The organism is Streptococcus vicugnae (genome assembly GCF_016461705.1).
Taxonomy (GTDB): Bacteria; Bacillota; Bacilli; order Lactobacillales; family Streptococcaceae; genus Streptococcus; species Streptococcus vicugnae.
Map to the genome: position 1 here is coordinate 1 of NZ_JAEMHW010000005.1, position 57671 is coordinate 57671.

Consider the following 57671-nt stretch of genomic DNA (forward strand, 5'->3'; position numbering starts at 1 on the left):
CATCCATGCGTTTTTTAGTAACAAGCAAGATACCAGCAGCAAGAACAAGAATAGTACCTACAACATAAAGGATAGTTGTTCCCATACCACCAGTTGAAGGAAGAACAGAACCTTTTTTGTTGACAACATCAGTTGTTAAAGAACCAGCAGTAGTGTTTGAAGTAAATTCAAGACTACCAGTTCCTGTAACTGAGTTCAATGCTGGGCTATCAGATTCTACATCGTGGTCTGCTGTTACTTTAAATTCAACATCAGAGGCTTTGTTGTAACCATCTGGTACTGTTGTTTCTGAAAGTTTGTAATCACCATCATCAAGACCTGAGAATGTGAAAGTAGTCACGCCAGTGATTTCATCACCAACAGCATTCCAGTTACCGTCTGAATCTTTTTTGTAAAGAGTGAATCCAGCACCTGGCAAAGCAGCACCATTTTGGTCAACTTTATTTACAACAACTTTGTAAGTAAAGACGATAACAGTATCTTCTGGAGTTTCACCAGTTGGAGAAGTTTCACCGCTACCAGTGTAGTTAGGATTGTTTGAGTAGATAAGTTTGACAGTATTTGGGTTACCTTCTGAACCAATAACAGCATTTTCGTTAAGAGTAGCTGTGTATTCAACAACTACTTTTGTTGATGAAGTAACACCGTCAAGTGATTTCAAGTTGTTAATTTTGAAGCTTGAACCATCATCAGCGATTGTGAATGATGACGTAACATCAGTTTTTTCATCGTCATTTACAAGGTAAACTTTAGCATCTTTGTTGTAAGTCAAACCAGATGAAAGTGTATCTGAAAGTTCAAGATAGTATTCATCATAAGAATCAAGATTAGTTGGCAATGTAGCAGTCAATTGGAAAGGGACTGAATCGTTAATATCGTAGTCAGCAGAATCTTGCCAATCAGTAGTTGTACCATCTGTATCGTTAGTATCTTTTACTTTTTTCTCAACAGAAGGAACACTTGTTTTAGGTTCTACAGTAACGTTATTAACAACTTGTAAAATGTAGTTTGTATAAGCTTCGTTGTCACCAACACTAGCATTTTGGACAAGGTAGTAACCAGCTGCGAGACCTGTTAAACCACCAGCATTTCGGAGGTATTGACCTGCCGCTTTAGCAAACTCTTCTGCTTGGCTAGCAGTAAAATCTTCTGCTCCCAATACTTCTGCAAGTTCAGCTGCAGAGCTTACGCCATATTTTGTTTGAAGAGCTGTTTGACCAGCTTCAGTGATACCATTACCCCATTTAATGTTTGAAAGGGTTGTACCATCTTCTGATAAAGTACCAGTAAAGATTTGGTAAGATTCATAAGTACCATTACCACCGTCAACAGTGATATCGTATGCTAGTGCTTTCCCACCAGTAAAGGCAAGAAAAGCTGCCAACAATGTAGCAAAAATTAATTTAAGCTTTTTCATAATAATTCCTTTTCTTTCTTTTTAATTTAGTGTGAGTAGAGTAAAAATATAATCTAAGGCTTGGCATCTATCGACTAGGCAACACCGCCTTTACCAATATATAAACTAATCATCATAGGTGACCTCCTATCTGATAACGTTTATAGACTTTAAAGATTAATAAACCGATAGCAAGCAATGATAATGCCGCACCAGCTAAGTAATGCCATTGCGTACCATTACCACCAGTCTCAGGCAAATCATATTGCTTCTGAGCTGTATTCCTAATGGTAATCGTTGCAGAATCCGAAGCAATCGCCATATCAGCTGCTTCCTCAGTAGGAACATCATTATTACTATTAGTGTAGCTAGTATCATAACCAGAAACAGCATTCTCTTTTACATAATAAGTATAAGTGACCGCATTTCCAGACGAATCCGTACCCGAAACAGGTAGTTTTGTATAAGTTTTCGTCCAGTCATCATCATGACTCAACGTTTCCCCAGACAGATGAGTTGATTCGGTAGACGTTCCGTCCTCTGCCGTTGCAACCTGAATCACATCATAAGTGATAGAACCATCAGAACGACTTGTCTCATCACCAGTAGCCGTGAACCATTTCTTATTGACGGTTAAGTCAATCGTCTTAATCTTTTCGTTTTCAACGTAAGCCGAGCCATTATTTTCCGAGAGGTTCGTAATATGTTGAATTTCTATCGGTAATGTAGAAAGGCTGCCGTCCTCATCCCAATAAAAATAGTGCTTCTCTGGATTATCTGGCAAATTATATCCCGCTGGAGCTTTTGTTTCTTTAGCGTAGTAAATGATATCCTCTTGGTAAATACCTTTAGAGTATACAATAGAAATCTGCCCCTTAGCATTAGTCTGATAAGGAGTACCGATAACCTCATCGTTACTATCATCCAGGTCTCCGTCATACTTGTAAACAGTAAATGTTGCTCCTTCTAAAGCTAAACCAAAATTATCCGCATCAACTTTGCTAATAATATAAGCTTTCTCAGTATCAAATCCAGAACTTGTTCCCGTTCTTTGCCAATGCACCGTTGTAGTGGTACTATCCGAACCGTTTGCTACACCTTCCAGTGTCGCCGTATTGTGAGGATAATAATAAGCGGCATTGTCTTCATTTGCTTTGGTTAATTGATATGAATATTCTAAAATATAAGGCGTTGAGTCTTTTAGAGTTACTACCAATGTATGATAGTGGTTTCCCCAACCATCGTCAGTAGAGGTGACTTTCCAAGACCACTCACTTGCTGGTACCTCTGTACCATCAGCATAATAAAGTTTGACAGAATCTTGAATTAAGTATTCTGAGACTTCATTTGACCAATTATGCATAGTATCAGTCAGGGTAATCTCATCAGAACCTTCAACTAAATCAGCACCTTCTGGATTGATATCTAAACTATAACTTAATTGGCGTTTTGCATTATCCCATTCCCCTGATTTAGAAATAGGTTTGGTATCTGTCCCCGGATTAGAACCACTATTCCCATCAAATGTTACGTTTTGCGTTTGATCATCCGAACCATATTCTTCACCATCAACGGTTACAGAAACATTATTAGTCAGGCTTTTTGTAATTTTAGCACCATCTACAGTAAAGTCATCATAATGAGTCGTGAACGTGAGCCAAAAACTAGTATTACCTCCAATATTGTCTTTCAAAGTCTTACCATCAGTTGTGGTGAAATTCAGCGTTACTACACCATCACTCGAAATAGAACCATCTAACTTAATATTGTAGGTTCCCCATTCATTAGCTCCCTCAGTGAGTATATTATTATCAAGATTGGCAGCAATTTGCCCCCAACGTTGACCGTAAGTGAGACCTGTTAGACTAACTCCCTCTGGCAAAGTATCTGTAACTGTCATACTAGTTGCATTATCATCCAAATCAACTCTTACCATCCAAGTAACAGTCCCATCTGAGCTTGTAGTATTAGTTGTACCAGAGTTTCCATTACCATCCATTTTTACAACATTAGTATTTTCACTATAATCATATTCTTTAGTAAAATTATGTGTTCCCGAGGTAATGGTGTTAGCATATTTCTGTGTTGAACTTTTATCTAGGTCAATAGTTGATCTATAGTGAATACCTATGTTATTTGATGAGGTATAATCAGCTGTCAGCGTCACCTTGAACTCAGTATAATGAACGGTATCACTTAAATCACTATAGCTAGTATAGTCACCGTAATTTGGTTGACGCGCTTCAAGAGTAAAGCGACCAGTACCGAAAATCTCTACCAGTCGATGATATAAATCCTCTAGTTGATCCTTAGTATACCAATGAACTTCCGAATTCTGATTATAAGGATCTTTCAAGGTATCTGTAAACACTGTTCCACTTTTAAGAACTCCTGAATTTGGCATCTCAAGTTCCACTTCCCAAGCAAGTTCACTCAAACCAAATGATGCGACTCCTTCTGCTGAAACTCCCTTAGTTAAACTTCCAGTTCCAGGTACCGTAACTTCGGTTTCTTTTGTAACTTGATCGTCTGATGTTGTGGTGTTACCGTCATCATCTAAAGTAACCTTATTCTTGATACTGCTTGAATCCCAGCCTAAACTTGACTGATCAACTGAAGTTGTATAAGTGATAGTATACTCATTGATATTTTTATTATCAGAAGTGGCACTAAATTTTATACCAGTGATTTTTCCATTAGAATATTGAAGAGTTGCCCCAGTATTCGGCGAAATGTTTACACTACTTGCTTGAGAAAACATCTCATCCGTTAGCAATGCTCCAGCTATATCATTATGGTTGCTATTAACCTTAATTGTCCAAGTAATAGTTCCATCACTTGCATTATAGCTACCCTGCTTATCAACCTGATTAAGTGATAAAGTCACATTTGAACTACTTGAGTGAGTTTCCTTATCATCCTCATCGGTCTGAGATGTAGCTGTAACTGTATTATTAGCTGTTACCGATGAACCAGCTGTCAGACCAGAAACTTTATAACGATATGTAACTGTGTAATAATGTCCAATAGGATTTCCACTAGAATCTACACCACCAGAAACCAGTTGAGGTAAAGTCATATTCAAAGTCTTATTTGATGCATTAAAGCTATAGGAATAAGTACCTGATGAAACATCTTCTGTTGATGTTACATTACCAGTGTTTCCTGCGTATGTCGATTTTGTAACACTTACAGAGTCAAGTGCAGATATTGAAACTCCAGATGCTGTAAGAACATCTTTAATATCAATTGAACTTGGTGTACCATATTTTGAGTCAACCCGTACCGTATATGTTATATACGGAGTATCACCATCATATGTAACTGACCCAGACTTCGAAGTAGTTAAGTCATAATTTTTTGAAATAACATCCTCAGGGATAGTTACCACTAGACTATCTGAATACTGAACACTATAACTACCATCATTTTGTAAATGTGTAGATCCATAAGTCGCATCGTATTTTAACCACCCCGTTGATTGTGTTCCATCAATAATTTCATTAACGTAACTTTCAATAAAGGCAATTAAAATATAATATTTACCTGTTTGACTATCATAAGTAAATTTGTAAGTGTATGCATCAACTTGATTACTATCCTTACCAATATATTCTGTGTTAAGGTTGATGTCTTGACCAATAGCCGTATCATCAGGAAGCTCTAGGTAATAATATCTATCCGCATCTAGATGTGCTTTAGAAATCGTATAATCTAGTTCTAAATTAACTGTCAAAGTCTGTGTTGACAAATCTTCAACAGCACTGCTCTCATCATAGATGTATCCCGTCAAGTAATCTGAAAAATCGGCATACGTAACACCTGCAATAGTATAATTTGAGAAACTATCTGATTTAAAATTAACACTTATAACACTATTCGAACTGTCCTGATTAATCGTTGTATCAGTTTGTTCTGTGAGGTCTTCCACCTTATTGACATCATTGTCCACAAAGTGATAGAGTTTCCAACCACTTTGTAGTTCAGAGTTTAAAACGGCATTTTTAAAGGCAATTGAAACATTGACATCCTTACTTGGTTCGACTTCCTTGCCACTTGCTGTGACAAACGAAATATCATATGTGTAAGCTTGTGCCAAAGTTTGCTTTGTTTCACTCAAAACAGACGTCAACTTGTCATTAATAGCGCTTGTATCTGATACTGGGCTGACTTTTAACGTAACAGGTTCTGAAAACGTGTTATCTTCGTATGTTGCCGTCACCGTAACATCTGATGTTTCAGCACTGAGACTTCCCGCGGCGACAGCATCTGGATCTGACGACTCTGTCTCTGCTTCTGATGTTGTTGTGCTACTATCTGTTACCTTTGAACTTTCTGCTTGACTGCTTTCTTCTTGCAAAGCTTCAGTAGTTGTTTCTTCCGAACTACTTACTGACTGAATAACAGAAGAACTGCTATCTGTACTAATTGTTAGGGCGGGTAAAACCAAAGCGTAAGTCGTGCTAAAGACAACAACAACAGATATTCCTAAAGCAATTTTTGCAACTAAGCTTTCTTGCAACCTTTTCTTTACTAAAGCCGCTAGTTTTATCCACAGCTTTTTCATAAGTACTCCTTTCTTTTTCCTATTCTATTGTTCCAAATCGTGTTAGTGGCCAAATTCTAAATGTTAGTTTACCTACTAGTTGCTCATCACTTACTGTGCCAACAGCATTGTTACGCGAATCAATTGAAACGCTTCGGTGATCTCCCATAACGAAGAATTTTCCGTCTGGAACTTGATAAGGCAAATCAATATTCGTTTCACCGTAAGCCTTTTCATTTTCAGCAAGGTATGGCTCATCAATCTTTTCACCATCAACGTAGACATTCCCGTCCTCATCAATGTTGACCCATTGACCAGACGCCGCAATCACACGTTTCACCAAAACCTTATTATTGTAATAAAATGCAACGACATCACCCTGTTTCAAATTTTTACTACTAACAGAAACCACCATGTCTCCAGCCTTTAAGTTAGGCGTCATTGAATTTCCATAGATTTGTAAAACTGGCAACCAGATTGTCGCTACGAGTACGGCAATAGCCGCTACTGTAATCAATGTGAAAATCGTTCCTCTGAGCGTCCGAAAATAACGCTCTCGATACTTTACTTTGCTTAGTTCTTTTAATAGTTCCTTTGAATCAGGTAAATCACTTATGCTTATTTCTTGCGTCCTGACAGTACAAAACTTTTTCATTTTGACTACAAATCCTTTTTCGTTTCTAATGACTCCTAACAAACTCCTAGGCTTAATATGACAGCCTTTTTTAACCCGATCTCCTTTTTTACGATTTAATTTTATCCTCATATCTAGTAAAAAGCTATCACTTTTTATTTACAACCTGTAAATAAAAAGTGATAAAATTAAAAAAATATTGACAGAATGTTAATCTAATAGGGTTTGCATGGCGTAGATTCCTCAAAAAAAGAAATTGTCTTTCTTTTCTAATAATGAGAAAAAATCGTGTTTTTTATGGTAGAATACAAATTATTATTGGAGGAAAATACAATGGCAAGATACACACGTGAAAAAATCATAGGTGCTTTTTTCGAATTAGTCACAGAAAATCCTCAAAAAACAAACTTTACCATCTCTGAAATTGCTTTAAAAGCTGGCGTCTCTAGACAAGCGATTTATCAGAAACACTTTAAGAATTTTAGTGAAATCATTACCTATGTCGATGACTACATCATCTGGGAAATTCGCCAATGGAGTCACCACTATGACAAAAAAAGAGATGGTAACCCTGTGGACTATGTTGCTGATAAGTTGCTACCCGTTCTTTACGATAAAAAAGAGCATTTAAAACTTCTACATACTGCCGCGATTACACAAACATTCGAAGATACCATTGTTAATGGTTTTGTAGAATGGGCATCAGAAATTATTCACCCCAAATGCGACATTTTTAATCTCCCCAAAGATGTCTTAATCAAAATTATCGTCGAACAAATTGCAGCTATTATCAAAATTTGGCTTCTTCAAGAAGAACCTGTACCACCCCAAGAATTTAAAAAAGACTTTTTAAAATTAACAAAAGCCCCTTTATATTCTTACTACACAATGGAAAATCAAAAAGCTAGAGATTAAATCTCTAGCTTTTTTGATTTTTTATACTCCAATTCTTATAATATATAAAATTTTTATATATTATACTTGACTTTTAAATTAACCTGATTTATAGTTTATATATAAAATAATTATATATAAAAATTTTATATATTGTCAGAAAGGAATTTGCTATGTACTTTCCAACTTCTGCGACTGTTATTGAATTTCTTATTCTAGCTATCGTTGATAAAGAAGATTCTTATGGCTATGCCATCAGTCATACAATTAAAGAGGTGGCCAACATTAAGGAATCTACACTTTATCCCATCTTAAAAAAACTAGAAAAGGCGGGCTATTTGGACACCTACCAACAAGAATACCAAGGTCGTAAACGCAAATACTACACAACTACAGAAAGTGGTAAACAACAACTTGCCTTTCTAAAAGACGAATGGCAATTATACACCACTAAAATTGAGGAGATTGTCGAAGGGAGATTAGAGGATGACGAGAAGTGACTACTTGGCAAAACTAGATAAATACCTAAAAAAATTGCCAAAAGATGACTATCAAGAAGCCATGGACTACTTCAGAGAATATTTCGATGAAGCTGGTCCCGAAAATGAAGAAGCAGTTATTGCTGAACTAGGATCACCTAAAGATGCAGCGCACGACATTATTAGCCGATTACTCGATGAGAAGATTGTTGAAGATGAAAAATCACCTAAAAACAAGGCTATCATTATCTGGATTGCTATCCTTGCTATTCTAGCTAGCCCAGTTGCCCTACCACTTATTTTGGCGCTACTTATGGTTATTATTACCATTTTGGCGTTCGGAATTGCCATTATAGCCATGGTACTAGCTCTAGGAGTTGCCCTTTTAACATCTGGTGTTTACATGCTGATTGACAGTTGGTCTTATCTTAGTATCGCGCCATCAACAACAGCCTTGGGATTAGGATTGGGACTTTTATCACTCGGCTTAGCACTACTAGCTCTTTTAGCTGCTGGTGCTGTTGGGAAATTCGCAGTAAAAAGTATCGGCAAATTAATTCAAAAAGCGGCAAGTAAAAGGAGAAAATCATGAAAAAGTGGACAAAAATTGTTTTAGGTATCGGGATTGGAGCTAGTTTAGCAGGAGCTGGGCTAGCTGGAATTGGTCTGGCTACTGGAGGTTTAACAAAACTCAACCAAAAATACGAAGTTAAATCACACATCAAGCAAAGCAAAGTAACTCTTGACCAATTTAATAAAATTGATATTAATGCCTCAACCTTTGATGTTGTGGTTTCAAAAGTCGATATTGATAAACCTTTTATCTCATATTCAGACACAAAAAAACTCCCAGTCTCTTATCAGGTTACAAGCGATGGGACGCTTACCGTTAAACAAACTGGTGGCTGGAATGGTAACCACAGATCTTCCATTAACCTTTTCAGTTTAGCTGACCTTGTTAACCTAACTAAAACTGGGACAGTAACCAATAAACATACCATTATTATTTCTATCCCTAAAAATATGGATATTCACTCCATAAAAACCAATTTAAAAACCGGTGATTTGCAATTCAGTGATGTGACTGCCGATTACGCCAACATCGAACTCAGTGCAGGGGTTTTAGATATTACCAACTGTAACTTTAATTCTGGTAAATTGACTATCGCTGTCGGAGAGGGAAATTTCCAAAACTGCAATCTAAACAAGTTCAGCCTAACAACAAGCACAGGTGATATTGATTTTGAAAATGGCAAAATCATTGACTCAAACATTGACATTTCACTCGGTGATTTTTCTGCAAATGGTATTAATTTGGAAGGTCTCAATACATTATCTAGCTCAACTGGAGACGTCGACATTACCCTTGCCAATAAAGAACTTACAGTTCAAGCTAGCAACAATATCGGAGATAGCGATATCTCTAGCTCCCTAATTCCTTCAACCAAAAACATCCTAAAAGTTGACGGTAATACCGGTGACATTACTATTAATTAAACTAAAAAGGTGCCGACACGGCACCTTTTTATATCTTAAAATAAAAATGTTAACAAAGCTAAAATAGCTAAACCACCTTGTTTAATAATAATTTTTCGATCAGCAGTCACACTACCATAAAGAGCTGCCAGAACAACATTCAAAAGGAAAATGACCACAACAGTTGCATTTCCTGTAAAGATACCGTAAAGCAAAAAGACAGCAATCAAACCATTATAAATTCCTTGGTTTTTAAATAGATTGGTTACAGATTCACGTTGCAGCTCTTCTTCTGACATGTTAAAGACACGCGCTGTTGCTTTAGACTGTGTCGCAAATGTCTCTAAATACATAATGTAAAAATGTTCCAAAGCTACTAAAGCAGCTAAAATCAGTGTAATAATTGACATATTTTCTCCTCTTTCTCATAATCTACAGATTTTACACACCTGTAAACTCATCGTAAACGTTTCTAAATTAATCGACTTTTGTTAAGTATACTAAAGCTTAAGACATTCTTCAAATGATTTGCCTACAAAAAAACAGAGGATAGGAAATCTATCACTCTGCATCTTGTTTTCTATAAATGATGACACCCAATACCATGAAAGCGATAAGGAATCCAGTTAAAACACCAACTTCTTTACCGATTGAGCATGTCATAGAAATGGTTTGACGTAAACCACTAACGATATATGACATTGGCATGTATGGATGTACGACTTGGAAGAATTTCGGACTAAGTTCGATTGGATATGAACCACCCGCAGAACCAACTTGTAATAACAACATGATCAATGATGCGAATGAACCATAACGATTATCCCATCCAACCAAAGCTGTTACAAGAGCCATCAATGTCCAACCACTCAAGATAATAAAGAGAAGGGTTTGCCAACCATAGTTAGCTTCAAATCCGAGGAATTGAATAGCACCGTATAGAATCAATGAACCTGCTGTTGAAATCAAACCATTAATGAATAGTTTTTGTTTTGCCCATTCAAAACGGTTCTTAACAGGACGTCCAGATAATGAATCTGCAAAGATAACATTTGTTGAAAGAGCGACAACCATAAGTGATACAGCAATCATATAAGGCGCCATACCGATACCATTTGTTTTCACGCTATCTTTATCTTTGGCAGTTGTAGATACTGGCTCAGAAACCAATTTGGCATTTTTACTGTCTACAGAGACAAGTGACAATTGATGACTTGCATCAGATAATGAGCTTGTCAAGGTTGTCAAGCCATCTGTCAATGTTGTCAATCCATTTGTCAATGTACCACTACCTGCAGCCAATTGACTTGAACCAGAAGCCAATTCTTGTGCCCCTGATTGCAATTTCTTAGCACCACTATTTAGCTTATCATTGTTTGAAGCTAACTTGTTAGCAACATCAGCTGCTTTCTTAGTACCGCTTCTTAACTCATCACTTTTAGAATCGAGTTGGTTAGCGCCATCTGTTGCTTTTTTAACACCGCCAGCTACTGCCTTACCACCGCTCACTAATTCTTCATTTTTCGTAGCCAAAGCTGTTGTTGCAAATTCTGCTTGAGCAAGACCATTACTTAATTGAGGACTATTGGCAACTAGTTGTCCTAATCCAGATTGTAAAGCACTGGCACCACCATTTAATTGAGAAAATGCAGATAGTAACGGTTCATTATTACCAACTATTCGGTTAGCTCCTGTAGTTAATTGTCCAACAGCTGATGTATAGCTAGAAATACCTGAAGCCAAAGCTGGAATACCTTGATCTGATGTCAAACCTGCTTTAAATTGCGTTAAACCATCTACTAATTGTTGACTTCCTGCACTGGCAGTTGAAGCATTAGCTTTTAAGGTAGCCACTTTATCAAGAAGAGCTGATAAATTCGTTAATTGTGCTGATAAATCTTGAAGTGAGGCAAGCTGTGTTTGAATACCAGAAATTTGATTTACCAAATTATTCGCAGTTGCTGCACCAGTACTATTTGTGATAGCTGCATTGATTTCAGCTTGTTGTTCTGAGCTAAGGCTTTGATAAGCAGAAGTTGCTTGAACAGCCGCTAAATCTGAGCTATTAATAGATGAAATTGCTGAACTCATCGTAGACAGGCTTTGACCTAATTGACTTAGGCTATTAAGACTGGCTTGCAATTGTGATGTATCTGGCAAGCTTGTATTATCTAGTTCAGTTTGAAGGGCTTGTAAACCATTATTAAGATTTGTCGCACCTGCAATTAATTGATCTAGATTGTTACTACTTGCTGTTTGTAATTGATTAATGCCGTCAGTTAAATCTTTAGATTTAGCATTTAATTGAGTTAAGCCTGCTGATAGCTGACTGACACCATTAGTATATGATGTTAAAGCTGTTGCAAAAGTGGTTTGTCCTGCTGACAAAGCATTCATACCAACTGATGCCATATTAACACCACCTGCATACGTATTAAAACCTTGTGTCAATTGAGGCATAACTTTAGCAACCTTACCTTCAACAGTGGTGTACTCTGTCACACCTGCTGATAATTTATTAGCACCAGCTAGTAACTCTGGTAAACCAGCTGATAATTGTCCTACACCATTTGTGTATGCTGACACACCTCCGGAGATTTTATCAAGACCAGGTGCTAATTGTCCAACACCGTTTGTATATTCACCGAGACCATTAACAAGTGTTGTTGACCCGTCAGCGAGTTGTTGACTTCCTGAAGCGGCTTTATTTAGGTTATCTGTAATGGTTTGGCTACCTGATTCAAGTTTTTGACTACCATCAACTAATTGATTACCACCATCGCTGGCCTTTTTCAAACCATCTTGAAGACTAGTCATACTTTTGAAGACTGCCTTCGTATAAGTCTTCGTGATATTTTCTGAGACAGTATCCTTGAGCTTAGTCATTGCTGATTCACTCATTTTTGAAGCGACAACACTACGACCTGCTGTTGTTTGGTATTTAATGTTTAATTTCTCAGGATTATCTGTTAGCAAGCTTGATGCTTTTTCTGATAAATCTTCTGGTAAAGTGATAACCATATAATAGTCACCATCTTTTAACCCTTTATCAGCTTTTTTCTGACTAACAAAATGATAATCAAGAGCTTTATTTTTAGACATGCTGTCTACCATGTCATCGCCGATTTTTAAAGTTTTATCATTTAGCGTTGCTGACTTATCCTCATTGACAACTGCCACTGGCAAATTCTCTACATTCCCATAAGGATCCCACATAGAGCCTAAGAATGACAAGTTATAAAGAGCTGGAACAAGCGCAACCCCAATCATTGTCACCCAAAGTTTGGGACTTTTAATAAGTGCTTTTAATTCTTCTAACATATTTTCTCCTAATTTAGACACACTGTTCAAAAATTATGATAAAATATATTATACAAGGATATGAAATAATTTCAAGTCGAAAGGAGGAGTTTTTGGACACTCTGTCTAAAGCTGTTCAAAAGATTATCATTATGGCACATGACAACCGTAAAGCAAACACTAAAAAAGCTATTCAAGAAGCTATGGTTAGCCTTTTGAAATCAGAGAGTTTCGATGATATCACAACCATAAAATTAGCCAAAGAAGCCGGTATTAGCCGCTCTAGCTTCTACACACACTATAAAGATAAATTCGAGCTAATCGATTCTTGCCAACAAACTCTCTTCAATCAAGTCGAGTATATCTTCGAAAAGCATGAAGGAAATAAAGCACAAGCCTTTTTAGAAATCTTCGAATTTCTAAAACGTGAACAACTATTATCAGCTTTAATTTCAGCTAACGGAACTCGTGAATTTCAGGCCTTCATTGTCAATAAGGTACGCATCTTCATTAATACTGATTTACAAGACAGATTTGGCCGCGATGAGCTAACTCCAACTGAGAGAGAATACAGTAGTATTTATTTCGCTTACGCCTTTTTCGGACTTTGCCAATCATGGATTGCAAAAGGAAAAAAAGAATCACCTCGACAAATGACTAACCTTATCTTAAAGCTATTACCTTTGTAAAAACTCCTCTCACTATGATCACCTATCGGTGATCTTTTTTGAAAAAGAAAAAAACCACGGTAAAAGCCGTGGTTTTAAATACTTCAATAAACTGAGAATTAAAGCATTTTGTTGTAGTATTCAACGATAAGTGCTTCGTTGATTTCTGGGTTGATTTCGTCGCGTTCTGGAAGACGAGTCAATGAACCTTCAAGTTTTTCAGCGTCGAATGATACGAATGCTGGACGTCCAAGAGTAGCTTCAACAGCTTCAAGGATAGCAGGTACTTTAGCTGATTTTTCACGAACTGAGATAACTTGACCTGGAGTTACGCGGTATGAAGGGATATCAACACGTTTACCGTCAACAAGGATGTGACCGTGGTTAACGAATTGACGAGCTTGACGACGAGTAGTTGCAAGACCTAAACGGTAAACAACGTTGTCAAGACGACGTTCCAAAAGAACCATAAAGTTGAAACCAAGAGTTCCACCTTTAATCTTAGTAGCTTGTACGAACAAGTTACGGAATTGTTTTTCACCTACACCGTAAGTGAAACGAAGTTTTTGTTTTTCAGCCAATTGCAAACCGTATTCAGAAAGTTTACTACGGTTGTTAGGACCGTGTTGACCAGGCACGTAGTTACGACGTGCCAATTCTTTACCTGTACCTGTAAGAGACAAGCCAAGGCGACGTGATTGTTTCCATGATGGACCTGTATAACGTGACATTTAAAATGTCCTCCTATAAAATAAAAATTTTGTAGGAAATAACAATTTAGAGAATCCTGATTCGTGCAGTTGACTTTCATCTAAACAGCCAAGATTACTTTTCCGACTTCTAGGAGCTTTTCTATAGAAAGAAAAACTGTAGAAGAGCCAACTGTTGACGAGCTTCATACTCTCCTGCTATTATTTCACACAAAGCATAGTTTAACATAAAAAAAAGGCTCTGTAAAGCCTTTTGTATGTTAATTCTTAGATAAAATTAATCAAAATAACGAATCAATGTTTTTTCAGTTAAAATATCTGAATAAGTGTATGATTCTACATAAGAATTATTAATGGCACCAGGTACATCAGAATTTTCGTTGTATTCAACGATAAACAATGATGGGTATACTTCTGTCAAACGGCCAATTTTGTTTTTTTCACGTTTACGACCATTTTCAAGCGTCAATTCAACTAATTGACCTTCGTGGGCTTTAATATCTTCTTTGATTTTCTTCATTTTAGCAACGTCTGCAAATGCATCACTCATCTTTTATCTTACTCCTTATCTTTATTAACGCTCTTCGAATTGCGCAATACTAGAAAATTTATTATATTCTTTTTGGAAAATTAATTTCACGGTTCCACGCGCACCAGAACGGTTTTTCTCCAAGATAACTTCAATCGTATTATCTTCAACGGCATCTTCGTTATCTTCACCTTCACGACGATAATAATCATCACGATACAAGAAAGCTACAATGTCAGCATCTTGCTCGATAGAACCAGATTCACGAATATCTGACAGTACTGGACGTTTATCTTGACGTTGTTCAACACCACGAGACAACTGACTCAGTGCGATAACTGGCACTTTTAATTCCTTAGCCAAAATTTTCAATTGACGTGAAATATCAGAGACCTCTTGTTGTCGGTTCTCAGGACGCGTTCCTGTAATCAATTGAAGGTAGTCAATAACAATCAAACCAAGACCGCCTTCAACTTCTTGCGATAGCTTACGTGCACGCGCGCGAATCTCAGTAATTTTAATCCCTGGTGTATCATCAATATAAATTGGTGCGTCCGCCAAGGCTCCTTGAGCAATGGTGATATTATTCCATTCCTGATCTGTTAACTGACCTGTTCTAAGATTATGGGAATCAACCATTCCCTCTGCAGCTAACATACGGTCAACCAAGCTTTCAGCTCCCATTTCCAGAGAAAAGATGGCTACTGGTCTATTTTGCTTAGTTCCAACATTCTGCGCAATATTTAAAGCAAAAGCTGTTTTCCCGACGGCTGGACGCGCCGCTAGAATGACTAACTGATCAGGGTGTAAACCTGTTGTAATCTTATCCAAATCACGAAAACCTGTCGGCAAACCAGTAACATCACTCGTTTGACGTGAACGAATTTCCAAGTTTTCATAGTTAACCTTCAAGACGTCTGAAATCTTGCGAAAACCACTACGATTGCTGTGTTCATTAATCTCAATAAGAGCTTTTTCTGCTCCAGCAATCACGTCTTCTGAATCTGTAGCTCCTTCATAAGCCAGGTTTACAGTTTCTGTCAACCTAGAGATAATATTACGCAGCATTGCCTTCTCAGCAACAATCTTAGCATAATACTCTGCATTGGCACTTGTTGGCACACTGTTGACCAATTCAACAATATATGACAAGCCACCAATATTTTGCAAATCACCTTGGTCATCAAGAATTGTTCTCACTGTTGTAGCATCGATAGCCTCATTACGATCACTCAAAGTAATCATTGCTTTAAAAATAACTCGGTGAGAGTATTTATAAAAATCATCTGGGCTAACAAATTCACGAACAGTGATGAGTTTATCTGGCGAGATAAAAATAGAACCTAAGACAGATTGCTCTGCTAATAAATCCTGTGGCTGAACTCTCAATTCTGGCTCTTCTGCCAATCTTTTCACCTCCCCTAGTAAGCTCAAATCTTAATTATGCTTCTTTAATGTTTAATTTAATTTCAGCAGTTACTTCTTTATGTAATTTCACAGGTACTTCAACAGAGCCAATTGCGCGAATCGGGTGATCTAAAGCAATTGAACGTTTGTTGATTTTTAAACCGAATTGTTTCGACAATTCTTCTACAATTTTTTTAGCTGTAATTGAACCAAATGTACGTCCATCAGGACCAACTTTTTCAGTGAATTTAACAACAGTTTCTTCTTTTTCAAGTTCAGCTTTAAGAGCTTTAGCTTCAGCTAACACTTCAGCTTGTGCTTTTTCTTCTGATTTTTGTTTACCTTTTAATTCACCAATGGCTTGGTTAGTAGCTTCTTTAGCAAGATTTTTCTTAATCAAGAAGTTTTGAGCATAACCTGTTGGAACTTCTTTGATTTCACCTTTTTTACCTTTTCCTTTGACATCTGCTAGAAAAATTACTTTCATCTCTCTGCCTCCATATTTTCTCTTAAATCATTTTCAATCACATCAAGTAAAACACCCTCGGCTTGGCTCACTGACATATTTTCTAACTGACAGGCAGCTAGAGTAAAGTGACCACCGCCACCAAGTTCTTCCATCATGCGCTGAACATTAATCTTACTACGGCTACGTGCTGAAACAGCAACTTTATTAGGAGCCACTTGCACCAAAACAAATGTCGCCTCGATACCTGCTAAAGATAACATGGTATCAGCTGCTTTACTAGCAACTACTTTACTATAATTAACACCATCACGACCACTGGCAACGATGATGTTATCATAAATTTTTCGGCCTCTAAGAATTAATTCATTAACCAATCGATATTCCTCAAAATCAGTTTGAGAAATGTTTTGAATTTCGATACTATCACTACCATGTGCTCGTAGATAGCTTGCAACATCAAACGTTCTGCTCGTTACACTTGCTGAGAAGTTCTTCGTATCAAGCATAATACCAGCCATTAAGACGCTCGCTTGAATTTTACTTAGATGCTTCCTAGCATTCTGGAATTGAATTAGCTCTGTAACCAACTCACTTGCGCTACTTGCTCCGCTTTCAATGAAAGTCAAGATAGCATTTTCTGGGAAATTATCATCACGACGATGATGATCCACGACAATCACATCTGTAAATTTATTGTAAAGCTTTTGCGATAAGGTTAAGTCAATCTTAGAATGATCAACCATAATCAACAATGAGCGTTCTGTCAGCATTGACAAGGCTTGCTTGATAGTAATTAATTTAGTTTTTGCATCGTCTTGCAGTCTTTGTACAGCACGCGTAATATCTGGACTCATTTCGTCTGGATTATAGACAACATAAGACTCTTCGTTAATATTACTTGCAAAGAATTGCATCCCTACAGCTGATCCAAGAGCATCCATATCAATATTGCGGTGACCAACAACAAATACACGGTCAACACCTTTAATGTGATCTGAAATAGCTGTCATCATGGCACGTGTACGTGTACGTGTACGCTTAACAGTAGATACTGAACCACCACCAAAATACAACGGCTTCTTATGCTCATCATTTTCACAAATAACAACCTGATCTCCACCACGTACAAGCGCAGTATTTAAATTCTGCAAGGCTACTTGTCCAATTTGTTGATGGTTATCATCTCCGTAAGAAACACCCATACTAAGTGTTAACGGTAAGTTGTGCTCTTCTTTAGCCTGTTTTCGAAAAGCTTCTAAAACATCAAATTTATCATCAATCAAACTACTCAAAACAGCATAATCTGTGAAGAAGTAAAATCGGTCCATATTGACACGACGATAAAAAATATTTTTTGACTTCGTGAAATTCGAAATAAAGTTTGCAATAAAGCTATTGATTTGTGAAATCTCAGCATCTGATAAATCATCTGTCACATCATCGTAATTATCGATGGAAATAATTCCAATAACTGGACGCAAAAGGGCTGCATCTCCCAACTGACGATTTCCCATAGATGTATCAAAGAAATAGAAAATCCCCGTTGAAGAATCGATGTAAGATGAGTACTTATTGCCATTTAACTCAAATGTCTGAGTGGCGTCCCCTTCTCGCTTAGCCCCAATAATTCTACGAATGACGTCATCCTCAAACTCTCCTTCTTCACTAGTGAAAATGAGCTCTGCATATGGATTAAACCACTCTACCTCGTTTGTTTCTTGATCAAACTGAACAACACCAACTGGCATTTGTTCTAGAAGATGTTTTAGACCAACTTCCGTTTGGTTGTTTAATAATTCAATTTGTTCAAGTTCCGATAACTCATAATTTTCTTTCTGATAGTAGAGCAAAGCTACAAGTAAAGAAAGCGCCAAAAAGATTGCAGCTAAGATAGCTGACTCCGTCTGAAAAAGTCTGACACAAATAGCCAAGATGCCAAATAAAATAAGGCCAATCATGACTAAGTGGATAGTTGCAAATCGAAATCTTTTCATTGGTTAACCTCTTAGCTTACAATTATACCATAAAACAGCCTTAATTTATAGTAGGAAAGCAGAAAAGCAACCCCAGTTAATAAGGGTTGCTTTCTTGTTTTAATGATACTTAATCTTCTTGGTTACGATGGTGTTTTTGTTTACCTTCCAAGTAAACCATCAAGATAGAAATATCAGCTGGGTTAACCCCTGAAATACGGCTTGCTTGTCCGATAGTTTCAGGATTAATTTTCTTGAATTTTTGACGAGCTTCTGTCGCAATAGAATCGATATCATCCCAGTCAATATTAGCAGGGATGCGTTTTTCTTCCATGCGTTTCATCTTGGCTACTTGATCTAGAGCTTTATTGATGTAACCTTCGTATTTAATTTCTGTTTCCAAAAGTTCAATTACTTTGCTATCAAGTTTTTCTTCAGCTGGACCAACAAAACTTGTCGCAATTTCATAATTGATTTCAGGACGACGCATGAATTCTTTTGCTGTCAATGCATCTGTCAACGGTTTGAAACCTAGTGCTTCAATACGTGCGTTAGTTTCCTTAACAGGTTTAATTTTAAGAGTTGACAATCTTGTCAACTCGTTGTCAAATTGACGTTTACGGTTCAAGAAACGTTCATAACGTTCTTCATCAACCAAACCAACACGGTGACCAATTTCAGTCAAACGCATATCTGCATTATCATGACGCAAAATCAATCGATATTCAGCACGACTTGTTAGCAAACGGTAAGGTTCCAAAGTTCCTTTTGTTACCAAATCATCAATCATAACACCGATATAAGCATCACTACGTTTAAGAATCATTTCTGGCTTACCTTGAACCTTCAAAGCGGCATTAATACCAGCAACAATCCCTTGACCTGCAGCTTCTTCATAACCTGATGTACCATTGGTTTGACCAGCCGTAAAGAGACCTGAAATTTTCTTAGTTTCAAGCGTTGCGCGCAATTGGTGTGGCAAAACGATATCATATTCAATCGCATATCCTGTACGCATCATTTCGGCATTTTCAAGTCCTTTGATAGAATGAACTAATTCTTTTTGAACATCTTCAGGAAGACTTGTTGATAAACCTTGAATGTAAACTTCTTCAGTTTCACGCCCTTCTGGTTCCAAGAAGAGTTGGTGACGTTCCTTGTCTGCAAAACGAACAATTTTATCTTCAATAGATGGACAATAACGAGGACCTACCCCTTTAACAATACCTGAGAACATTGGAGCACGGTAAAGGTTTTTGTTAATGATATCGTGACTAGTTTGGTTAGTATAAGTCAACCAGCATGGAATTTGGTCTTTGAGGTAATCTTCATCATTAGACATGAATGAGAAATGATTTGGTTTTTCATCACCCGGTTGAATTTCTGTTTCATCATAGTTGATAGAACTTGCTTTAACACGTGGAGGTGTCCCTGTTTTGAAACGTCCAATTTCAAGTCCAAGTTCTTTCAAATTATCTGCAAGTCCAATTGAAGCTAGGCTGTTATTTGGACCAGATGAATATTTGAGTTCACCCAAAATAATTTCACCGCGAAGAGCTGTACCAGTTGTGATAACGACAGCTTTAGCTGAAAATTTTTGATTAGTAGCTGTGCGAACACCAACAACTTTTCCATCTTCAACTAAAACTTCTTCAATCATTGACTGACGTAATGTCAAATTATCTTGCTGTTCAACAGTATGCTTCATTGTACGAGAGTAAAGCGCCTTATCAGCTTGTGCACGAAGAGCACGTACAGCAGGACCTTTACCAGTATTAAGCATTTTCATTTGGATGTAAGTCTTGTCAATGTTCTTACCCATTTCTCCACCAAGAGCATCGATTTCACGAACGACGATACCTTTGGCAGAACCTCCGATAGCAGGGTTACATGGCATAAAGGATAACATTTCCAAATTGATTGTTGCGAGCATTGTTTTACAACCCATACGAGCTGCAGCCAAACTAGCTTCTACACCAGCATGCCCAGCACCAACAACAATTACATCATAATTTTCAGCAAATTCATGTGTCATGATTCAATTACAATATCAAGTAAACCTTTGCCAATCTTTTTATCAAATTAAAGTAATCAAAAGATTAGCTAAGCTACTCAAAGCATTCCTTTCCAAATATAAAATACGATTAGTAAAACAAAAAACGGTCAAAACCCTCGAAAATTGTGCGGCAAAAACGCACAATTCTCATGAGCTTTGACCATCATGATTATTGTTATGATTATTGTATCAAATTAAGTTAAAATGTCAATTTAATTGCCGATAATTTTTCGAGCAATAGTTGATTTTTCCCATTAGTCATAAGATAGTTATAAAAACTTTCTCGGCATAAGATTTTTCGAAGAAGGTTTTAATCGAGTTGATCTAGGATATCACTAAAAGAGCGTTTGGTGATAGTCGCTAACTTAACCAAGTTGTCAGCATCTTGCCGTTTACGTTCAGCGTCTTCTTTTGGATATCCACAACCGAACTCATCTTCAAATAACTTATCTAGAGTGTACTGTAAATTTAGCTCACCTGACCACCCAAAATTTAAGCCTAATGGCAAAGAAACAACATTGCCATTATTAATACGACCAAAAAGATAAGCATCTTGTGGTGCTTGAATAAAGCCACAACGCAAGCCAGGTAAACTATTACAAGCAAGCATCATCCCTTGACCAGATGAACAACCAGTCACCACAAAATCTAGACTTTGTGTTTCAATCAACAAGCTTACCATAACAGCCACTTCAACATATGAAAAGTTTGCTGTTTCATTTGGGAACATTCCAAAGTTAACAACTTCGTGTAGTCCCTTTACAGCTTTCTGCACTGATTGAAATAAGAGGTCATTTATATCTGACCTTGTACTCGCTTGAATAACTCCCACTCTCATAAGATAATCTCCTAGCATCATTCCCAAAAGTAAATCTGTCAACTTGTCTTTACACCTTTGTCAACTAGATATATTGACAAGCGACTCCATTTTTATAAGCCATATCAATGATTCCACCACCTAGGCATTCTTCGCCATCATAGAAAACAACAGCTTGACCTGGTGTAATGGCACGTTGTGGTTCATCAAAGACAACTTCTGCTTTGTCACCTTTAACATGTACTGTAACTTTAGAGTCTGGTTGACGGTAACGGAATTTTGCTGTAACTTCCATTGTAAATTCTTCAGGCATATCACGTGTAAAGTGAATACTTGAAGCGTCAAGGCTAGTTGACATTAATGATTCATGGTAGAATCCTTGACCAACGTAAAGAATGTTTTTTGAAAGGTCTTTTCCGACAACAAACCATGGTTGATTATCGCCACCTTGTTGTCCACCAATACCAAGACCTCCACGTTGACCGATTGTATAATACATCAATCCAGCGTGTTCACCCATATCACGACCATCAACAGTCATCATACGACCTTTTTGCGCTGGTAAATATTGACTAAGGAATTCTTTAAAGTTCTTTTCACCAATAAAGCAAATTCCTGTTGAATCTTTTTTCTTAGCTGTAGCAAGACCTGCACGTTCCGCAATTTTACGAACTTCTGGCTTTTCCAAATGTCCCAGTGGGAACATTACTTTTTGCAATTGTTCTTGTGATAATTGACTCAAGAAATAAGTTTGGTCTTTATTATTATCTGCACCACGCAACATATGAACTGTGCCATCTTCATCACGAGAAACTTGAGCATAGTGACCAGTTGCAACATAATCAGCTCCAAGCGTCATGGCATAGTCAAGGAAAGCTTTAAACTTGATTTCCTTGTTACACATAACGTCTGGATTTGGTGTACGGCCTGCACGATATTCCGCAAGGAAATATTCGAAAACGCGGTCCCAATATTCTTTTTCAAAGTTAACAGAATAATAAGGAATACCAATTTGGTCAGCTACAGCTGCCACGTCTTTATAATCTTCGGTTGCTGTACAAACACCGAATTCATCTGTGTCATCCCAGTTTTTCATGAAGACGCCAATAACGTCATAGCCTTGCTCCTTCAAAAGAAGAGCTGTTACAGACGAATCAACGCCTCCACTCATACCAACAACAACACGTATTTTTGAATTATCTGTCATGATAATCCTCCCATCAAGATATTTTTTTCGAACATAGGCTTGAAGGGCCCAGTTTTTCAAAAATCGATTTGAAGGTCGATTTTGAATGCGTGAAACCACGCGAAGTCTATTATAACATGAAATTCTTGTTATGTAAGTCTTTTGTGCTCCCTTTTTACATTTTTTTCTCATTTTTAATCAAGTTAAGCGATTTATTATCATTTACCCTAGCTCTTTCCTTTGTTATAATAAATAAGCATAGATTCTAGAAGGAGTAGATATGAAAAATCTAAAATTCCAATCTGTCTTTGACATTATTGGACCTGTTATGATTGGCCCATCAAGCAGCCACACTGCTGGAGCTGTTCGTATTGGAAAAATTGTAAATTCTATTTTCGGAGAAATTCCTGATTCCGTAACATTTCATTTATATAATTCATTTGCTAAAACTTACCGTGGACACGGAACTGATAAAGCACTCGTTGCTGGTATCCTAGGAATGGATACTGACAATCATGACATTAAAAATTCATTAGAAATCGCTCACCAAAAAGGCGTTCGCATTTATTGGGATATCCTAAAAGATAGCAATGCCCCCCACCCCAACACTGCTAAAATTACTGTGGAAAAAGGGGATAAAACAATGAGCATTACTGGTGTCTCAATTGGTGGTGGAAATATCGAAGTGACTGAGCTTAATGGATTTTCTGTCTCTTTAAAAATGAATACGCCAACCTTAATTATCGTTCACCAAGATATCCCTGGTATGATTGCCAAAGTAACAGATATTCTTTCTGAACACAACATCAATATCGCTCAAATGAACGTTACTCGTGAACGTGCTGGTGAAAAAGCAATCATGATTATTGAAGTTGACTCACGTGATTGTCATAAGGCTGTTGAACAAATCCAACATATCCCGCACTTACACAATGTGAATTTCTTTGATTAGAAAGGAAAAGAATGTTTTATTCTATTAAAGAATTAGTTGAACAAGCCGATAAAGACTTTAACGGTAATATTGCTGAACTAATGATTACCACAGAAACAGAATTAAGTGGGCGTAGCCGTGAAGAAATCATTCACATCATGAAAAAAAACCTTCAAGTCATGAAAAATTCTGTTACTGATGGACTCACTCCTAGTAAATCAATTAGCGGTTTAACCGGAGGAGATGCTGTCAAAATGGACAACTATCTAAAATCTGGCAAAACCTTATCTGATACAACTGTGCTAACAGCCGTACGAAATGCTATAGCTGTCAACGAATTAAATGCTAAAATGGGACTGGTTTGTGCCACACCGACAGCAGGCTCTGCTGGATGCCTACCTGCCGTTTTAACAACAGCTATTGATAAATTAAACCTTTCTGAAGAGGAGCAACTTGACTTCTTGTTCACTGCGGGTGCTTTTGGACTTGTTATTGGAAATAACGCATCGATTTCTGGTGCTGAAGGTGGTTGTCAAGCCGAAGTCGGCTCTGCTTCTGCAATGAGTGCAGCAGCTCTTGTAAAGGCCGCTGGAGGGTCTGCTTATCAAGCTAGCCAAGCTATCGCCTTTGTTATAAAAAACATGCTAGGTCTTATCTGTGACCCTGTTGCAGGGCTTGTTGAAGTTCCTTGCGTTAAACGTAACGCCCTTGGATCTAGTTTTGCGTTGGTCGCTGCTGATATGGCACTTGCTGGCATTGAATCACAAATTCCAGTTGATGAAGTAGTCGATGCGATGTACCAAGTTGGATCTAGTCTTCCAACGGCGTTCCGAGAAACCGCTGAAGGTGGCTTAGCAGCCACACCAACTGGACGCCGCTTACAAGCTAAAATATTTGGTGAATAATCCACCTAGTATTGAAATACTAAGCGCTAATTTTCTTGCTAATTGACGATTTTGTCAATCAACGTTGACAAAATTTACAGGAGAGTAAATATGAAATCAATCTTATTCGACCTTGATGGAACACTAGTAAATTCTAGCCCCGGTATTAAAGCAGCTTTTAATTATGCTTTTGAAAAGTTACACCTACCTTTACAAACAGATAAACAACTGTCAACATTTATCGGACCTCCATTAGAAGTAACTTTTGGGCAATATTTTGACCAAGCAGACGATGTCAATCACGCTATTAAAACCTTTAGAGACTATTATGGGGAAAAAGGTGTCCATCAAGTCTCTCTTTATAACGGTATCTCAGAAGCACTACAAGAGTTAAACAATCTAAATTACTCACTATTTGTTACCACAAGTAAACACCAACCAATGGCTAATCTCATGTTGTCAGAACTTGGTATCATTTCACATTTTAAAAAAGTCTATGGTTCTACTCCTCAACATTTCCATAAAGCTGATGTGATTAATGCCTGTCTCACAGAACAAGGTATTCAAGCACATGAAGCGGTTATCATTGGTGACACAAAATTTGATATGATTGGTGGTCAAAAAACAGGTGTCAGAAGACTCGGAGTAACATGGGGATTTGGCAGCCTAGAAAGCTTACAAGAACATGGCGCTGAAAGTATTTGCCATCACCCACATGACATTAAAAAAGCACTATCATCTTTATAAGATGATTAGTGCTTTTTCTTTTATTAAATTAGTATCCCCAAGCTGAAAGTCCTTGTGAATTATAAACATTAATAGCAGTTGTAATTTGATCTTGAACAGTAGCTGTAGAACCCCAACCTGGCATCGTTTGGAACAAACCTGACGCTCCTGATGGATTGGCAACATTTGGATCACCATTAGATTCACGAGCAATGATTGCTTCCCAAGTTGACTGAGGAACACCCGTAGCAGCAGCCATTTGTGCTGCTGCAGCTGAACCAATAGCGCCTGCTGTATTTCCGTTTGCAGCAACTACTGTAGATGCTGATGATTGAGTGGTTGAAGATGGTACTGTAGAGCTTGTAGCTACAACAGTCGTAGCATCAGTAACTGGTGCAGATTCAGAACTTGCTACTTCAGATTCCGATGTCTCCTCTACAGATGATGATTCAACTTCTTCACTTTCTTCTACAGAACTGCTAGGCTCTTCTGATTCAGCTTCTGTAGAACTAATATTTGTTGATGACATGTCAGAGCTTTCTGAACTTGACGTTGATACAGATTTAGCAGCTCCTGCTTCTGAACGAGTTGTAATAGTTTCTGCAAATGCTTCTATTTTTGGAATAAGAACAACAATCATTGCCGCAACAAAAATGACTCCAAGGATGCTGACAATAATATTTCTGATTTTTCTATGTTTTGCTTTAGTAATCCTACTATACATAATAAATAAAATATATACCTCTCTAGAACTCCTGTTTCCTATCATATAATTTATTTATTACTCGGAGATTGAAAATATGTTAAAAATATTACAGAGATATTGAAATTAACACCAAGTTCCCAATGAAAACGCTAATTTTTTAAAGTAAAACAAAAAAGATTGAAGAAATTTCTTCAATCTTTTTATTCTAATACTGGTAATTCTATCTCTAAATCTTAGTACCAACCATTTGCATTCCAGAATGCAAGGGCAGCTGACCATGAACCATAACGTCCTGCAACGTATGAATCAGCAACACGTTCTTGGTTTTCAGCTGACAAGTCACCATTTAGGTATGACATTGTCAATTGGTAACGACCATAATATTGACCATTTTGAGCTGTGTAGCTACCGCTTGATTCGCGTTGAGCAATGATTTCTTTAGCTTGAGCGTCTGAAGTACCCAAGTTTGATGTGTAAGAAGTTGTTGTTTCAGCTTGCGCAGCTGGTGCTGCTGCAGCTGAGTTATCAGTAGCTGCTGGTGCAGCTTCTACTGTAGCAGTTTCAGTTGCAACTGGTGCAGTAGCTTCTGGATCTAGTTCTAAGATTTGACCTACAGTAATGAAGTCAACATTTGCGATGCTGTTTACTGAAGCCAATTTTTCAACTGTTGTGTTGTAAGTTACAGCAATTTCAGAAAGTGTATCACCTGATTTAACTGTGTATGAATCTGCGCTAGCAACTGTTGGGATAATTAGTGCTGCTGCAGCGGCTACACCGGCAAGACCAAGTTTAATAGATTTCGATTTAGTTTTAAAAATATTTGTTTGCATTATATGCTCCTTTTTTTGTTTCAAAATTAGTACAGGCTATATAATACAGACTTAATGTTACTCTGGTTTTAGAGTTATATTAAAAATATTACAATTACATTCTTATATTATAAAGAAAACGCCTACAAATTAGGCATTTTAGCTTTCTTTAAGAAAAAATAAGAGAATTCCTAAAATTATGACAAGCAAAATGGTTACTGAATCTTTAACTGTCCACTGTAAAATTCGATATTTTGTACGTCCATCTCCACCTTGATAACCACGTGCTTCCATGGCAAGAGCTAATGCATCCGCACGTTTAAAACTTGAAGCAAAGAGTGGAATGAGGATTGGAATAATCGATTTAACCTTTTGAATAAGACTTCCTTCACCAAAATCAACTCCACGCGCTCTCTGAGCTTTCATAATACGTGTCGTATCATCCATCAATGTCGGAACAAAACGCAAACTCAAAGAAAGCATTAAACCAATTTCATGAGCTGGCACTTTAAAACGAACAAAAGGTTTCAGCAAAGATTCAACAGCATCTGCGAGACTCAACGGTGTTGTTGTCAAAGTTAGAAGCGTTGAAAAGAAGATAATCAAAACAAAACGCATGAATATCAATATCGCTTGACTAAACCCATAACTTGTTATTTTCAAAAAACCAAATTGAAAATAAGTTTCTCCCCCATGTGTAAAGAACATTTGGAACAAAGTCGTAAATAGAATAATACCAATCATGGGACGAACACCTCTTAAAAAGAAGCTGAGTTTAATCTTCGATAATAAAACAACTACTAAAGTAAAAGCAATCATCAATAGATTAGTAACAAGATTATTCGCCCAAAAAACAATGATAATATATAAAATCATCGCTAGAAGCTTACTACGCGGATCTAAACGGTGAATTAATGAATTTCCAGGTACATAACGACCAAGTATTAATTTATCCATGTTTCACCACCTCTGTAAATTCTTCTATAGTAATTGGTAAAGTATCTAAATGTAGACCACGCTTTACAAGCTGTTGAGCAAACTTGGTGATTTTTGGAACACCTAGTTGCTTACTTTCAAGAAATTCAACATCTTGAAAAACTTCTTTAGGATATCCTGAGCGGACTAATTTGCCGCCTTCAAGAACATTAACATAATCAGCATAATTAGCAACATCGTCCATTAGATGGGTTACTAACACAATTGTCATCCCATTTTGGTGTAATTCTTTAAACAATGTCATCAATTCACGGCGCCCTTTAGGGTCTAGACCTGCTGTTGGTTCATCTAAGACTAAAACTTCGGGTTCCATAGCTAAAATACCAGCGATAGCCACACGGCGCATTTGACCACCAGACAACTCAAAAGGATTCTTTTCAAAAAATTCTTCATGAATCCCAACCATAGCCAATTTTTCACGTGCTAACTGCTCAGCTTCTTCCATAGAAACACCAAAATTTTGTGGCCCGAATGCCACATCTTTAAGGACTGTTTCTTCAAAGAGCTGACTTTCAGGAAATTGAAAGACTAGACCAACCTTTTTGCGAACAGGCTTAATTTCCTTATTCTTTGAGTTAGCTGTAATTTTAATATCATCAACAATTACAGCGCCCTCTGTAGGAACGTTAAGACCATTCAAAAGCTGCATAATTGTCGACTTACCTGATCCTGTATGTCCAATGAAAGCCGTATAAGAGCCTTCTTTTATAGTAAGATTAATGTCAAAAAGGGCACGCCCTTCAAATGGTGTCCCCGCTTGATATGTGTAATTTACGCCTTCAAGAGTAATTCCCATAACTGATCTTCTAATTCCTTTTCCGTAAGATAATTCTCTGTAAATTCAAACCCTTTATTCTTTAAAGTAGAGATAAGATTGGCTGAAAAAGGAATATCCAATCCCAAAGTCAATAATTCTTCTCCTCTAGCAAAGAGTTCTCGCGGTGTTGAACTTGATTCAACTTTTCCTTTCTTCATAACCAAGACACGATCGCTTAAGGCAACTTCATCCAAATCATGAGTAATAGACACAACCGTCATATTGTATCGGTCACGAATCTCTTTAATTGTTTGAATTAATTCTAGACGTCCTTCTGGGTCCAACATGCTAGTCGCTTCATCTAAAATAATAATGTTAGGACGCATTGCAATAGCCCCTGCAATAGCCACACGCTGTTTTTGACCACCTGAAAGACGAGCTGGTTCACGATCAGCAAAAGCTGACATGCCAACAAGTTTGAGAGCTTCTTTCACACGTGCTTGCATCTCTTCTAATGGAATTCCCTTATTTTCCAATCCAAAAGCGACATCGTCTTCAACGGTAGCGCCAACAAATTGATTATCTGGATTTTGAAAAACCATTCCAATTTTCTGACGAATGTTCCACACGTTTTCTTCGGTTAAAAGTTCTCCTTCAACAAATATTTGACCTGATTCAGCAGCCAACAGTCCATCAATTAAACGAACTGTTGTTGATTTTCCTGAACCATTATGCCCAATGATAGACAACCATTCTCCTTGTTTCACGTGAAACGATAAATTATCTAAAGTGTAATTTTCTTGATGATCAGTATATTTGAATGTTAAATTTTTGACGTCAATACTGTTAAATGTCATTTAAATGTGTCCTTAAAGAGGAAGCCTGCCCCTTTGAAATAATCATAACCAGAATAAATTGTGAAAATCAAAGCGACATAAAGTAAAATTGCTCCAATAATTGAAAAATGGAAAAGCAAGAAGATAATTGAAAACATTTGGGTAAATGTTTTGATTTTACCTGGCATAGCAGCTGCTAAAACTGTTCCACCATTTTCAACAAGTAGTAAACGAAGGCCAGTAACTGCCAATTCACGGCAAATGATAATCGCAGCAATCCAAGCAGGAATCATCCCCAATTCAACGAGCATGATAAATGCTGTCATTACTAACATTTTGTCAGCCAGTGGATCTGCGAATTTACCAAAGTTTGTAACAACTTGCCATTTTCTTGCAAGATATCCATCTAAATAATCAGTAATACTTGCCAATGCAAAAACTACTGCTGCAACCGCATGACCTGCAGTATTATTCCAGATACATAGAATTAAAATAAATACTGGAATCAAGACAATACGACCTAATGTTAACAAATTAGGAATGTTTTCTTTTTTTGTAAAATCTATTTTCATTTTCCTACCTTACTGAATGTTAATTGTAATATAGCTTAATGTTGTGCTTGTCAAAGCTGATGTATCAACCGCTTGACCATTGATTGAAACTGTAACCCCTGCAGTCACCCCAAGTGTAATCACAGATGTTTTTGTACCTGCAGGAAGTGTTGCTGAATAGCTTGAAACTCCCGTTGAAGAAAGAAGCGTTCCAGCATCACCAGCTTCTGAATTACTTACAGAAACCCAGCTGCTATCTGCACCAGACAAACTAATGTCGACAGTCAAACTGTCTGTAACATTTGATAGATTAACCGTTAAGTTGCTTCCGCCTCCCTCAGTTTCCATCTTCAGTGCCTTTTCATCAGATGAAGATGATTCACTTGTTGAAGATGAACTTTCTGTTGTTGAAGAACTGCTTGAAGCAGATGAACTGTGAACAACAGAATAAGTTGGATTTGAACGGTTACTGTCGCTTTGAAGCTGTGTCCAAGTCACAAAAGAAACAAAAGCTAAAATACCCAAAGCAACTAAACAAAGCAAAATAATTGGAAGATAAGATGCTGTTGTTTCTGAACTCTTATAACGACTTGAACGCGAACCAACACCAAAATCATCCGTTTGTTCAACTTTTGACTTAGGAGCCTGTTTCTTCACTTGTTGCTCTGCTTTTTTATGACTCGGTACAATTGTAATTCTTTCGTCATCCTTGACAGTTGGTTCTTCTTTAGCTGCTTTCTCATCTAATTCAGCCACTTGTTCTCGATAGCGCTTTAATAGTTCAGCTGCATCAACTTCAACCAACTCTGCATATTGTTGAAGATATGTTTCAACTTCATCCTTAGGAATTAATTTAAATTTTTCTAGCTCTAATGCTAAAAGATGTGGTGAAGGAATTGCTGTTTTTTCTTCGACATCTTCTAGTGTCAAATTTTTGGCATTACGACCTTTTCTTAAGATCTCACCAATTGTTTCTTCTCTCATACAAGGTTTCCTTTAATAAAATATAATCAGATTTATTATAGCAAATTTTGACAAGTATTTCGATTTTATTTTGGTAGGATTGTGAATTCTGTCGCATCTGATTGCGTTAAGAAATCAATTCCTGTTTTAAGAACTTCTTCAAAACTTAAAGTCCTTAAAATTTTAGGTACGGCTAAGTAAGTTTCGTCATCAGATAAATGGTTTATAAATTGAGTTGACATATTGTCAATTGAATCCATACTCTTGAAAAAGTCTCCATAAAGCTCTTTTTTTACAATTTCAAAATGTTCCTCTGATAAGTCATCCAAATCATCAGACATTACAACTTTATCTAAATATTGTCGAATATTAGTAGCCATAGCAATTGGTACTGAAGTGTCTAAAGAAATAACCAAAAATTGAAATTGTTGATAGACTTCAATTTCAAAATCAAATGAATCATCAATTTGACCACTTTCGTAGAGTTCTTGATAACGTTTTGATGTCCATCCTAAAATCATGGCAAAGAATATTCTCAAAGATAGTTCTTGACGTAATGTAGAAGCCCCCTCAACTAAAGCTGGGCCTCTTAATCCAATAGCTAATTTTGGTTGAGTCACTTCCATTTGAACAGCTGTTTTAGGGACAACAGGTTCATAGATTAATTCTTGACGATCAAGATTATGAGATACACAACTTTTATCTTTTTGACTCTCTTTAATTTGGTTAAAGATATCATCCTTATCAAAATTACCAACAACCAATAGCGTCATTTCTCGCGGTGAATAAAAAACATCATGATTTTCTTTTAAATCTTCTACAGAAATCCTAGCAATACTTTCCTGAGTCCCAGCAATATCTCTAGCAAGAGCTGTTTTAGGGTACAAATTTTCAAGAACTCCTTGATACAGACGATAATCAGCATCATCCTGATACATATCAATCTCTTGTTCAATAATAGACTTCTCTCGTTCAATTGACTCTTCTGTAAAGGCTATATCTGCTACAAAATGTTGCAACAAATCTAAATTTTCTTTTAAATGATCAACCGTCGAAAAATAGAAACATGTCTTATCAAAAGTTGTAAAGGCGTTACTGTTAGCGCCTGCGTTAGTAAATAATTCAGATACATCTTGTCCATTTTCCAACTCAAACAACTTATGCTCTAAGAAATGAGCAATGCCTTCTTCATATACTTTTACACTTTCATCTATTGTAAACTTGTTGTCAAGGGAACCAAAATTGACAACTAACATGCCACAACTTTCTTGAAAATCGGTCTTAGGAATTAAAAAAACTTTCAAGCCGTTTTCTAATACGGCAGTATACAAATTTTCACCAATTTCAGGGAAAACTTTTTCAACTAATTTTGTCATTTACTTTCCCTCCAAAAAATATAGTGCTTGTAATTTGATTTTTCTTGTCAATTGAAGAATATCTGCTTTACTAACTTTGTCAATGTTGTCAATCATATCATCAACGCTATAGTGATTCTTCAAATATTGGCTATTATAGCTGCGTTCAATCAATACTTTAGGAGAATCTTCAGCTAGTTTTAAATTAACCTGCAGCATTTTTTTCGTTTGTTTTAGAAGTGCTTCAGAGAAACGTCCTGACTTAATTGTTGAAAATTCTTTGTTAATTAGTTGCATCGCACGATTACGATTTTTCTTGTCAATTCCAGCGTAAACATTCAGTAAACCTGTAAAGATATCAAAGTGACTTCCAATGGTATACGCAAGACCTTCTTTCTCGCGAACCTCTGTAAATAAACGTGAATGCGCAAAACCTCCAAATAAGCCATTAAAGATAAGCAGTGTAAAGTAATCCTTGTCACCATGCCGAGTTGGGAAAGAATATCCCAACTGTAAAACCGATTGATTAACTTCTCTATGCTCTAATTTTTCCTGAACAATATTATTAAAGTCTTGTTGGTAGTCAAATACTAAACCTTTGTGACGATCTTCGAAAGGAAATCGATTAAATAATTGCAGCATGCGATAATCATCAAATTCCCCTAATAAAAAGATATCTAGGCGGTCTTCTCGAAGCATCTTTTGAAATTCTTGGAAAGCAGTATAAGAATTTTCAGTAGCTGCTAACTCTGCTGTTCCATATTTTGAAGTTTGAAAAGCTGGATTCGTAAAGAAAAGTTTTTTAAGACCTAGTTCACTGCTGTAAAAACTATCGTCCTTATCAGCTTTTAAATAATTAATCAAATTTGCTTGTTCAAGCTCAAATAACTTAGATTGGTACTGTTCAACCGTCACAAGTGGTGAAAAGAGAACTTGATATAAAAACTCAATAACTTCTTCCAAAAGATTCTCTTTAGTCATCACATACTGATTCTTCATAAAAGCCAGTTCAATATCAACAATGTGAACCAATCCCTTTGTTGATACTTTAGTTGACAAAGTTGCTCCATAAAGACTTGCCAAACGCTCTCTAAATCGTTGAGCAGTTGGATATTTCTCATTGGCAGTTGCTAAAATTTGAGCCACTAAAACACGTCGTGCTACCGTTTTTTGATTAAAATCTCCAGAAAACCGAAAAGTAATATGGTTCATTTTGAATTTTTCGTTTTTGATTAGATGTAATTCAACACCATCAACTATTTTCATTACAAATTCCTTACTAAAAACACTTTATTAGCTAAAATTATACCACGTTTATGTTATAATTACTTGAATTATAAAATGGAGAAAACGATGGAATACAAATTATTTGATGACTATATTACCCTACAAGCTTTACTAAAAGAACTAGGTATTATCCAAAGCGGTGGTGCTATCAAAGCTTATTTAGCAGAAACAACCGTTCTCTTCAATGGCGAAGACGAGAAACGCCGCGGTAAAAAAATTCGTATTGGTGATGTTGTAAGCATTCCAGAGGAAAGTATCATTATTGATATTATCGCACCAACAGACAAAGAAAAAGAAGAGCACCTTGAAGCTATGGCTGAAAAAGCCCGTGTTGCTGCAATTGTTAAAGAATTAAACGCTAAAAATAAAAAAGATAAGAAACAAAGTCAGCCTAAAAAGCAAGCTAAACCAAACAAAGAACGCAAACCCGTTCGTTTCCCAGGAACTTAAGTATGTGGATTCAAAAAATAGCGTTAAAAAATTATCGTAATTATTTAACTAATGAGCTTGAATTTTCCCCAGGACTTAATGTTTTTATCGGAAAAAACGCCCAAGGAAAAACCAATTTCTTAGAAGCTATTTATTTCTTATCTTTAACACGCAGCCACCGTACACGTACAGACAAAGAGCTAATTCACTTTCAAGAAAAAGAACTTCGGGTTTCAGGAATATTACAACGCTCAAGTGGTACGGTTCCCTTAGAAATCAACCTCTCAAGTAAAGGACGAGTTACTAAAGTTAATCACCTCAAACAAGCTAAATTATCTGATTATGTTGGTGTTATGACAGTAGTATTATTTGCACCTGAAGATTTGCAACTCATTAAAGGAGCACCTAGTCTCCGTCGAAAATTTATTGATATTGATTTAGGGCAAATCAAGCCTGTTTACCTGTCTGATTTATCTAATTATAACCATGTCCTCAAGCAACGTAACACCTACCTAAAAACAGCTGAAAAAGTTGATGTCAACTTTCTAGCAGTTCTTGATGAGCAATTAGCTGATTTTGGTAGTCGTGTAATGGAACATCGATTAGACTTTATTTCCAATTTAGAAAAGGAAGCTGACCGATATCACTATGCTATTTCTAATAAACTAGAGCATTTAAAGATTCATTATCTATCATCTATTCCCTTTCAGGACAAAGCTGAAATCAAAAAACAATTTTTAAAAGCTTTGGAAAAGAATCGCAAACGTGATATTTTCAAAAAAAATACCGGCGCAGGTCCTCATCGTGATGATTTAGAATTTTTCATCAATGACATGTCTGCTCATTTTGGTAGCCAAGGACAACACCGTAGCTTGATTTTATCTCTTAAAATGGCTGAGATTGAACTTATCAAGAATGTCACTGGTGATTACCCAATCCTTCTTCTTGATGACGTTATGAGTGAACTAGATAACTACCGACAAACAGAGTTATTAAAAATGATTATTGCTAAAAATGTTCAAACCTTTATCACAACAACAAGTCTTGAACATTTATCACAACTTCCAGAAGAGTTGAAAATTTTCACTGTTAATCAAGGAAATATTGAAGAAAACTAAAAAAGCTGGCAAAAGCCAGCTCTTTTTATGTTTACAATTAAATTGACACTACTGTCAATGATAATTAGTAAGATTTAACAATTCCTAGTAAGACTGCACCAAGAACAAAGCATGCAATACCAATTGCCAACCAGCGCATTTCTTTACGTGTTTTAGTTTCACCCAAGAAGAGGATACCACCCATAATAGAAATGATAACACCTAATTGTGAGAAACTAAAGGCGATTGCTAGACCAGCTTTTGCAGCTGCAAGAAGCATGAAGATGTTACCAACACCCCACATCAAACCAACGATTGCGTTTTTGATAACAACTGTTTCAAATTTAACGTTAAATTTCATGAACATAACAGCACCAAGTACCATACCTACGGCCATTGGGAAGATAACAGCTAAAGCATCGAATTTCATGATGTTGTTAAATAGAATAGTGTAAGAAAGGTAACCAACTGTTGAGTAAGTCAAAGCACGGAAACCTTTACCAAAGTCAGTAAGTTCGCTAGTTTCAACTTTTTCAGCATCTCGTTTACTTGTAAAATAGAATCCGATAACCAAAAGAAGCAAAGCAATAATACCAAGTGTGTATTGAACTGGTTTGCTCCATTCACCAAATACAATGGCACCAATCAAGCTACCAAATACAAGTTGAGCACCACTTGACAATGGGTTACCTACTGAAACACCCATGTATTGCATTGCGCGGAATTGACCGTTTTGACCCATAGACCAAAGCATACCACCAATAATCCCGACAACCCAAAGTGATACTGACATTTCTGGTTGAACAAACAACCATACAACAAAGGCAAATAAAAGCGCCCCTAAAGTCATTCCTAATGTTTGTTGATCTGGTTTACCTCCAATTTTGTTGCTGACAAACCCGATACTTCCCCATGCTACCATGGGAATTAATGCAAATAAAATACCCTGCATTTTTTCTCCTTTACGATATGTTTTACAGATTAGTAAACGTTGTTTACACTGTTGTAAATATATAATTAACTATTCGCTTTTTATGAAAACGCTTTTTCAGAAAAGTAAAAGAAAATTTCATGTTTTTTGCGAACATAGTTACATATTCTACCATACAACCCACCATTTTGTAAAGGCCTACACAAAAAAATCTCTGATAAGTTGGTAAACTTATCAGAGATTTTTTATATAACATCAATTTATCTTAGTGTACTGAATAGTTTGGTGCTTCATTTGTAATTTGAACATCGTGTGGGTGACTTTCAATCAAACCAGCTCCTGACATTTCAACAAATTGAGCTTTTTCATGAAGAGCTGAGATATCTTCAGCACCAACATAACCCATACCAGCACGAATACCACCAAGAATTTGGAAGACGATATCGGCTACAGCACCTTTATAAGCTACACGACCTTCAATTCCTTCTGGAACAAGTTTGTTAGCTTCGTTAACAGAACCTTGGAAGTAACGATCGCTTGAACCTTTCTTCATAGCTGCAATTGATCCCATACCACGGTAAGTTTTAAATTTACGACCTTGGTAGATTTCAGTTTCACCCGGTGCTTCATCTGTACCAGCAAACATAGAACCAAGCATTACAGCATTACCACCTGCTGCCAAAGCTTTAACGATATCACCTGAGTATTTAATACCACCATCGGCGATAATTGTTTTACCATATTCACGCGCAACAGCTGCTGCGTCATAAATAGCAGTAATTTGAGGAACACCAACACCTGCTACAACACGTGTTGTACAGATTGAACCAGGACCAATTCCGACTTTAACAACGTCTACACCTGCTTCATAAAGAGCACGAGCACCTTCCGCAGTTGCTACGTTACCGGCAATCAATGTACGTTCTGGGAAGTGTTGACGAATTTCAGCAATTTTACGTAGAACACCAGCTGAGTGACCGTGTGCAGTATCGATGACGATAGCATCTGCACCAGCTTCAAACAAAGCTTCTGCACGTTCAAATGTATCTGAAGTAACACCGACAGCACCTGCAACCAAAAGACGACCGAATTCATCTTTAGCAGCATTAGGGAATTCAATAACTTTTTCAATATCTTTGATAGTGATAAGACCTGACAAACGTCCAGCTTCATCAACCAAAGGTAATTTTTCAATACGGTGTTCGTGAAGGATACGTTCAGCAGTTTCCAAATCAGTTCCAACAGGAGCTGTTACCAATTCTTCACTTGTCATATGTGCAGAAATTGGAGCATGGTAATCTGAGATGAAGCGCATATCACGGTTTGTGATAATCCCTACCAATTTACGATTTTCAAGAGTTTCAACAATTGGAACACCACTGATGCGGTAACGTTGCATCAATTCTTCTGCTTCAGAAACAGAATGTTTAGGTGTTAAGAAGAAAGGATCAATGATAACACCGTTTTCTGAACGTTTTACTTTACGGATTTCTTCTGCTTGTTCTTGAATTGACATATTTTTGTGAACAACACCAAGACCACCCGCACGTGCAATAGCAATTGCCATTTTACTGTCAGTAACAGTATCCATAGCCGCTGTCACGATAGGAATGTTCAATGTCAAATTTTTTGCAAGTTTTGTTTGCATGTTAACTTCGTTTGGAAGAACATGACTTTCAGCAGGAATGAGTAGTACGTCATCAAAAGTGTAACCTTTTTTCAAAAATTTAGTGTCCCAATTTGACATTAAATAACCCTCTTTTCTATGTATTTGTAGGGATTTTTTAACCCCAGCTAATTTTTTATTGTTACTATAATAACACGCTCAAATCATTTGTCAATAAATTAAATTCAATTTTTTTCCAAAAATTCTTTCCTATATTAGACTGATTATTTGTGCAATTCTCATTTAAAACAAATGTTACTAATTATCAAAAAAACTCCAAGGCTTTTGCCTTAGAGTTTTATCAATTTTAGAAGTAGTTAATGCCCATAGCTGCTTTAACTTCAGCAAGAGTTTGCCCCGCAACTTCACGAGCTGCTTCACTTCCTTTTTCGAGCATACGGAATACTTCACCCATGTCTTTTGCATATTCTAAACGACGTTCACGAATTGGCGCCAATTCACGTTCAAGAATCTCAAGCAAGTAACGTTTTGTTTTTACATCACCAAGACCACCACGTTGGTAATGTTCTTTCATAGCGGCAATCTCTGCTTGATCTTCTTCACGTCCAAAAATATCAAGGTAATGGAAAACCATGTTTCCTTCAATTTGTCCTGGATCTTCAACACGGATATGATTAGGATCTGTGTACATGCTCATTACTTTTTTACGAACAGTATCAGCATCATCAGACAAATAGATACCATTTCCAAGAGATTTAGACATTTTCGCATTACCATCTAGCCCTGGCAAACGACCAGCTGCTTCATTTTTAGGGAAAATTCCTTCTGGTTCAACCAAAACATCTGTTTTATAAGTGTGATTGAAGCTACGTACAATTTCACGTGTTTGTTCAATCATTGGTTTTTGGTCATTTCCAACTGGCACATAATTAGCTTTAAAAGCTGTAATATCTGCTGCCTGAGAAATTGGGTAAACCAAGAATCCTGTTGGAATTGAGCTACCAAAACCTTTTTGAGCAATTTCTGTTTTAACTGTAGGATTGCGTTCCAAACGTGACAATGATACCAAGTTCATGTAGTACATTGTCAACTCAGCCAACTCAGGAATCTGACTTTGAATGAAAATCGTAGATTTGGCTGGATCAAGTCCTACTGACAGGTAGTCCAATGCAACATTTCCAACTGATTCTCTGATAATTTCAGACTCTTTAGCATGGTCTGTCAAAGCTTGTTGGTCTGCTAAGAAAACAAACATATCATATTTGTCTTCATTTTGTAGAAGTACACGATTTTTTAGACTTCCAACATAGTGTCCTAGGTGCAATTTCCCTGTTGGACGGTCACCTGTTAAAATAATTGGTTTTGCCATTTTATCACCTCAAAATTAATTTCAAAAATAAAACACCCACACGTCGTAAAACGACGTGAGGGCGTTATCAATACGCGGTACCACCTCAATTGATAGGAGAATCCTACCATCTCTTTACCACTATAATAAAAATTTACACGATAAATGTAAAGATTATTCTTTTTAACCATCAGCCCATTCATGTAAGGTTACTACTGATTCCCAGCACCATCAGCTCTCTAAAAGTACGCGTTTACATTACTCTTCTGAATCTCCTTCATTTTATGAAATTATAGCCTCTTTGTCAAGCTAACACCACCTTTTCTCCTAAATCATCCCTATCAATAAAATAGAATAATTATACATTTCGTTTCTTAATTAAATTAGAAAATGAGAAATTCCTTTTTACCAGCAAAAATCTTGACGATAAAGGGCTTCTTTGCCATAATATAATCGTTTGTTATAAAAAAGAGGACTACATATGAAGAAAAAACTAATTGATTTTGGGCTCGTAACTGCTGGAGCCTTTATTGCTGCTGTTGGCTTTAACAGTTTTTTCCTTGAAAACCATATTGCTTCTGGTGGTGTTGTTGGATTAGCTGTTAGTTTGAAGGCTTTATTCGGGTGGAATCCTGGTAATTTCGTTATGATTACCAACGTTCCATTGCTATTAGCTTGTTTTCTTTTTCTAGGAAAAGAGACATTTTTTAAGACTATCTATGGCTCTTGGATTTATTCTATTTTTGTTAAATTAACAGAAGGTTTGCCAAATTTGACTCATAATCCACTTCTTGCTGCTTTATTTGGTGGCATCATTTGTGGATTTGGTTTGGGAGTTGTTTTCTGGGGAAATTCTTCAACTGGTGGTACAGGTATCATCACACAAATTCTCCATAAATACACTCCACTCCCACTAGCTGTTGCCATGACAATCGTTGATGGTTGTAGTGTAGCTATGGGATTTGTTGCTTTTGATGTTGACACAGTCATGTACTCAATTATTGGTTTGTTAGTCATCGGTTATGTTGTTAATAGTATGCAAATTGGTGTCACTTCATCGCGCAACATCATGATTATTTCACCACAAAATGCTTTAATAAAAGATTATATCTCAACACAAGCTGACCGAGGGGTAACAGAAATTCCTGTTACTGGTGGTTTTTCAGGTGACCATCAAACAATGTTGATGACAACTGTCTCACGCCAAGAGGTTCCTCGTTTAGAAAAAAATATTCAAAAAATCGACAAAACTGCATTTATCGTTGTTATGCCTGCTACACAAGTTATGGGACGTGGCTTCAGCCTCAAAAAATACTATAAACTTGATGAAAAAGATGCCATTTTACCAATGTAACCCAAACGTAACTCAAAGCCCCACTTCTCTAATTGAAAATTGGGGCTTTTTCATGTACAATGAGCTTATAGATAAATATTATGAGGTGAAAAATTGCTTACAGTTTCTGATGTATCACTACGTTTCAGCGATAGAAAACTGTTTGATGAAGTTAACATCAACTTTACAGCTGGAAATACCTATGGTTTGATCGGTGCCAACGGTGCAGGAAAATCTACATTCTTGAAAATCTTGGCTGGAGATATCGAACCAACAACAGGTCATGTTTCCCTTGGACCAGATGAACGTTTATCAGTTCTTCGTCAAAATCACTTTGACTACGAAGAAGAACGTGCCATCGACGTTGTTATCATGGGGAATGAACGCCTTTATAACATTATGAAAGAAAAAGATGCTATCTACATGAAACCTGATTTTTCAGATGAAGATGGTGTCCGCGCAGCAGAATTAGAAAGCGAATTTGCTGAGCTTGGCGGTTGGGAAGCAGAGAGTGAAGCTTCACAATTGCTTCAAAACCTTAATATTCCAGAAGACCTTCACTACCAAAATATGAGTGAACTTGCTAATGGTGATAAGGTGAAAGTCCTTCTTGCCAAAGCTCTTTTTGGTAAACCAGATGTTCTTCTTCTTGACGAACCAACCAATGGTCTTGATATCCAATCAATTTCTTGGCTTGAAGACTTCTTGATTGACTTTGAAAATACTGTTATCGTTGTATCCCATGACCGTCACTTCTTGAACAAAGTATGTACACACATGGCCGACCTTGATTTTGGTAAAATCAAACTTTACGTTGGTAACTACGATTTCTGGAAACAATCTTCTGAACTTGCTGCTCGTTTGCAAGCTGACCGCAATGCCAAAGCAGAAGAAAAAATCAAAGAATTACAAGAATTCGTTGCTCGTTTCTCTGCCAATGCTTCAAAATCAAAACAAGCTACTTCTCGTAAAAAAATGCTTGATAAAATTGAAATTGAAGAGATTGTTCCATCAAGTCGTAAATACCCATTCATCAACTTTAAAGCTGAGCGTGAGCTTGGTAAAGACCTTCTAACAGTTGAAAACCTATCTGTAAAAATCGATGGTGAAACTGTTCTTGATAATATCAGTTTTATCTTACGTCCAGGTGATAAAACAGCCTTTATCGGACAAAACGACATTCAAACAACAGCTCTTATCCGTGCTTTGATGGATGATATCGAGTACGAAGGAACAATCAAATGGGGTGTCACAACAAGTCGCTCTTATCTTCCTAAAGATAATTCACGTGATTTTGCATCTGGTGAATCAATCCTTGAATGGCTTCGTCAATTTGCTGCTAAAGAAGAAGACGATAACACATTCCTTCGAGGATTCCTTGGTCGTATGCTCTTCTCTGGAGATGAAGTTAACAAATCTGTTAGCGTCCTTTCAGGGGGAGAAAAAGTGCGCGTGATGCTTTCTAAACTGATGCTTCTCAAATCAAATGTTCTTATCCTTGATGATCCAACAAATCACTTAGATTTGGAATCAATCTCAAGCTTGAACGATGGATTGAAAGATTTCAAAGAATCTATCATCTTTGCTAGTCACGACCACGAATTCATCCAAACTTTAGCTAATCACATCGTTGTTATTTCTAAAAATGGGGTCATTGACCGTATTGACGAAACATACGATGAATTTCTTGAAAATGAAGAAGTTCAAGCAAAAGTTAAAGAACTTTGGAAAGACTAATCATTCTGTCATAGTTTACTGTGACGTTTACAATACTTTACATTATAGAAAAGAAACAGGTTGGGATTTTTATCTCAACCTGTCTTACTAACATTATGAAATTAAAATCTTTTAAACTAACAAATAATATCATTTACTACCTAACAGCATTCTGTTTACCTTTCGTTATCTTATTTCTAGCTCTTTTAGCTGAAGATATTACCCTAAACGGTGAGACAACTATTTTAGCTAGTGATGGTTTTCATCAGTATGTTATTTTCGCTGAAAATCTACGAAACATCTTACATGGCTCAGATAGTCTATTTTATACTTTTACAAGTGGACTCGGTTTAAATTTTTATGCTCTAATTAGTTATTATCTTGGAAGTTTCTTCTCACCTTTGGTCTACTTCTTTAGCTTAAAGAGCATGCCAGATGCTATTTATCTCTTTACTTTATTAAAAGTTGCCTGCATGGGGTTATCTAGTTTCTATAGTCTTCGTCAACTTTATCCAAAGGTATTAAAACCATTTACCGTTATTCTGTCAACCTCATATGCTCTAATGAGTTTTGCTGTTAGCCAAATTGAGATTAACATGTGGTTAGACGTTTTTATCCTCTTACCTCTAATCATTCTTGGACTCCATCGATTACTAGATCAGAAAAAATTTGTCCTATATTACATTACCTTAACCATTCTCTTTATCCAAAATTACTACTTTGGTTTTATGGTTGCCATTTTCCTTGTCCTTTATTTTCACGTTCAAGTAAGCAAAGAAAAGCACTGGAAAACGATTGGACGTCAATTTATAGACTTTACAATTGTGTCAATCTTAGCTGGACTATCTAGCTGTGTAATGCTCTTGCCAACTTACCTAGACCTATCAACACATGGGGAGAAATTTTCTACCTTTACAGAATGGTTTACAGAAAATTCATGGTTTCTTGATTTATTTGCCAAAAACTTTGTTGGCTCTTATGACACAACTAAATTTGGCTCAATTCCTATGATTTATGTGGGAATTTTCCCTCTAATTTTGGCCATTATCTTCTTTACAATCAAGTCAATCAAATGGCAGACACGTTTAGCCTGCAGTGTTGTTTTGCTGCTAATTATCGCAAGTTTTTACCTTGAACCTTTAGACTTAATGTGGCAAGGGATGCATTCACCAAATATGTTCCTTCACCGTTACTCTTGGACTTTTTCAATAATCATTATTCTTCTAGCAGCAGAAACTTTATCACATCTCAAAGAACTAACTGTTAAACACTATCTTATTGGAATTATTCCTCTAGTCGTTGGATTTTTAGCTACAACGCTACTGAAAAGTCATTATCAATTTTTAGAAGCACCACAAATCATTATTACGCTTTCTTTCTTAACAGCTTATGCCATTATATTGATTAGCTACGCTAAACAGTACCTAACCTTTAACTTATTTGTCAGCTTTACACTTCTCTTTACATTATTTGAAATATCACTGAACACTTATTATCAGATTACCGCATTAAATAATGAATGGGTATTTCCATCACGTCAAAGTTATGAACTTCATTTGACAGATACAGAACAACTCATCAAAAAAGCTAATAAGCTTAATACTACTTTTTATCGTACAGAAGAGTTACTTCCTCAAACAGGTAACGATAGCATGAAGTATAATTATCATGGTATTTCCCAATTTTCATCTATTCGAAATACCACTTCCAGCAGTACACTAGATCGCCTAGGATTTAAATCAACAGGAACCAATCTCAATCTTCGCTATCAAAATAATACTTTGTTAATGGATAGTTTATTTGCTGTAAAATACAATCTCTCAGAAACAGATGTCAACAAATTCGGATTTCACTATGTAAGTGACTCTGGCGATACGTCATTATACGAAAATCAATATGCTAGCCAACTCGCTATTTTAACAAATGGCCTTTACAAAGATGTTGACTTCAGTGTCAACACACTTGACAACCAAACCAACTTGATTAACAATTTGACCGGCCTTTCTGAAAGCTACTTTACTCGTGTAGCTTCTCAATTAACAGGTGGAGCTAATCTTCTAAACGGCCGTGTAACATCAAGTAATGACGATGAATTAAATGCACATGCCAATTACGATTTAACCGTAGCTCCTAATACTCAACTTTATGTTAGTGTTCCCAATATCACATTTTCTAATGAAAACAGCCAAAAGGTACAAATCACTGTCAACGGTAAAACAGTAGACTATACGACTGATAATGCCTATACCTTCTTTGATCTTGGTTATTTTGAAAATAGTCAAACTTTACATGTCTCACTTACATTTCCTGATAACAATCAAGTGTCATTTAATCAACCTAATTTCTATGCGCTTGATATAGCAAATTACCAAAAAGCTATGACTATTATTGATAACCAAAATGTTAAAGTAACAACCCATAAAAATACCGTAACAGCTACCTACAAAACTAATAAAACTTCATCACTCTTCTTTACTATTCCATATGATAAAGGGTGGACAGCCACTCAAAATGGACAAAAAATCACCTTATCAAAAGCACAAGACGGCTTTATGAAGGTTGATGTGAAACCTGGAAAAGGAAAAGTTATCCTAACTTATGTTCCAACAGGATTTAAAGAAGGTGTCGTTTTATCACTAATTGGTATCACATTATTTGCAAGCTATAATACCGTCAGAAAACGAAAAAACAAAAGGAAGTGAGATAAAAAGGGTATAAAAGTTAATTAACGTGTGAACCTACTCAGCAGTGATTGATTGACACTAAAGTCAGTAATCACTGTTTTTTATATTTCCTGACAGAGACCTTTAACAATCCAGATTGTTAAAGTACAAAACCACTGCGTAATACTTATTAAAACTACAGAAAAAGAGGCTAGAACAAATGTTCTAGCCTCTCTGAGTAATAAAAAATCCTAAGTAAAACTTAGGAAGGTGTCTTATCACTCCGGCAGTAGGACTCGAACCTACGACATCATGATTAACAGTCATGCGCTACTACCAACTGAGCTATGCCGGATAAACAAAAAAACTGCTAAGCAGTAGTTTTATAGTCCGTACGGGATTCGAACCCGTGTTACCGCCGTGAAAAGGCGGTGTCTTAACCCCTTGACCAACGGACCAGAAGTTTTAGGATTTCCCCTCAACACCCTTATTATTATACCAGATATTTTTTCTTTGTCTATAGTTTTTTTCAATTTTTTTTTACTTTTTTTGAAGTTTTTTGCACTAAATTATCGCCAAAAAATTCAAATAATTTTAACGTGCTAAAAAGCCTTTAATATCAAGCATTTACAGGTGAACTTTCGTTAAAGAAGAAAATTGTTTACTAGTAAAAAAGCAATTTTTTCTTTTACTTATTCTTTACTTTTTAAAAACCAAGCAGGCCAGTGTAAAGTTCGATTTTTAGTTGACAGAAAAGCTGTTATTTTGATAGAATGATTAAGTTGATATGGTCTCATAGCTCAGCTGGATAGAGCATTCGCCTTCTAAGCGAACGGTCGCAGGTTCGAATCCTGCTGGGATCAAATCTTAAACCGGCTTTAGCCGGTTTTTTTTATGCATTAATGTTTCACATGGAACAAAAAAACAGCTCACAAGAACTGCTTTTTTACTTATGATAAGGACTTCCTTGTTGAATCATAAAAGCTCGATAAATTTGTTCTGCTAAAACTAAACGCATCAACTGGTGGGGAAGCGTTAATAAGCCAAAGCTTAACTTAAGATTTGCGCGCTTTTTGACCTTATCAGCTAATCCAAGACTTCCTCCAATAACAAATACAATATCTGAATAGCCCCTCAAAGTAGCATCAGCAATCACCTTGCTAAATTCTTCTGATGGTAATTGCTTGCCTTCAATCGCTAAAACAATGACATAATCACGATCAGATATCTTGGCTAAAATACGGTCGCCCTCTTTTTCCATAATTTGGTGATTTTGCGCATCACTAGCATTATCTGGTGTTTTTTCATCAGGCAGCTCAACAATTTCAAATTTGGCAAAACGGCTCATACGTTTGCCGTACTCAGCAATACCATCTTTTAGGTATTTTTCCTTTAATTTTCCAACAGCAATAATTTTTACTTTCATGCTTTCTATTCTACCACATATTCACAAGCTTTTCACACATTATCCACATGTTAACAATCTATAAACAGGCTTAATATCGCCATAATTTAGGGATTTTCAATCAAACTTCAAAAGTTTTCCACAGCCTGTGGATTACTTTCTTTTTTTGCTCTTTTAAGGTATAATTAAGTCGTTTTTTATATTCTATCTGTAAATTAAAAAGGGAGGTAGAGACGTGAAAAAATTAAAATTTCAAAAAGTCAATTACAAAAAAATGCTTAAACCATTATCGGTTATTTTAATCGGTTTTATTGGAGGGGTCGTCGGAACCTTGCTCATTTTAAATATGGCTGGCATCTCAATCAATAATGTAAGTGGATCAAATACCAAAACCACAACAAGTAAGGTAAGCTATTCAAACTCAAATGATACAACAAAAGCTGTCGAAAAAGTGGGAGAATCAGTTGTATCAGTCATTAATTATCAGTCAAATACAGCATCAAATGATTTATATACTCAAATGTTTGGTGGCAATTTAGATAATAACACTAATAATAATGGCTCAGATAGTGATTTAAGCATCGCTAGTGAAGGTTCTGGGGTGATTTACAAAAAAGATGGCAATTCTGCTTACGTCGTTACTAATAACCACGTTGTCGATGGTGCTAGTCAAATCGAAATCATGCTTTCTGACGGTACAAAAGTAGTCGGTGAATTAGTCGGTGCCGATACATACTCAGATATCGCCGTTGTCAAAATTGCTTCTGATAAAGTCACAACGGTAGCTGAATTTGCTGATTCAGATAAAATTACTGTTGGTGAAACAGCCATTGCTATTGGTAGCCCTCTAGGTACTGATTATGCAAACTCTGTTACGCAAGGTATTGTATCAAGCCTAAGCCGTACGGTAACAATGACAAACGATGATGGAGAAACTATTTCAACTAATGCCATCCAAACAGATGCCGCTATTAACCCTGGTAACTCTGGTGGTGCTTTGATTAACATTGAAGGACAAGTGATTGGTATTAATTCAAGTAAAATTTCTTCTACCTCAGATTCTGGATCAGGTAATTCTGTAGAAGGTATGGGATTTGCTATTCCAGCTAATGATGTGGTTAAAATTATTAATCAATTAGAAGCAAACGGAAAAGTTATCCGTCCAGCACTTGGTATCACAATGGCTAACCTAAGTGATTTGTCAACAACAACAATCAGTCGCCTAAATATTCCAACTAGCGTCACAGCTGGTATCGTCGTTGCTTCAGTTCAATCAGGTATGCCTGCTGAAGGAACACTTAAAAAATACGATGTGATTACAGCTATCGATGATAAAGATGTTTCTTCTATCACAGATCTTCAAAGTGTCCTTTACGGTCATTCAACTGGAGATTCTATCAAGGTAACCTTCTATCGTGGTACTGAAAAGAAAACAGAAACTATTAAACTAACGAAAACAACACAAGACCTCTCTTCATCAAATCAATAATTTAACTAAAAACTAATGAGGCTGAGCTTCTCAGCTTCATTTTTTAAAGGAAAAAACTATGATTGAAACACTTAATCTCATACCTATTGACGATATTGCTCCAAATCCTTACCAACCTCGCTTGAAATTTAAGCAAGAAGAATTAGAAGAACTTTCTCGCTCAATAAAAGCAAACGGCCTCATACAGCCGATAATCGTCCGTAAATCAGATATTTTTGGTTACGAGCTCATTGCAGGAGAAAGACGTCTTAAAGCATCAAAAATGGCTGGTTTAAGCGAAATTCCTGCAATTATAAAAGATATTACTAATAAAGAAAGCATGCAGCTTGCCATTGTCGAAAATTTGCAGCGCTCTGACCTCAATCCTATTGAAGAAGCCAAAGCTTATCAGCAACTCTTAGACAGAAATCAAATGACACATGAAGAACTGGCTCAATTTATGGGAAAATCTCGCCCCTACATTACCAATTGCTTGCGCTTATTAAATCTGCCTCAAAGTATTTCTAAAGCCGTCGAAAAAGGTGAACTTTCCCAAGGACACGCGCGCGTGCTACTGACACTCAAAGAAGAAAAAGAGCAGGAGAAGTGGTACCAAAAAATAATAATTGAAGAAATTAGTGTTCGCAAATTAGAACAATTGGTAAAATCCAGTAAAAAGAAAAAAACTTCTCCCAAAACCAATAAAAAAAATATTTTTATTCGTCATCAGGAAGAAGAATTATCAAAATTATTAGGTCTTCCTGTCACCTTATCCCTTTCTAAAAGTGGCTTTAAAGGTGACCTACAATTACATTTTCAGTCTGAAGAAGACTTTAACAGAATTATCAACAGGCTAAAATAGCCTGTGAATTTCGATTTTACATTTTCAGAGTTTTCCACAATAAAAATAGGCTTAAATCACTGATTTTAGGCCTTTTCTTATGTTATCCACACCTTGTGGATAACTTTTATAAACAGTGTGGATTTTTTATTTTCAACATTGTGGAAAACTTTATTGTTTTATGTTAAAATAATCTATGAATTATCCACAAAAAGGAAATGACTATGACTGAAAATGAACAAATTTTTTGGAATAGGGTCCTTGAACTGGCGAAAAGTCAACTAAAACAAGCAACATATGAATTTTTTGTTTTAGACGCTCGGTTAATTCAAATTGAGCAAAATACGGCGACAATTTACCTGGATCCTATGAAAGAACTGTTTTGGGATAAAAATTTAAAACCAATCATTTTAACGGCTGGTTTTGAGGTTTATAATGCTGAAATTGTAGTCAACTATGTCTTTGAAGAAGATTTAGCAAAACAGACAGTAGCAGAACCGACATCTCAAGTTCTCCAAACACCACAAAAGAACAACTTGCCACAGGTTGATTCAGACTTGAACACAAAGTATACTTTTGACAACTTTGTCCAAGGTGATGAAAACCGTTGGGCCTTTTCTGCGTCTTATGCCGTTGCTGACGCACCCGGTACAACTTACAACCCCTTGTTTATCTGGGGTGGACCCGGACTTGGAAAAACCCATTTGCTTAATGCCATTGGTAATGCGGTATTGCAAAACAACCCTAAAGCGCGTGTGAAATACATCACTGCGGAAAATTTTATCAATGAATTTGTCATCCATATTCGTTTAGACACTATGGAAGAATTAAAAGAAAAATTCCGTAATCTTGATGTTTTGCTAATCGATGATATCCAATCATTAGCTAAAAAAACATTATCTGGTACACAAGAAGAGTTTTTCAATACCTTTAATGCACTTTACGATAATAACAAACAAATCGTACTGACCAGTGACCGCACACCAGATCATCTCGATAACCTCGAACAACGTCTGGTCACGCGCTTCAAGTGGGGCTTAACCATCAATATCACACCACCTGATTTTGAAACACGTGTGGCTATTTTGACTAATAAAACACAAGAGTACGATTATATTTTCCCTCAAGATACTATCGAATATCTCGCTGGGCAATTTGACTCTAACGTACGTGATCTAGAAGGAGCTTTAAAAGACATTAGCCTTGTAGCAAGTATTAAAAAAGTTCAAACGATTACCGTAGATATTGCAGCAGAAGCCATTCGTGCACGTAAGCAAGATGGTCCAAAAATGACTGTTATCCCAATTGACGAAATTCAAAGTCAAGTTGGTAAATTCTACGGTGTTACTGTCAAAGAAATCAAGGCAACCAAACGTACACAAGATATTGTTTTAGCACGTCAGGTAGCCATGTATTTGGCTCGTGAAATGACAGATAACTCACTTCCAAAAATCGGAAAAGAATTTGGTGGACGTGATCACTCAACCGTTCTACATGCCTACAACAAAATCAAAAATATGTTGGCTCAAGACGATAGTTTGCGAATCGAAATTGAAACCATCAAAAACAAGATTAAGTAGGACTTGTGGATAAGTGATAAAAAACAATGCAATTTATCCACAAGTTGTTAACAACTCTTGCTCTGTGATTTTTCAGGCGTTTTGAGAGTTATCAACAGTTTAAACAAGACCTACTACTACTACTAACTTAATACTTATAAAATAAAGGAGTTATCTCATGATAAAGTTCTCAATTAATAAATCCTTCTTTCTTCAAGCATTGAATGCAACCAAGAGAGCAATCTCTTCAAAGAATGCTATTCCAGTTTTATCTACTATCAAAATTGAAGTTCAAAATAGTAACATTACCTTAACAGGTTCTAATGGACAAATTTCAATCGAAAATACTATTCCAACTTCTAATGAAAATGCAGGTCTTTTGATTACTTCACCCGGTGCAGTACTATTAGAAGCAAATTTCTTTATTAATATTGTCTCAAGTCTTCCAGATGTTACTTTAGATTTTGAAGAAATTGAGCATCATCAAATCGTATTGACAAGTGGTAAATCAGAAATTACCTTAAAAGGTAAAGACGTAGATCTTTACCCACGTCTTCAAGAAATGGAAACTGAAAATCCATTAGTTTTGGAAACAAAATTATTGAAATCTATTATCACTGAAACTGCCTTTGCAGCCAGTCTTCAAGAAAGTCGTCCAATTTTGACTGGTGTTCATATGGTACTTAGTGATCATAAAGATTTTAAAGCAGTCGCAACTGACTCACACCGTATGAGTCAACGTAGATTGACTTTAGAAAATACGTCAAATGACTTTAATGTTGTTATTCCAAGTAAATCATTACGTGAATTTGCAGCAGTCTTTACAGATGATATTGAAACTGTTGAAGTATTCTTTTCAGACAGCCAAATGCTTTTCCGCAGTGATTACATTAGTTTCTATACACGTCTTCTAGAAGGAAATTATCCTGATACAGATCGTCTATTGACAAACTCATTTGAAACAGAAGTAACGTTCAATACAGTTGCTCTTCGTTCAGCAATGGAACGTGCTCACTTGATTTCAAATGCTACTCAAAACGGAACTGTAAAACTTGAAATTGTTAATAATAATGTATCAGCTCACGTTAACTCTCCTGAAGTTGGTAAAGTAAACGAAGAGTTGGATATTATTGACCAATCAGGAAGTGACTTAACCATTAGTTTTAACCCAACTTACTTGATTGAAGCTCTTAAAGCTTTGAAGAGCGAAACAGTTGTTATCCGTTTCATTTCTCCAGTACGTCCATTTACATTAATGCCAGGTGATGATGCTGAAAACTTTATCCAATTGATTACACCTGTTCGTACAAACTAAAAATCTTTAAGGAAACTTTAAGGATGAATTCGTATACTATAATCATCCTAAAACTTTTCTTTTTCATAATCTCCAGCAAGGGCACCGTCTATACAGTGCTCTTGCTTTTTATGTTATAATATCTTTTGATATGACACTTTATATTATTGCTAATCCTCATTCAGGAAATCGTAGTGCCAAAGATGTTATTACAACGTTGAAAAATAAGCTAAATCAAGAGATAGCTGTTTTTCTAACGCGATATCCAGATGATGAAAAAAATCAAGTTAAATACGTTTTGGAAACATTTCAGCGTGATCAAGATAGATTATTAGTTCTAGGTGGTGATGGCACCTTGTCAAAGGTTTTATATTATTGGCCAGCTAGCCTTCCTTTTGCTTATTATCCACTTGGTTCTGGAAATGATTTTGCGCGTGCTCTTGGGTTGAAAAAAGATTTTACACGTCTTATTGAGTCTACTAAGCAAGAACCAAAAGAAATTACGGTTTATACTTATCAGAATGGATTGGTCTTAAACAGTTTGGATCTTGGTTTTGCTTCTTGGGTTATTAACCATGTTGAACAGTCACAACTAAAAGCTAGACTTAATAAATATCATTTGGGAAAATTGACTTATATCATAACAGCCATTCAATGTTTGATTAAAAAGCCTGCTTTGGCTTCGCTTTGTTTGGAGACTGAGTCAGGAGAATTGGTTGAGGTCAATAATCATTTTTTCTTTTCACTTGCCAATAATACTTATTTTGGTGGTGGTGTGATGATTTGGCCACATGCGACAGCTTATTCAGAACAATTAGATTGTGTTTATGCTAAGGGTGAGACTTTATGGGAACGCGTCTTAGTTTTATTAAGTCTTGTTTTTAAAATTCATGAATACTCACCTTATCTGCAGCATCAGTCGTATAAAGAGGTGACCATTAGGACACCTGAAAAAAGTTTAGTAGAGATTGATGGTGAAATCGTGTCATTGGATGAAGTGACACTAACACCTCAAAAGCGTTATATTTATCTGTAAAGGAGAAATCATGTACGAAATTGGAAGTCTTGTTGAAATGAAGAAACCTCATGCTTGTACCGTTAAGGCAACTGGTAAAAAGGCAAATGAGTGGGAAGTGATTCGCATTGGAGCTGATATTAAAATTCGTTGCACTAACTGTGATCACGTTGTCATGATGAGTCGTCATGATTTTGAACGTAAGTTGAAGAAAGTATTATAATATTTAAAATCATTAAGTCTGCGCATATAGCAGGCTTTTTTGAGTAATTTTATGCTATAATAGTTGTGATTGAATAAATTTAACGGAGACTAATAAAATATGGCTTTAACAGCAGGTATTGTTGGTTTACCAAACGTCGGAAAATCAACTCTTTTTAATGCGATTACAAAGGCAGGTGCGGAAGCTGCTAACTATCCTTTCGCGACAATTGATCCTAACGTTGGTATGGTAGAAGTTCCAGATGAACGTCTACAAAAATTGACTGAACTTATCACACCTAAAAAGACAGTTCCAACAACTTTTGAATTTACTGATATTGCGGGTATTGTAAAAGGAGCATCTCGTGGTGAAGGTCTTGGTAATAAATTCCTTGCTAACATTCGTGAAGTAGATGCTATTGTTCACGTTGTTCGTGCATTTGATGATGAAAATGTTATGCGTGAACAAGGGCGTGAAGATGCTTTTGTTGATCCACTTGCTGATATTGATACAATTAACTTGGAATTGATTCTTGCTGACTTAGAATCAGTTAACAAACGCTATGCGCGTGTTGAAAAAGTGGCACGTACACAAAAAGATAAAGATTCTGTTGCAGAATTTAACGTTCTTCAAAAAATCAAGCCAGTACTTGAAGATGGAAAATCAGCTCGTACAATTGAATTCACCGAAGATGAACAAAAAATTGTTAAACAATTGTTCCTTTTGACAACAAAACCAGTTCTTTATGTAGCAAACGTTGATGAAGATAAAGTTGCTAACCCAGACGACATCGAATATGTAAAACAAATTCGTGAATTCGCAGCAACTGAAAATGCTGAAGTTGTCGTTATCTCAGCGCGTGCGGAGGAAGAAATTTCAGAACTTGATGATGAAGATAAAGAATTCTTCCTTGAAGATCTTGGATTGAAAGAATCTGGTGTCGATCGTTTGACTCGCGCAGCTTACCATTTGCTTGGTCTCGGAACTTACTTTACTGCGGGTGAAAAAGAAGTTCGTGCATGGACATTTAAACGCGGTATTAAAGCTCCTCAAGCAGCTGGTATCATTCACTCTGACTTCGAACGTGGATTCATCCGTGCGATTACAATGTCTTACGATGATTTAATTAAATATGGTTCAGAAAAAGCTGTCAAAGAAGCAGGTCGTCTTCGTGAAGAAGGGAAAGATTATGTGGTTCAAGATGGTGATATCATGGAATTCCGCTTTAACGTCTAAGCAAAAATCATAATAAAACATCAAATGAGGTTGGAAAAAAGTTTTTCCAGCCCTTTTGGCATTTGAAAGGAAAAAATAATGGTAAAAATGATTGTTGGTCTGGGAAACCCAGGCAGTAAATATCACGAAACAAGACACAATATTGGCTTTATGGCAATTGACCGTTTAGCCAAAGATTTGAATGTGACTTTTTCAGAAGAAAAGAATTTTAAAGCTGAAGTAGGTTCTTGCTTTTTAAACGGAGAAAAAGTTTATTTAGTTAAACCAACAACTTTTATGAATAATTCAGGAATTGCAGTTCATGCTTTGCTGACTTATTATAATATTGCTATCGAAGATTTCATGGTGATTTATGATGATTTAGACATGGAAGTTGGACGTATTCGTCTCCGTCAAAAAGGTTCAGCTGGTGGTCATAATGGTATTAAGTCTATTATTGCTCACACAGGAACACAGGCATTTGACCGTATTAAAGTGGGTATTGGACGTCCTAAGCAAGGTCGCTCAGTTGTCGATCATGTTCTTGGAAAATTTGACAAAGACGACTATATCACTGTTACTAACACACTTGAAAAAGTTACTGATGCTGTTCAATTTTACTTACAGGAAGCTGATTTTGTAAAAACAATGCAAAAATTTAATGGGTAAGTCTATGAATATTATTGATTTATTTAGTCAAAATAAGCTGATTCAGTCATGGCATGGGGGTGTATCTAATCTTGGCAGACAACTTGTCATGGGTTTGTCAGGAGCAAGTAAAGCTCTTGCTATCGCCTCAGCTTATCAGGCTAATGAAGAAAAAATAGTAGTTGTCACATCAAGTCAAAACGAGGTTGAAAAACTAGCTAGTGATTTATCTGGTTTGATTGGTGAGGATAATGTTTACACGTTTTTTGCGGATGATGTCGCTGCTGCAGAATTTATTTTTGCATCAATGGATAAAGCTCATTCGCGCCTAGAAGCTTTAAATTTTTTACAGGATAATAATCAATCTGGTATCTTGATTACAAGTCTAGTAGGGGCACGTGTTTTACTACCAAATCCTAAGGCATATTCTGAAAGTCAACTACATTTTGTTGTCGGTGATGATTACAACCTTGACAAGGTTGTAAAGGTATTGTCAAATGTTGGGTACCAAAAAGTCTCTCAAGTTTTGAACCCTGGTGAGTTTAGTCGACGTGGTGATATCATCGATATTTATGAAATAACAGCAGATTATCCTTACCGTTTAGAGTTCTTTGGTGATGAAGTTGATGGCATTCGTCAATTTGATGCGCAGACTCAAAAATCTCTTAGCAATGTTGAGCAAATAACAATCTATCCAGCTGATGAGTTAATCTTATCAGAAGAGGATTATGCTAGAGCTAGCCAGGTATTTGAGAAGTTTTTAGAAAATGCAAAAGAAGAGCAAGAGGTTTATTTGAGCGAGCTTTATGCAGCAACACAAGAGCACTACAGACATCAAGATATTAGACGATTTTTATCACTGTTTTATGCTAAGCAGTGGACACTTCTAGATTATATTCCTAAAGGAACTCCTATCTTTTTTGATGACTATCAAAAGATTGTTGATCGTAATGCCAAGTTTGATTTAGAGATTGCAAACTTGTTGACAGAAGATTTACAACGTGGTAAAGCAGTGTCAAGCTTGGTTTACTTTGCTGATATTTATAAAAATTTGCGTCAGTATCAGCCAGCAACCTTCTTTTCAAACTTCCATAAGGGTTTGGGAAATCTAAAATTTGATAAGCTTCACAATTTCACACAATACCCAATGCAAGAATTCTTCAATCAATTTCCTTTGTTGATTGATGAGGTTAATCGTTACCAAAAATCTAAAGCAACAATTTTAATTCAATCAGATACTCAGCATGGTCTAGAACGTCTTCAAGAAAACTTGCAAGAGTATGGTTTAGATTTGCCAGTAGCGGATGCGGGTGATTTACAAGAACATCAAGCGCAGTTAGTGGTTGGTAATTTATCAAACGGTTTTTACTTTGCTGATGAAAAGCTTGTTTTAATTACGGAACATGAAATTTACCATAAAAAGATAAAACGTCGTATTCGTCGTTCAAATATCAGTAATGCAGAGCGTTTGAAAGACTACAATGAACTTTCTAAGGGTGATTATGTGGTTCATCACGTTCATGGTATTGGTAAATTTTTAGGTATTGAAACCATTGAAATTCATGGTGTGCACCGTGATTATTTAACGATTCAATATCAAGGTTCTTCAACGATTTCATTACCCGTAGAACAAATTGAAAGTCTATCGAAATACGTTTCGGCAGATGGTAAAGAGCCTAAGATTAACAAACTAAATGACGGCCGTTTCCAAAAAACAAAACAAAAAGTCTCTAAGCAAGTCGAAGACATTGCAGATGATTTGTTGAAACTCTATGCTGAACGCAGTCAACTAAAAGGTTTTGCTTTTTCACCAGATGATGATTTACAAAAGGAATTTGATAACGATTTTGCTTATGTAGAGACTGAAGATCAGCTTCGTTCTATTAAGGAAATCAAGCATGACATGGAAGAAGCTAAACCAATGGATCGTTTATTGGTAGGGGATGTTGGTTTTGGTAAAACCGAAGTTGCTATGCGTGCTGCTTTTAAAGCTGTTAAGGACCACAAGCAGGTAGCTGTTTTGGTACCAACGACTGTCCTTGCTCAACAACACTATACGAACTTCTCAGAGCGTTTTGATAATTACCCAGTGGCGGTTGATGTACTTAGTCGTTTTCAAAGTAAAAAAGAACAAACAGCTACTTTAGAAAAATTGAAAACAGGTCAAGTTGACATTATTATCGGAACACATCGTCTATTATCAAAAGATGTTGAGTTTGCTGATTTGGGTCTGATTATTATCGATGAAGAGCAGCGCTTTGGTGTTAAACATAAGGAAAAACTGAAAGAACTTAGGACTAAAGTTGATGTTTTAACCTTAACAGCAACGCCAATTCCACGAACACTTCACATGTCAATGTTGGGAATTCGTGATTTATCAGTTATTGAAACCCCACCAACTAACCGTTATCCTGTTCAAACTTATGTTTTGGAAACTAACCCTGGTTTAATCCGTGAAGCTATTATTCGTGAGATTGATCGTGGAGGTCAAGTTTTCTATGTTTACAATAGGGTTGACACCATTGACCAAAAAGTCTCAGAACTGCAAGAGTTAGTACCTGAAGCAAGTATTGGCTTTGTTCATGGTCAGATGAGTGAAATCCAACTTGAGAATACTCTGATGGATTTTATTGAAGGAGTTTACGATGTTCTTGTTGCGACAACAATCATTGAGACTGGTGTCGATATTTCTAATGTGAACACTTTATTTATTGAAAATGCTGACCATATGGGATTGTCAACCTTGTATCAACTTCGAGGTCGTGTTGGGCGCTCGAACCGCATTGCTTATGCCTATCTCATGTACCGCCCAGACAAGATTTTGACAGAGGTTTCTGAAAAACGTCTGGATGCCATTAAAGGGTTCACAGAGTTGGGGTCCGGATTTAAGATTGCTATGCGTGACTTATCCATTCGTGGTGCGGGAAATATTCTCGGTGCTTCACAAAGTGGTTTTATCGATTCAGTTGGTTTTGAGATGTACTCACAGTTGCTTGAGGAAGCTATTGCCAAGAAACAAGGAAAATCCCAAGCGCGTCGTAAGAGTAATGCTGAGATGAATCTTCAAATTGACGCCTATCTACCAAGCGATTATATTGATGATGAACGTCAAAAAATTGAAATTTACAAACGCATTCGTGAAATTGAAAGCCAGAAAGATTATCAAAGTTTACAAGATGAATTGATTGATCGTTTTGGCGAATACCCTGACCAAGTCGCCTACTTACTTGAGATTGGTTTGGTCAAGTCTTATATGGATAATGCTTTTACAGAACTTGTAGAGCGTAAAGATAACAACTTATTGGTACGTTTTGAGAAAGTTTCGTTACAACATTACTTGACACAAGATTATTTTGAAGCTCTTTCTAAAACAGACTTGAAAGCCCGTATTGGTGAAAATCAAGGTAAAATTGAAATTACCTTTAATGTTCGCGGAAAGAAAGATTACGAAATCCTAGAAGAACTTCAAAAATTTGGTAGCATGCTAGCTGAAATCAAAGCTAGAAAAATACAACAAGACTAGCTGTCAAAGACTTTTG

The 57671-nt window shown here is 36.4% G+C and carries 47 protein-coding genes, 3 tRNA genes, 1 pseudogene and 1 other annotated feature; of the genes and pseudogenes, 23 read left to right on the forward strand and 28 right to left on the reverse strand.

Annotated elements, in window-relative coordinates; genetic code table 11:
• The 3 genes from JG537_RS08320 to lepB all read right to left on the reverse strand — a co-directional run.
• Positions 1 to 1417 (reverse strand): isopeptide-forming domain-containing fimbrial protein (locus JG537_RS08320; protein WP_199544867.1); only part of this gene is annotated, 1417 nt, incomplete at its 3' end.
• Positions 1418 to 1529: 112 nt separating this feature from the next.
• Positions 1530 to 5963 carry a SpaA isopeptide-forming pilin-related protein gene (locus JG537_RS08325; protein ID WP_199544869.1) on the reverse strand — a complete coding sequence of 1478 codons (4434 nt, stop codon included), beginning with the start codon at positions 5961 to 5963 and terminating at the stop codon, positions 1530 to 1532.
• Positions 5964 to 5982: 19 nt separating this feature from the next.
• Complete coding sequence (gene lepB, locus JG537_RS08330) at positions 5983 to 6597, reverse strand: signal peptidase I (RefSeq protein ID WP_132869791.1); 615 nt, start codon at positions 6595 to 6597, stop codon at positions 5983 to 5985.
• A 312-nt stretch (positions 6598 to 6909) separates the two neighbouring features.
• Between lepB and JG537_RS08335 the strand changes: the two genes are divergently transcribed.
• The 4 genes from JG537_RS08335 (at position 6910) to JG537_RS08350 (ending at position 9446) form a co-directional block, all read left to right on the forward strand.
• Positions 6910 to 7491 carry a TetR/AcrR family transcriptional regulator gene (locus JG537_RS08335; protein ID WP_199544871.1) on the forward strand — a complete coding sequence of 194 codons (582 nt, stop codon included), beginning with the start codon at positions 6910 to 6912 and terminating at the stop codon, positions 7489 to 7491.
• A 152-nt stretch (positions 7492 to 7643) separates the two neighbouring features.
• A complete protein-coding gene (locus tag JG537_RS08340) occupies positions 7644 to 7970 on the forward strand; it encodes a PadR family transcriptional regulator (RefSeq protein ID WP_132869467.1) in 327 nt (108 codons plus the stop codon).
• The gene (locus JG537_RS08345) at positions 7957 to 8541 is read left to right on the forward strand and encodes a DUF1700 domain-containing protein (RefSeq protein WP_132869466.1); all 585 of its coding nucleotides are present in this window, start codon (positions 7957 to 7959) and stop codon (positions 8539 to 8541) included. Before JG537_RS08340 ends, JG537_RS08345 begins: the two co-directional genes overlap by 14 nt.
• Positions 8538 to 9446 carry a DUF4097 family beta strand repeat-containing protein gene (locus JG537_RS08350; protein ID WP_132869465.1) on the forward strand — a complete coding sequence of 303 codons (909 nt, stop codon included), beginning with the start codon at positions 8538 to 8540 and terminating at the stop codon, positions 9444 to 9446. Before JG537_RS08345 ends, JG537_RS08350 begins: the two co-directional genes overlap by 4 nt.
• Before the next feature lie 35 nt (positions 9447 to 9481).
• On the opposite strand, the gene JG537_RS08355 is transcribed toward JG537_RS08350, so the two are convergent.
• Both JG537_RS08355 and JG537_RS08360 read right to left on the reverse strand, forming a co-directional pair.
• Positions 9482 to 9835 carry a DUF1304 domain-containing protein gene (locus JG537_RS08355; protein ID WP_074965511.1) on the reverse strand — a complete coding sequence of 118 codons (354 nt, stop codon included), beginning with the start codon at positions 9833 to 9835 and terminating at the stop codon, positions 9482 to 9484.
• 151 nt (positions 9836 to 9986) lie between these two features.
• The gene (locus JG537_RS08360; RefSeq protein ID WP_199544872.1) at positions 9987 to 12746 is read right to left on the reverse strand and encodes a YhgE/Pip domain-containing protein; all 2760 of its coding nucleotides are present in this window, start codon (positions 12744 to 12746) and stop codon (positions 9987 to 9989) included.
• Between the two features lie 131 nt (positions 12747 to 12877).
• Here JG537_RS08360 and JG537_RS08365 point away from each other — a divergent pair, with 131 nt between their 5' ends.
• Entirely contained in the window at positions 12878 to 13414 is a 537-nt protein-coding gene (locus JG537_RS08365; RefSeq protein WP_199544944.1) for a TetR/AcrR family transcriptional regulator, read from the forward strand.
• Between the two features lie 98 nt (positions 13415 to 13512).
• Here the strand turns inward: JG537_RS08365 and rpsD are convergent, their stop codons facing one another.
• The 8 genes and pseudogenes from rpsD to mnmA form a co-directional block, all read right to left on the reverse strand.
• Positions 13513 to 14124, reverse strand: coding sequence for a 30S ribosomal protein S4 (gene rpsD / locus JG537_RS08370; RefSeq protein WP_014295480.1), 612 nt, complete (start codon positions 14122 to 14124; stop codon positions 13513 to 13515).
• A gap of 256 nt (positions 14125 to 14380) precedes the next feature.
• Complete coding sequence (locus JG537_RS08375) at positions 14381 to 14653, reverse strand: Veg family protein (RefSeq protein ID WP_004233634.1); 273 nt, start codon at positions 14651 to 14653, stop codon at positions 14381 to 14383.
• 24 nt (positions 14654 to 14677) lie between these two features.
• Entirely contained in the window at positions 14678 to 16039 is a 1362-nt protein-coding gene (gene dnaB / locus JG537_RS08380; protein ID WP_074482289.1) for a replicative DNA helicase, read from the reverse strand.
• Positions 16040 to 16073: 34 nt separating this feature from the next.
• Complete coding sequence (gene rplI, locus JG537_RS08385; RefSeq protein ID WP_199544873.1) at positions 16074 to 16526, reverse strand: 50S ribosomal protein L9; 453 nt, start codon at positions 16524 to 16526, stop codon at positions 16074 to 16076.
• On the reverse strand, positions 16523 to 18502 hold the full coding sequence (locus JG537_RS08390) for a DHH family phosphoesterase (protein WP_199544874.1): 1980 nt from the start codon (positions 18500 to 18502) through the stop codon (positions 16523 to 16525). The genes rplI and JG537_RS08390 overlap by 4 nt, the downstream gene beginning before the upstream one ends.
• Before the next feature lie 109 nt (positions 18503 to 18611).
• The gene (gene mnmG, locus JG537_RS08395; protein ID WP_132868805.1) at positions 18612 to 20516 is read right to left on the reverse strand and encodes a tRNA uridine-5-carboxymethylaminomethyl(34) synthesis enzyme MnmG; all 1905 of its coding nucleotides are present in this window, start codon (positions 20514 to 20516) and stop codon (positions 18612 to 18614) included.
• Positions 20517 to 20736: 220 nt separating this feature from the next.
• Positions 20737 to 21375, reverse strand: a pseudogene (locus JG537_RS08400) (RpiB/LacA/LacB family sugar-phosphate isomerase).
• A 64-nt stretch (positions 21376 to 21439) separates the two neighbouring features.
• Positions 21440 to 22561: a tRNA 2-thiouridine(34) synthase MnmA gene (gene mnmA, locus JG537_RS08405; protein ID WP_199544875.1), complete on the reverse strand. Its 1122-nt coding sequence runs from the start codon at positions 22559 to 22561 to the stop codon at positions 21440 to 21442.
• A 259-nt stretch (positions 22562 to 22820) separates the two neighbouring features.
• Between mnmA and sdaAB the strand changes: the two genes are divergently transcribed.
• From sdaAB to JG537_RS08420, 3 genes are all read left to right on the forward strand, one after another.
• On the forward strand, positions 22821 to 23492 hold the full coding sequence (gene sdaAB / locus JG537_RS08410; RefSeq protein WP_132868807.1) for an L-serine ammonia-lyase, iron-sulfur-dependent subunit beta: 672 nt from the start codon (positions 22821 to 22823) through the stop codon (positions 23490 to 23492).
• A gap of 11 nt (positions 23493 to 23503) precedes the next feature.
• Complete coding sequence (gene sdaAA, locus JG537_RS08415; protein WP_199544876.1) at positions 23504 to 24376, forward strand: L-serine ammonia-lyase, iron-sulfur-dependent, subunit alpha; 873 nt, start codon at positions 23504 to 23506, stop codon at positions 24374 to 24376.
• A gap of 90 nt (positions 24377 to 24466) precedes the next feature.
• Positions 24467 to 25102, forward strand: a complete 636-nt coding sequence (locus JG537_RS08420; RefSeq protein ID WP_132868809.1) for an HAD hydrolase-like protein — start codon at positions 24467 to 24469, stop codon at positions 25100 to 25102.
• Positions 25103 to 25130: 28 nt separating this feature from the next.
• Here JG537_RS08420 and JG537_RS08425 read toward each other — a convergent pair whose 3' ends face one another.
• The 9 genes from JG537_RS08425 to yfmF form a co-directional block, all read right to left on the reverse strand.
• The gene (locus JG537_RS08425) at positions 25131 to 25805 is read right to left on the reverse strand and encodes a transglycosylase SLT domain-containing protein (RefSeq protein WP_132868810.1); all 675 of its coding nucleotides are present in this window, start codon (positions 25803 to 25805) and stop codon (positions 25131 to 25133) included.
• A gap of 215 nt (positions 25806 to 26020) precedes the next feature.
• On the reverse strand, positions 26021 to 26617 hold the full coding sequence (gene apf, locus JG537_RS08430) for an aggregation-promoting factor (RefSeq protein ID WP_199544882.1): 597 nt from the start codon (positions 26615 to 26617) through the stop codon (positions 26021 to 26023).
• Positions 26618 to 26755: 138 nt separating this feature from the next.
• Entirely contained in the window at positions 26756 to 27553 is a 798-nt protein-coding gene (locus JG537_RS08435) for an energy-coupling factor transporter transmembrane component T family protein (RefSeq protein ID WP_199544884.1), read from the reverse strand.
• Positions 27546 to 28388: an energy-coupling factor ABC transporter ATP-binding protein gene (locus JG537_RS08440; protein WP_132868988.1), complete on the reverse strand. Its 843-nt coding sequence runs from the start codon at positions 28386 to 28388 to the stop codon at positions 27546 to 27548. The genes JG537_RS08435 and JG537_RS08440 overlap by 8 nt, the downstream gene beginning before the upstream one ends.
• Positions 28364 to 29206, reverse strand: a complete 843-nt coding sequence (locus JG537_RS08445; protein WP_132868989.1) for an energy-coupling factor ABC transporter ATP-binding protein — start codon at positions 29204 to 29206, stop codon at positions 28364 to 28366. The genes JG537_RS08440 and JG537_RS08445 overlap by 25 nt, the downstream gene beginning before the upstream one ends.
• The gene (gene pgsA / locus JG537_RS08450; protein WP_199544886.1) at positions 29203 to 29757 is read right to left on the reverse strand and encodes a CDP-diacylglycerol--glycerol-3-phosphate 3-phosphatidyltransferase; all 555 of its coding nucleotides are present in this window, start codon (positions 29755 to 29757) and stop codon (positions 29203 to 29205) included. The genes JG537_RS08445 and pgsA overlap by 4 nt, the downstream gene beginning before the upstream one ends.
• A 9-nt stretch (positions 29758 to 29766) precedes the next feature.
• Positions 29767 to 30720, reverse strand: a complete 954-nt coding sequence (locus JG537_RS08455) for a helix-turn-helix domain-containing protein (RefSeq protein WP_199544888.1) — start codon at positions 30718 to 30720, stop codon at positions 29767 to 29769.
• Positions 30721 to 30785: 65 nt separating this feature from the next.
• A complete protein-coding gene (gene yfmH / locus JG537_RS08460; RefSeq protein ID WP_199544890.1) occupies positions 30786 to 32075 on the reverse strand; it encodes an EF-P 5-aminopentanol modification-associated protein YfmH in 1290 nt (429 codons plus the stop codon).
• Positions 32076 to 33320: an EF-P 5-aminopentanol modification-associated protein YfmF gene (gene yfmF, locus JG537_RS08465; protein WP_199544892.1), complete on the reverse strand. Its 1245-nt coding sequence runs from the start codon at positions 33318 to 33320 to the stop codon at positions 32076 to 32078.
• Between the two features lie 87 nt (positions 33321 to 33407).
• Between yfmF and yaaA the strand changes: the two genes are divergently transcribed.
• Positions 33408 to 33791, forward strand: coding sequence for a S4 domain-containing protein YaaA (gene yaaA / locus JG537_RS08470; protein WP_199544901.1), 384 nt, complete (start codon positions 33408 to 33410; stop codon positions 33789 to 33791).
• Between the two features lie 2 nt (positions 33792 to 33793).
• Complete coding sequence (recF, locus tag JG537_RS08475) at positions 33794 to 34888, forward strand: DNA replication/repair protein RecF (RefSeq protein ID WP_132869743.1); 1095 nt, start codon at positions 33794 to 33796, stop codon at positions 34886 to 34888.
• Between the two features lie 64 nt (positions 34889 to 34952).
• Here recF and JG537_RS08480 read toward each other — a convergent pair whose 3' ends face one another.
• The 3 genes from JG537_RS08480 to trpS form a co-directional block, all read right to left on the reverse strand.
• Positions 34953 to 35819, reverse strand: a complete 867-nt coding sequence (locus JG537_RS08480) for a GRP family sugar transporter (protein WP_132869744.1) — start codon at positions 35817 to 35819, stop codon at positions 34953 to 34955.
• Between the two features lie 244 nt (positions 35820 to 36063).
• Positions 36064 to 37545 carry an IMP dehydrogenase gene (guaB, locus tag JG537_RS08485; protein WP_132869822.1) on the reverse strand — a complete coding sequence of 494 codons (1482 nt, stop codon included), beginning with the start codon at positions 37543 to 37545 and terminating at the stop codon, positions 36064 to 36066.
• 226 nt (positions 37546 to 37771) lie between these two features.
• Positions 37772 to 38794: a tryptophan--tRNA ligase gene (trpS, locus tag JG537_RS08490; protein WP_074482269.1), complete on the reverse strand. Its 1023-nt coding sequence runs from the start codon at positions 38792 to 38794 to the stop codon at positions 37772 to 37774.
• A gap of 54 nt (positions 38795 to 38848) precedes the next feature.
• Positions 38849 to 39057: a binding site (T-box leader), on the reverse strand.
• Positions 39058 to 39254: 197 nt separating this feature from the next.
• Here trpS and JG537_RS08495 point away from each other — a divergent pair.
• The 3 genes from JG537_RS08495 (at position 39255) to JG537_RS08505 (ending at position 44524) form a co-directional block, all read left to right on the forward strand.
• The gene (locus tag JG537_RS08495; protein ID WP_074482268.1) at positions 39255 to 40127 is read left to right on the forward strand and encodes a YitT family protein; all 873 of its coding nucleotides are present in this window, start codon (positions 39255 to 39257) and stop codon (positions 40125 to 40127) included.
• 93 nt (positions 40128 to 40220) lie between these two features.
• A complete protein-coding gene (locus tag JG537_RS08500) occupies positions 40221 to 41843 on the forward strand; it encodes an ATP-binding cassette domain-containing protein (RefSeq protein WP_132869559.1) in 1623 nt (540 codons plus the stop codon).
• Positions 41844 to 41938: 95 nt separating this feature from the next.
• The gene (locus JG537_RS08505) at positions 41939 to 44524 is read left to right on the forward strand and encodes a YfhO family protein (protein ID WP_199544909.1); all 2586 of its coding nucleotides are present in this window, start codon (positions 41939 to 41941) and stop codon (positions 44522 to 44524) included.
• Between the two features lie 242 nt (positions 44525 to 44766).
• On the opposite strand, the gene JG537_RS08510 is transcribed toward JG537_RS08505, so the two are convergent.
• Positions 44767 to 44840 (reverse strand) — tRNA-Asn (locus JG537_RS08510).
• A gap of 31 nt (positions 44841 to 44871) precedes the next feature.
• Positions 44872 to 44943, reverse strand: a tRNA-Glu gene (locus JG537_RS08515).
• Between the two features lie 331 nt (positions 44944 to 45274).
• Between JG537_RS08515 and JG537_RS08520 the strand changes: the two genes are divergently transcribed.
• A tRNA-Arg gene (locus JG537_RS08520) sits at positions 45275 to 45348 on the forward strand.
• Between the two features lie 83 nt (positions 45349 to 45431).
• On the opposite strand, the gene rlmH is transcribed toward JG537_RS08520, so the two are convergent.
• A complete protein-coding gene (rlmH, locus tag JG537_RS08525) occupies positions 45432 to 45911 on the reverse strand; it encodes a 23S rRNA (pseudouridine(1915)-N(3))-methyltransferase RlmH (RefSeq protein WP_132870041.1) in 480 nt (159 codons plus the stop codon).
• A 253-nt stretch (positions 45912 to 46164) separates the two neighbouring features.
• On the opposite strand from rlmH, the gene JG537_RS08530 reads away from it, so the two are divergent.
• The 9 genes from JG537_RS08530 to mfd all read left to right on the forward strand — a co-directional run bounded on the left by JG537_RS08530 (position 46165) and on the right by mfd (position 57655).
• Positions 46165 to 47379, forward strand: coding sequence for a S1C family serine protease (locus JG537_RS08530; protein WP_132869929.1), 1215 nt, complete (start codon positions 46165 to 46167; stop codon positions 47377 to 47379).
• Positions 47380 to 47437: 58 nt separating this feature from the next.
• Positions 47438 to 48220 (forward strand): ParB/RepB/Spo0J family partition protein, encoded by a 783-nt coding sequence (locus JG537_RS08535; RefSeq protein WP_199544916.1) that lies wholly within the window; start codon positions 47438 to 47440, stop codon positions 48218 to 48220.
• Between the two features lie 203 nt (positions 48221 to 48423).
• Complete coding sequence (gene dnaA / locus JG537_RS08540; protein WP_132869995.1) at positions 48424 to 49779, forward strand: chromosomal replication initiator protein DnaA; 1356 nt, start codon at positions 48424 to 48426, stop codon at positions 49777 to 49779.
• 157 nt (positions 49780 to 49936) lie between these two features.
• On the forward strand, positions 49937 to 51073 hold the full coding sequence (gene dnaN, locus JG537_RS08545) for a DNA polymerase III subunit beta (RefSeq protein WP_199544919.1): 1137 nt from the start codon (positions 49937 to 49939) through the stop codon (positions 51071 to 51073).
• Positions 51074 to 51203: 130 nt separating this feature from the next.
• Complete coding sequence (locus tag JG537_RS08550; protein WP_199544920.1) at positions 51204 to 52088, forward strand: diacylglycerol/lipid kinase family protein; 885 nt, start codon at positions 51204 to 51206, stop codon at positions 52086 to 52088.
• Positions 52089 to 52098: 10 nt separating this feature from the next.
• A complete protein-coding gene (locus tag JG537_RS08555) occupies positions 52099 to 52290 on the forward strand; it encodes a DUF951 domain-containing protein (RefSeq protein WP_132869920.1) in 192 nt (63 codons plus the stop codon).
• A 99-nt stretch (positions 52291 to 52389) separates the two neighbouring features.
• Entirely contained in the window at positions 52390 to 53505 is a 1116-nt protein-coding gene (gene ychF, locus JG537_RS08560) for a redox-regulated ATPase YchF (protein WP_024344481.1), read from the forward strand.
• Between the two features lie 78 nt (positions 53506 to 53583).
• Positions 53584 to 54153, forward strand: a complete 570-nt coding sequence (gene pth, locus JG537_RS08565; RefSeq protein WP_132869490.1) for an aminoacyl-tRNA hydrolase — start codon at positions 53584 to 53586, stop codon at positions 54151 to 54153.
• A gap of 4 nt (positions 54154 to 54157) precedes the next feature.
• Positions 54158 to 57655, forward strand: a complete 3498-nt coding sequence (mfd, locus tag JG537_RS08570) for a transcription-repair coupling factor (RefSeq protein WP_199544921.1) — start codon at positions 54158 to 54160, stop codon at positions 57653 to 57655.
• The last annotated feature ends 16 nt before the right edge of the window (positions 57656 to 57671 follow it).

Bases quoted from the DNA above. Each gene is read 5' to 3' on its own strand.
- JG537_RS08325 (WP_199544869.1), bottom strand. From the start codon at position 5,963: ATGAAAAAGCTGTGGATAAAACTAGCGGCTTTAGTAAAGAAAAGGTTG.
- lepB (WP_132869791.1), bottom strand. From the start codon at position 6,597: ATGAAAAAGTTTTGTACTGTCAGGACGCAAGAAATAAGCATAAGTGAT.
- JG537_RS08335 (WP_199544871.1), top strand. From the start codon at position 6,910: ATGGCAAGATACACACGTGAAAAAATCATAGGTGCTTTTTTCGAATTA.
- JG537_RS08340 (WP_132869467.1), top strand. From the start codon at position 7,644: ATGTACTTTCCAACTTCTGCGACTGTTATTGAATTTCTTATTCTAGCT.
- JG537_RS08345 (WP_132869466.1), top strand. From the start codon at position 7,957: ATGACGAGAAGTGACTACTTGGCAAAACTAGATAAATACCTAAAAAAA.
- JG537_RS08350 (WP_132869465.1), top strand. From the start codon at position 8,538: ATGAAAAAGTGGACAAAAATTGTTTTAGGTATCGGGATTGGAGCTAGT.
- JG537_RS08355 (WP_074965511.1), bottom strand. From the start codon at position 9,835: ATGTCAATTATTACACTGATTTTAGCTGCTTTAGTAGCTTTGGAACAT.
- JG537_RS08360 (WP_199544872.1), bottom strand. From the start codon at position 12,746: ATGTTAGAAGAATTAAAAGCACTTATTAAAAGTCCCAAACTTTGGGTG.
- JG537_RS08365 (WP_199544944.1), top strand. From the start codon at position 12,878: ATGGCACATGACAACCGTAAAGCAAACACTAAAAAAGCTATTCAAGAA.
- rpsD (WP_014295480.1), bottom strand. From the start codon at position 14,124: ATGTCACGTTATACAGGTCCATCATGGAAACAATCACGTCGCCTTGGC.
- JG537_RS08375 (WP_004233634.1), bottom strand. From the start codon at position 14,653: ATGAGTGATGCATTTGCAGACGTTGCTAAAATGAAGAAAATCAAAGAA.
- rplI (WP_199544873.1), bottom strand. From the start codon at position 16,526: ATGAAAGTAATTTTTCTAGCAGATGTCAAAGGAAAAGGTAAAAAAGGT.
- JG537_RS08390 (WP_199544874.1), bottom strand. From the start codon at position 18,502: ATGAAAAGATTTCGATTTGCAACTATCCACTTAGTCATGATTGGCCTT.
- mnmG (WP_132868805.1), bottom strand. From the start codon at position 20,516: ATGACACATGAATTTGCTGAAAATTATGATGTAATTGTTGTTGGTGCT.
- mnmA (WP_199544875.1), bottom strand. From the start codon at position 22,561: ATGACAGATAATTCAAAAATACGTGTTGTTGTTGGTATGAGTGGAGGC.
- sdaAB (WP_132868807.1), top strand. From the start codon at position 22,821: ATGAAAAATCTAAAATTCCAATCTGTCTTTGACATTATTGGACCTGTT.
- sdaAA (WP_199544876.1), top strand. From the start codon at position 23,504: ATGTTTTATTCTATTAAAGAATTAGTTGAACAAGCCGATAAAGACTTT.
- JG537_RS08420 (WP_132868809.1), top strand. From the start codon at position 24,467: ATGAAATCAATCTTATTCGACCTTGATGGAACACTAGTAAATTCTAGC.
- JG537_RS08425 (WP_132868810.1), bottom strand. From the start codon at position 25,805: ATGTATAGTAGGATTACTAAAGCAAAACATAGAAAAATCAGAAATATT.
- apf (WP_199544882.1), bottom strand. From the start codon at position 26,617: ATGCAAACAAATATTTTTAAAACTAAATCGAAATCTATTAAACTTGGT.
- JG537_RS08435 (WP_199544884.1), bottom strand. From the start codon at position 27,553: ATGGATAAATTAATACTTGGTCGTTATGTACCTGGAAATTCATTAATT.
- JG537_RS08440 (WP_132868988.1), bottom strand. From the start codon at position 28,388: ATGGGAATTACTCTTGAAGGCGTAAATTACACATATCAAGCGGGGACA.
- JG537_RS08445 (WP_132868989.1), bottom strand. From the start codon at position 29,206: ATGACATTTAACAGTATTGACGTCAAAAATTTAACATTCAAATATACT.
- pgsA (WP_199544886.1), bottom strand. From the start codon at position 29,757: ATGAAAATAGATTTTACAAAAAAAGAAAACATTCCTAATTTGTTAACA.
- JG537_RS08455 (WP_199544888.1), bottom strand. From the start codon at position 30,720: ATGAGAGAAGAAACAATTGGTGAGATCTTAAGAAAAGGTCGTAATGCC.
- yfmH (WP_199544890.1), bottom strand. From the start codon at position 32,075: ATGACAAAATTAGTTGAAAAAGTTTTCCCTGAAATTGGTGAAAATTTG.
- yfmF (WP_199544892.1), bottom strand. From the start codon at position 33,320: ATGAAAATAGTTGATGGTGTTGAATTACATCTAATCAAAAACGAAAAA.
- yaaA (WP_199544901.1), top strand. From the start codon at position 33,408: ATGGAATACAAATTATTTGATGACTATATTACCCTACAAGCTTTACTA.
- recF (WP_132869743.1), top strand. From the start codon at position 33,794: ATGTGGATTCAAAAAATAGCGTTAAAAAATTATCGTAATTATTTAACT.
- JG537_RS08480 (WP_132869744.1), bottom strand. From the start codon at position 35,819: ATGCAGGGTATTTTATTTGCATTAATTCCCATGGTAGCATGGGGAAGT.
- guaB (WP_132869822.1), bottom strand. From the start codon at position 37,545: ATGTCAAATTGGGACACTAAATTTTTGAAAAAAGGTTACACTTTTGAT.
- trpS (WP_074482269.1), bottom strand. From the start codon at position 38,794: ATGGCAAAACCAATTATTTTAACAGGTGACCGTCCAACAGGGAAATTG.
- JG537_RS08495 (WP_074482268.1), top strand. From the start codon at position 39,255: ATGAAGAAAAAACTAATTGATTTTGGGCTCGTAACTGCTGGAGCCTTT.
- JG537_RS08505 (WP_199544909.1), top strand. From the start codon at position 41,939: ATGAAATTAAAATCTTTTAAACTAACAAATAATATCATTTACTACCTA.
- rlmH (WP_132870041.1), bottom strand. From the start codon at position 45,911: ATGAAAGTAAAAATTATTGCTGTTGGAAAATTAAAGGAAAAATACCTA.
- JG537_RS08530 (WP_132869929.1), top strand. From the start codon at position 46,165: ATGCTTAAACCATTATCGGTTATTTTAATCGGTTTTATTGGAGGGGTC.
- JG537_RS08535 (WP_199544916.1), top strand. From the start codon at position 47,438: ATGATTGAAACACTTAATCTCATACCTATTGACGATATTGCTCCAAAT.
- dnaA (WP_132869995.1), top strand. From the start codon at position 48,424: ATGACTGAAAATGAACAAATTTTTTGGAATAGGGTCCTTGAACTGGCG.
- dnaN (WP_199544919.1), top strand. From the start codon at position 49,937: ATGATAAAGTTCTCAATTAATAAATCCTTCTTTCTTCAAGCATTGAAT.
- JG537_RS08550 (WP_199544920.1), top strand. From the start codon at position 51,204: ATGACACTTTATATTATTGCTAATCCTCATTCAGGAAATCGTAGTGCC.
- JG537_RS08555 (WP_132869920.1), top strand. From the start codon at position 52,099: ATGTACGAAATTGGAAGTCTTGTTGAAATGAAGAAACCTCATGCTTGT.
- ychF (WP_024344481.1), top strand. From the start codon at position 52,390: ATGGCTTTAACAGCAGGTATTGTTGGTTTACCAAACGTCGGAAAATCA.
- pth (WP_132869490.1), top strand. From the start codon at position 53,584: ATGGTAAAAATGATTGTTGGTCTGGGAAACCCAGGCAGTAAATATCAC.
- mfd (WP_199544921.1), top strand. From the start codon at position 54,158: ATGAATATTATTGATTTATTTAGTCAAAATAAGCTGATTCAGTCATGG.